This is a genomic window from Legionella stuttgartensis (assembly GCF_977063405.2).
The window spans coordinates 115,343-157,649 of sequence record NZ_CDRUHA020000001.1; the positions used below are offsets into that span (position 1 = coordinate 115,343).

Sequence of the window (42,307 nt, forward strand, 5' to 3'; positions counted from 1 at the left end):
AGATCTAATGCGTTTTGTATCATCGATTTGGAATAATCAATGGGACAAGTTCGTGAGTCGATTATTGTGCCTGCATCCAGATTTGCTGATACTCTCAATAAGGTAATTCCATGTATTCTTTCTTGATTAAACATCGCACCAAAAACCGGCATAATTCCTCTGTATTGGGGTAATAAACCTGGATGAACATTCCACAAATACTGTTCATTAGCCTCAGTAAAATGATTTATAAGGTGTTCATCAAGCTTAACGATGCATCTAATGGAAATTACGACATTAATATTCCAAGCTTTTGCTTGTTTTAAAATAAATTCTGATCCCTTTCTACTATCAATAAAACTGCAATAATCGTAGTTAATATGATACTGCTTTGCCAAACCTTCCAATCCTAAATATTTGCCTTTATTGGAATGACTTTTGAGATAAGGAAGTAAGACCTCACTAAATAGGGTGCGTTCATAAAAGATTAACTCTTTTATTTCATCTTGTATTTTTTCTGGCTTAAATGCTAACTCATTTTTAAAAACTAAAAACGATGCTTTAAAATGATGTCTTGCAAATTGAAGACAAATCTCATTCGCCATATTATACGAATATAAATCGTTGCCTATAAGAAAAAGTACATTCATTCGAGCACTCGTAAACAAGTCTATAATATTGGAGTTATAGACATAATTGCTGCAAGTAAACTAATTATAGAAGAGTTTTGCAGTCCATTTTAAGGAGTGGTTTATGGATTCCGCTTCATTAAAAATATATAGGCTTAAATATAAACTGCCACAGCCCCTCTCTATTGCTACCTATACCTGGACTCATGTAGAAACCATTTTGGTTCAACTTCGTTATAATAATTTTGTAGGAATGGGAGAAGCAGCCCCGTTTGCGCTCATGACGGGTGAAACTTATGACTATGTGGTTTCTCAGTTACACGAGTTTAAACATTGCTCGATTAATCCTACGGACGCACCGCACGTTTTTTATCAGCGCCTCCAGGAAAACATCCAAAGCTCGCATGCGGCAGCTGCTTTGGATAGTGCTTTTCATGATCTGTTAGGAAAGATAAAAAATAAACCAGTGTATGAACTTTTTGGTGCTGTAAAGAATCTCACTCCCAATAGCTTGACGATACCGATTTTGGGTTTGGAAGAAACTCAAGAGTTTGCAATAAACATTCGTCAAAATCATCCTCAAGTCCAATTAATTAAGATTAAATTAAATAATGATAAAAATATTCATGACATCGCAAGAGTAATTAAAGGTGTATTTGCTAAAAATGTAGCTTATGTAATTGATCCCAATCAATGTTTTAAAGATTCTCGCCAAGCAATAGACCTATTGAAAGAAATACAAGCGATTTTGGGGTCTGTTGTTGCTATAGAGCAACCCGTGGAAAAACATGACTATCAAGGATTATTCGACATAAAAAAACAGTTGGATGGAGTCGATATTTACGCTGATGAAAGCATAGTGGGCATGGATGACTTGGAACAATTGATTCGCATGAATGCGGTAAATGGAATCAATATTAAAATCCAAAAAGCAGGAGGAATTTGGAAGGCTCGACTTATGGCGCAAAGAGCTCACGAAGCTGGATTAAAAGTAATGGTTGGTTGCATGATGGAAGGTCCTTTGGGCGTTTCAACAGGAATTCATTTTGCAGCATCAATGCCTAATGTCGTATTTACTGATTTAGATAGCGATTTATTTTTATTTCAGAATTTTAAAGAACCCATTTTTACTCAATCTCCCTATGCTGAGGGCATGAGAATACCTTTTAAGAAACCGGGTCTGGGGATTGATGTTAATGAGCATGTTCTAGAGCATCTAGCAAGACAAAAAGAGCTGATTTATGAAGAGCTTTAAGGTTGAGTTGTTATCAATTGTGCTGTTTTTAAAGTGAGAAAATCTTGATAAAGACTGTCAAAGTTTGCGTTGGATAAGATAAGTGTTGCTGCGATATTAATTGGTTTTATCGGAATATCATCTTCTTTTGTGGCTCGCGGTTGAATTACATCACCAGGCGTTACATTCCACTCAATACTGAGCTTACTATTGAAGTTAGGTACTTCTAAACTTATAACCGTGCCATTTTTTTTAGGTATATAACAGAAAAAAGAAAAATTTATCGGTGGTTTTAGTTGGATATGAATGCGCTTTTGCAGTCTTAGATTGAAATGGGCTAATTCTATATTTACTCCTGTAATCTCCTCAATCATTGAAACCACTAATGCTCCTGAAGGTCTGGCGGCTATTTCTAAAAAAATGATTTCATCATTTTTCGTTAAAAATAATTCACAATGAGTAGCTCCATCAGGAGGTTGTAAAGAAGCTATGATTTGTTCATGAACTGAATTCAATTTATCCCAGCGTGGATCGGTTTCAGGAAGGACTATACTCCCCATGGGATAACCCTCTTTAAATAATGCCATAGGCCAAAGGTATTCTGAAATTGCAATAAATCGGATTTTTTTATTTTGAATAATTGCATCACAGTGAAATAAAGTGCCCTCGATAAACTCCTCAATTTGAAAAGAGATTTCAGAGTGCGCTATTTGTTCCGCATAAGTTATCCATTCCGTTCGATTATGTATTTTCTTGAAACTGGCACTCCCATATAATGCGATTGGTTTCACCGCAAAAGGATAATTGAATTTTTTTTCAACTTCCTTACGGTAAAGTACCTTGTTTTGAAAGTAGCTTTCTTTGTTAAACTCTTGATAGTGGGGGGTACGAATGCCCTGGGCATGCAATATATTTTTCATTACAACTTTATCCACAAATTTAACTAAGTTTCGTTCGCCCTCCCCTTTTAAACCTAAATGATCAATAAGTTTACCTACAATAAGAGTGCAGGATTCATCATTAGTTACTAATCTTAAGTTATCTCGATTTGTTTCTTTTAAATAGTGAGTGACTATGGGTAAAGTCGTATCAAAGGTTATGGGATTAATAATGTGAATTGTTTCAAAAAAGCATTTTTGGTTTTCTTTTAATTGTTCATAAATAGTTGGGTTAATTAATAAAATAGTGCGTTCATCGGTAGATTTTAATGGGCTCAAATCACTTTTAAAATTAGTAATTGCATTAAAAAAAATGACTATTGAGCTCATTTTTTTCTCCATATTAAAATGTGCCAATAAAGAAGTACTTGTTTCCGCATAGTTAATACTAATTATATGTTATTTATAATTATCAGCTAAAAAATGACGAATCGACTTTTACAGAGTGAACATGCAAACTGAATTTTCAAAAGAAGTGCTTAAGTTAATTAAATCAATACCCCGGGGTAAGGTTGTAACCTATGGGGACATTGCCAGACTCGCAGGTCATCCACGCGGAGCACGTGGTGTCGGATGGCTTCTTCACTCTTCTACCAGGAAACATCATCTTCCCTGGCAGCGCGTTCTAAAATCCAGTGGAGAACTTTCTTTTCCGGTTGGAAGCCCTCACTATTTGCTTCAAAAAGAATTATTAGAAAAGGAACACATTGTAATTACAAATGGTCGTGTTGATTTAAAAAAATATTCTTGGGATGGTGTGTGATAACGAATGATAAAATATCCCGACTCGTACTAACTTTAATAGATCCTGAGAAATGTATGTCATTCCAACGTTGGTGGGAATCCATCCACAAACAAAGTTAAGTTTAATTTGTCGGATAGATTCCCGCCTGCGCGTGAATGACAACATATATAGACTTGATGGTACAAAATAAGTGACCCTACCTCGGGTCAAAATGACCCAACTTACTTAAGGTTTTTGCCAAATTGGGGCACCAGTATGTCTGTTAAGGCAGGTAATATAAGTTTTTGAGCCACTACGATCTTTTGAAAAAACGAAAACATAATCACCTGCAATTTGCCATGATAATATTTTAGCGTGGAAAGGAACATTCCATAAACGGACTCCAGCATATGTATAGGCAGTAACGTGATCTTGACTATCAAAGGTTGAAAGAACCATTACAGAATCAGGCGTGAGCTTCATTCGCTCTTGTTGAAAATCATAATCATCTACCGGAACAACTGAGGCATGATCCGCTATTGAAGCAGCAGAAACTGGAGTGATTGAAGAGAGAGAAAATAAACAGCCTAGTAACATCATTCGTAATAATTTCATATTAAAACCTCTTGAATAAAGATAAAGGAATACGCTTTATGATTAACTTTTCCATGGAGCGTATAGGACAAATTCGATTCAATTCGAGTATCGTAAGAATCCCAGCGAAAAATACAATTATTCTAGGTTTTTGTAAACTATTTGAGATTTCTGCTTGCAAAATAAACGTGTGCAATGATTAAGGCTTAAGACCCATATTGGGCCCATCCTTATAATGAGTATGAGGATAAAACAAGCAGGGATAGCAACTGTTTTGAATTAAAACTTTAAACAGTTGCTGCGTTTTATCAAATGGAGTAGTTACTTCCAGGAGTAGGTATTTCCTCTGAATCCTCTTGTGGAGAAGCCAGGAATAACATCTGGGTTGTATTTGCCTGACTATGAATTTTAGGTCCAGGTGGTAAGTATCTAACAGGCATAGAAAAATACCGTGTAATTTCGGCAAAAAGCTTCTCGTTTAGTGATTGACCTGATTCTTCAGAAAGAACAATGTTTAGACCTCTCTCTAACTTTTTCACGGCACTGATTTCTATATAATTATCTTTTACAATGTTTGCAATTTCTTCGATTCTAAAGTTATTTTTTAATAATATATCTAGAGCTTTCTGAATATTGGAATGAGAAGAACACTTATCTATGAAAAGACGTAATTTATTAAATGCTTTAAAAGAATCGAATATAGGTTCTAATTGTGTTTTCAATTCCTCTTGTTGCAAACTCCCTTGACTGAATTGATGGATAAGAATGCTAAATTTGGCATTATTTGTTTGAATAATGGCATTATATTCTTTCTTATTCGGGTCCATTAATTGACAAAAGACATCATGTATTAAAAAAACTAACTCTAATTGTTGCGTCAGATGAATAACTGTTTTTAGATCAGTCAATCGCAGTTGTTGAATAGCAGAATCAGTTCCTGCCGGTCCCAAAGTTGACTGCGATAAAGTAGGAAGCACGTTATACATAAAAGCTAAAGTGTCACTATCCTTCACACACCTATCGAGGAACGCAATCATAACGTGATAACTGGAAAAATACTTCTCATAGTTTTCAGGGAATTTTCCTTGCAAGGCATTATTAAAGAGATCATTACTCCACTCGGTAAATTGCTGTGGAAGAACATTGAACCAAGAAAAATGCGGCGTCAATTTTTGGGTCAATGCATTTACCTGACTAAGGCAGTAATACTGAGTGTTAAACAATCGCGCAAATTGGGGTAATTGTTGGTACCAAACTTTAGGCTCCAATTGTAATTGTTTTTCTAGTTCGTGCCGCATTACTTTAGCGAGTTCAGGATCAGACTCTTTGCTTTTTAACGCAAGTAATACGGTTATATTTTGTTTGAGGAGTCCTATTTGTGTACATGCTATAGCTTGGCTCTGGGTCAATTGTAGTGGGATTGTATTAATCAGCATTTGAAAGCGCATCTGCCAAAGATCCGGTAGAGGAGATAGAGCAGGAAAATGCTTTCTTAAAGAGCTAGTGAGTTGTTCATGACGTAAAATGAGACGAATACATGCATCTGTATTATATTCCTCAAACAATTTAAAATGTAACAAATCGAAAATAAAAGAGCTTTTGATATCAAAGTTTCTGATGTTAGTAAGCATTGCTTTGAATCGTTCATATTCTTCAGGGCTTGCCGTAGAACGTAATTCGTTAAACTGATTAAGCCATATTTTCAGCGTTGCTTTTCTTGGTTGTCTATTTTCTTCTTCTTTTTCTTGTTCCTTTCTCTTAACTATCTCATCAAGGGGTTGCTCTAGACATTTTTTTAAGTCTTCAGCAGTAGTCGTCTGTTCCGTTCTTTTCTTTTTAGTTGGCCCTTCAAAGGGGCTTTCAGCGGTATTTTCTCGTACGGTGTTTAATACGCTTTGGAAAATTATTAAGGCTTGCTCAGGCTTCATTCTTTGCGTTTTATCAGGATGAAGTGTACTTCTAAGAGCATCGGTTAGTTGCTCCTCTAGGATTGGATCAAGCTCCATATCGCAGAAGATACCTGTAAAATCTGGATTTTCTGCATCTTCGAGTGCTGTTTTACCACCTCGACGAGGTGCTCCTGCTAGCTCAGCAATACTGACAAATAACGCATATAAATCGCTTTGAATATCATAGTTTCTCGGCCTTCCATTCAGCCTCGCAAGGAGCATATCGGTATCCCATACCATGCGATTACCATAATTTTGTAAGGTAGAATATTGCTCACCGTTTTTTATTGTTTTGGCTAAACCCATGTCAATCACCGTAACCGTCCATTCACTATGCCCATCATCTTCATTTTTATTTAATTGAGCCATAATGTTTTCTGGTTTTAGATCACAATGAATGATCGTCCGACCTTCGCGTTTTCCGACAGTAACTATTCGATGAATTTGCTTAGGAACCTCTTCGATTAAAGTACAAGCAAGACTTAGAAACTCCTCGCCAGAAAGTTGATCAACATAAAAATCAAGAGTACGTCCAGGAGCACGATTCATGTGCAGATAAGAACAGTGTTCCGTTTTTATTAAACTATAATGTATTCCTAAAGTCGGATGTTGACTTCCTAGATATTGTTCTTTATTCGCTACACGAACAAACCAATTGGGTTTGTTGGGTTTATCACTTACAGCATGTTGATCGGCATGCGTCTGTTTTACTACATAAGAGCCTGATTCATCAAAAATACCGCTGTCTCCTTGAGGAATGATCGACTTTATAACTGGGAAAACGCGGCCAAAGCTGCCTTTATCATCCGAGCTAGGTTCAAAAATATCTAAACGTCTTGGTGGTGCACCAGAGCTAATTAATGGGTCAGCAATGAATTGAAGAACTGGGAGAGTGAGTACAAAACGTGATTCTTCGCCATTTTCTGTGTGTAAAGAATAGACTTTATAATTTTCTAATAATCCAGGATCCCCTCCATGTACGGAATTCATGAGTGCTACAACAGTAGGGATATTTTCAGGTAAGGTTGGATTAATAAAACAAATAGGATTAGGCATAGCTTTTACACTCAAGAAATACATAAAAAACTAATTAATGCGCAAAATTATACCATAATGACTCCTATGTAGTCCATTTGTCTAAGGGAAGTAAGGGCGGTAATTACATAAGTGAATCATTTAATGGATTTACAAAACAATCATATAGGTCTATACACTTAGAAAGAATCAAATAAGAAATGAAATATGAATATTTTATCTTGTTTGAAAGGCTTTATTGCAACAGTTGATTGTAAAAGCTTTTCAAAAGCATCACGAAAATTATATATCTCACCCTCTAAATTGAGCAAACAAATAACTTGGTTGGAGGAGGAATTAAAAGTTACCTTATTGATCCGCTCTACAACACGACTAGTTGTAACTGAATCAGGGCATCAGCTGTATGAGCAGGCATTAAAGCTTTTCGAGCAATTAGAGTTAGTCAAAGGAATTGCAACCCCGGATCAAGTCGAGTTAAACGGCTCCATTAAACTCTATCTTACTGTTACCCCTGCCATTCCCTATTTAACCTCCTTATGTATTGAGTTTATGCAACAACATCCGAAGATTGAGATAGATATTATTGTAGGCTCTGATATAAAAGAGCTCTATTCCTCCACATTTGACCTGGCTATTTCATTCGAAGATGTGAAGCATTCAAAACTGGTTTGCAAAAAATTATTTTCAATCCAAAGGAGTATCTTTGCCTCACCGGGTTATATTGCGCAACATGGGGCCCCGAAGACAATCGACAACCTACCAAAGCATAATTGCTTGATTAATACGCTTTATGGTCTTCAAAATATATGGGTTTTTAATAAAAAAATCATTCCTGTCTCAGGAAATTTTAAAAGCAATAATGCATGTGTTTTAAAACAAGCTGCCGTTGCAAATACAGGGCTTCTATGGGCACCTTATTTTTCAGTTTATGAAGAAATAAAAAAAGGAACATTAATTCAAGTATTACCTCACGAATTATCACCTGATATTAATCTTTACGCAATCTGTCCTAAGTCCTTGGTGAATGAACAAAAAATTAACTCACTCTTGAGCTTTTTTTGTGAAAAAGCTTTGTCAGAAAAAATTGCAACCTCTTTTATTGATAAAGATAATTAAAATAATTCAGATATAAATCCTGAACATCAATAGGAACGAATGTGCTGGGCTTTGTTGGACAGATACAGTAAGAGTTAGCAAAACAAAGTATTTTCCAGTATAAGTATATTAAAATCATGCAAAGGCATTTCTTCAATTGGTTTAATTACACCAGACTCGTTTAAACCAGCTGAAGAGGTTGATGTAGTGGTGTCTACTAAATCGGAATGGGATAAAAAGTGTAAGGCGATCCGCGGGATCAAACCGCTTAGACACCCTTTTAGAAAACGGAGTTTCGATGAAGCAAAATATCTCCCATCTGCCCAGGGAACTCAGCCATATGGTCTCCTGGTCCCTTACTCGTTTAGGAAAATCGATTGCAGAAGTTTATGGGGAAGAAGCATATGAACGAATTGAGCAAATTCGGCTATCGATGCAAGATACGATTGGGAGTGAAACGAGTGTCCTTAGAAAGGCACTTCATAGTCTCCAAATTGAGCTATCCAAACTAGAGAGAAAGCAGCTTTATCAAATTGCGCATGGGTTTTCTCTCATGATGGAACTCATTAATGCCTGTGAAAGTGCCTACCGGATTTTTCGTATCAACCAAAGAAAAGAAAAAGTTTATACTGAGAAGCCTCAAGGTATTCATTATGTATTAACCGCACATCCCACAGAAGCGCGTACCAATGAATTTTTAACGCTGTTTAAAGCAATTCGAGACTATCTGGTCGAAGTGCTGAAATCCCCCTATCTGATGAATGAAACTCATCTGGACCAAATGCTTAAAATCTCACTGCAAATTAATATTTCCTATCATGAAAAACCAAGCGTAGAGGATGAAGCACGCTACATCTATCAATATGCCCTCAATCCCCTCAACATTAAGCTGTATCATTCCTTTTTCACCCAAGGTATTCCCATGCAATTACGTACTTGGGTAGGTGGCGATAAAGACGGACACTCAGGTGTTAATGAGAAAATCATGGTTAAAAGTCTTGAACTTTCTCGATCTTTTTTTATTAACTACATTCGGGAGTGCTTAAGTGAGGTACTAGAAATTGTCAAACTCTCAACCGCATTAACTGAAAACAAAGTCTTGACGAATCAAATCAAACAGCTTACCCAAAAAGCACAGGAATTGAGGAAAATACAACCACGAGATCATGAAAAAGTATCTGTATTCAAACAAGAATTAACTGTACTACAGACAAATACTCTAAAGTTTCTAAAATTCAATCCCGAACAATTTTCCATCATCTCCAGTATTTTTCAGCTCTATCCGGGGCTGGTGATACCCATAGAGCTCAGGGAAGATTCAGCGGTTGTGAAAGAGAGTTTAACCAGTATAAAAAAAACAACAATCACCAAGATGCTGGAACAAGTTTATTCTATAACCCAGGGGACAGAGCCCAAAAATTATATCCGCGGTTTTATCCTCAGTATGGTTGAATCTGCTGAGGATATAAAAAATGGAATTGAGTTGGTAAAACACGTTTTTAAAAGCTACGCCCTACCCGTTGTCCCCTTGTTTGAAAATCAGCTCGCGCTCACCAGCGCTGATACAATTTTAAATAACTCGATCACTGAAGATATTAGACAGAAGCATCTTCAACAGTGGGATGGAAATTATGAAGTCATGCTGGGGTATTCCGACTCGTCTAAAGAAAATGGCGTATTGCCCTCTCGACTCATGATTGCAAAAAGCTTAAAAAGCATTCAGTCTACACTAGAAAATAAAAACCTTAGGCCCGTTTTTTTTCATGGTTCAGGTGGCAGTATTGAGCGAGGAGGCGGAGATATTAAAGAACAAACAGCCTCCTGGTCTAAGGAAATGATGACTAATTATAAAGTGACGATACAGGGAGAGATGGTCGCTAGACTTTTTGGCTCGAGCTCCATACTCAAAAGTCAGGTTGACAAATTTATAGATATCTATTCGCAAAAAGATAACCACATAGATAAGGACTATCCCGAGGAATTGGTGGCATTTTCTACCCAAGTCAGTCAGAAATATAAAGCACTGATTCAAAGTGAATGGTTTTGGCCCACAATCGAACAGGCCTCGCCCTATCATTTTTTGACGGAGCTGAAGATTGGCTCTCGGCCAACTAAACGCAAATCAGGACCCGATCAAAGAAAGCTTCGAGCCATCCCCTGGATCTTATGCTGGACTCAAACACGGCTTCTTTTCCCAACGTGGTGGGGTCTTGGCTCCACATGGTTAGAGCTTAATGAGCTTGAAAAAAATAAGCTGAAAATACTTTATAAAGAAAACTCTCTGTTTGCTGCTTTTATAAAACAATTGGGTGTAACCCTTTCCAAGGTGTACCTCCCCATCTGGGAACAGTACTTGTACCAATTAACTGGCTCCAATGAATATCTCAAGCCTTTTCAATCAGAACTGGAATCAGCCATCCTATTCTTCCAACAAATAACAGGGGAGAATGATTTTTGTTTTCACCAACCCTGGCTTGGGGAAAGCATTCAATTAAGATCAACCTTGGTTCATCCTTTGAATCTCATTCAGATTGAGGCGATGAAAAGAAATGATTTGCCTCTTTTAAGAAAAACAGTCACAGGCATTTCTTGTGGCATGTTGACCACAGGGTGATCTGGATACCGCACATGAAGCACGGCAGGTAGGGTTTAAATTTCGTGTATCGCTCAGGGATAAGACGAGTGGAGCAGGGTTGAGCGAAATTTAGAGTGAACGCCCTATTTACTTGCTGTAGTTTAAAAAATGCAACAGAGTTAGCAAGATAGGGTGAAAATAATGTCACTCCGCAAAATTGATATCATTCCCGCGCAGGTGGGAATGACAGCAATGCTGATTCTGGACAAATAATTTCCCATGTACCGATATAGGCCCCGAATAAGGTGCTCAAAAATGATGCGCTTTATTCTTTTTCTTTCCCCAAAATCACAATTTCTTCAACTATAATTCAAATTAAAGTTATTTAATAAGTGTGGTTACCATGTTAAATAATCATGCAGTTGTATCCCTTCATAAAATTGTACCCAGTTATATGCAACAGGTTCCAGAACTCATTCATGGGTGCTTTTTATGTAAACCTGGTTCAGAGACTGAAATTCTTGCTCGTACTGCCAATTTCTCACTGATTTGTGATATTTCACCGATTGTAGACGGACATTTAATGATTACTTCCAACACACATATTGGGTGTACTGGAGAAATCGATCCTATGCTTCGTGAGGAATATCTAATCTTAAAAAAGGTTGCAGGAGAAATTGTAAAAACTGCTTATGGAGCAGCCGCTTACTATGAGCATGGACGGGCCGGACATTGTTCAACCATAGTCAATACAGCAATAAAATGTGATCATTTTCATTTGCATGTACTACCCATAAAAGTATCAATTAATCCTGAGTTGGAAAAATCTTTTATCCAGATGGAATTAGAACAATATTCCCAAATTTTCGAATTTTTTGAACGATACGGTAGTTATTTATATTTTGAGGATTTTACAGGTCACATCAATATATACCCTGCCTCTGACAGTCAAGTGGAGTCCCATTTGTTACGGACGTTGATTTGCGAAAAAATTGGCTGTCCAGAGCGTTCAAATTGGGAAACACATACCAATTTGGAATTAGTAAATAAAGCCATTGAAAATTATATGCCTATTATCAATAGGTTAGCCAAATGAATCATGACATTATTTATTTAAACCATGGTTCAACTTCCTTCCCCAAGCCACCAGGAGTGATTGATGCCATTGTAGAATTAATGCAAACAATGGATAGCTGCGCGAAACGGGCCAGCAGCGAGCATAAGATCAAAACGGATAAAGGGATTGCCCGGGCCCGAGAAAACATTGCCGAATTTTTTAATATTCCTAGCGTGGATCATATTATTTTTACCTTGAATGCTACTTTTGCAATCAATCAAGTATTGCTGGGATTTATTAAAAATGAAGACCATGTAATTTATACGGATACGGAGCATAATTCAGTCATTCGTCCTTTGCATTATTTGCAAGATTCCCGGCATATTGAATTAAGCCGTATTCCCTGTGATCTCAATGGCGAATTACAATTGGATGTGTTGCCACAACTTATTAAAAGTAATACTAAATTAATTATCGTTAATCATGTATCCAATGTCACAGGGATCATTAATCCAATTCAAGACATCATAAAGATAGCACAGCAATTTAATGTTAAGGTTGCAGTTGATGCCTCACAATCCGCTGGAATTTTACCCATTGATGTAGAGCAGATAAATTGTGATTTTTTATTTGCGACAGGTCATAAAAGTTTGCTGGGCCCTTTTGGCATTGGCATGGCTTATATTCGAGATACAAAATGTGTTGATTCAGTGATTACTGGCGGGACAGGCACAAATTCTGCCCCCTTTTTTCATCCAATTGTGGCTCCAGAGAAATTTGAGGCAGGAACACCAAATTACATTGGAATAGCAGGGTTAGCCGCAGGAATTGAATATATTAAGCAACAAAAGCTTGAAAGCATGTTTGCTCATAAACAGGCGTTATGCAGCAAATGCCTCGCTGGCTTGAAACAATTTGAGCGAATAAAGATTTATGGCCCTGAAGATCCGGATAAAAAAATTCCTCTTATCTCTTTTTCCGTTAATAACATGTTGCCTTCACACGTCGGCGCGTTGCTTTCCGATAACTATAATATTATTGTTAGAACAGGCTTGCATTGTGCCCCACTGATACACAAAGCATTAAAAACCTTTCCAAATGGTACTGTTAGAGTAAGTCTGGGCTATTCGAATACTAGTGAAGAAATTGATCATTTTTTACAAGCGATTGAGCGAATTATAACTCTATGACAGCACAAGTGCTTAGCAATAAAACAATTTTTATTTTTTGGGCCCCTTTGTTGTTTTTATGGCTCGTGCTAGCCTTTGAATTTCCTCTATTAACCATAATCATAACGTACCTGCCGGATAAAAAGCTTAATTTAGCCGCATTTGGTCTTGGCTACTCCCTATTCTTGCTCGCAGAATCGCCACTATTAATGTTCAATACGGTTGCTATAAAGTTGATAAAGAATAAAGATTCTTACAAAAAAGTTAGAAACTTCTTTATCTACGTCGTAAGTTTTTTATTAATTTGCATGATGTTGTTTGTATTAACGCCCCTGTATCAATATTTATTCATCACAAGATTATCATTCGACAAATCAATTGCGGTTATTAGCCAACATGTAATTACAATTCTCCTCCCTGCTTTTGCTATTGCAGGATTCAAAGCCTTCAATCAAGGAGTATTAATTTCTAGAGATAAGCAGCCCATTATATTTTATGCGATTATTTTTCGATTTATAGCGAGTGTGATTACGGCAGTATGCCTAGCAAATTTTAGCGCTCTAAATAGTGCTTATGTGGCAGCAATTGGATTCTCTATTGGTTTGTTCGTTGAAGCGACAATTACCCGTGTTTTTGCCAGAAAATCCATACACGAAATTTTTGCGCTGAATTCTTCTTATAAAATTTCCTATTATAGAATTTCACATTTCTATTACCCATTAATTATAACCACCGTAGCGAGTATTATAACTACTCCTATCATTACCGTTTTTCTGAACTATGGCGTTAATCCAACCATATCACTTGCAGTTTTTCCCGTTATCAATGGGTTTATTATGATTTTCAAATCAACGGCGATGTCGTTACAAAACGTAGTAATTTATTTTTTAAATCTTAGTGAGTCTAACGCGTTACAATTAAAAAAGTTTTTTGCTTATATCACCATCATTATGTTTGCAATCCTTGCCGGAATTATATTTACTCCTCTATTAAATGTTTATTTAACACAAATTAACGTACTGCAATCTGATCTAGCTCAAGCTGCGGTTCTCCCTTTAAAGATATTAATCATCTATCCCCTACTTACATTATTAGTGATTTGGCAACGTTCTGTAATCATTCATCAACTTAAAACCCATGTATTAACATGGTCTGTTTTTGCGGAATTAATTGGGTTAGTTCTTCCACTCGTTTTATTCTATAGTTTTTATCCCATTAATGGGCTACTCAGCGCTTCTATAGCATTGGTTATAGGAAGAGTATGCAGCAATATTCTTCTTTATATTGCGCAAACCAGGATAGATTCGTTATCACCTCACGCCACCCAATAATCAAGACTATCTTACTAAAAGTACCCCCTGAATATTTAAGTCCTTCTTTTTGGATATTTAATTGACAACATCAATTTTAAAGGTACTATAACAGATTTTGGATGGCTAGCTCTTAATATATCTAGTCTTTACAAGGAGTAATCAACATGTATTCCAATATAGAACAACTCAATAATAATGATGAATCTGCATCAAGTACTTTTACCCTCTTATTCTTACTTGCTGGCCTGGCGATGGTAACCTACGCGATTGCGAAAATTTCTGAGTCGAACAATCACTTAAACTATGAAAATCGTTTTGCGCGAATATTAGCTGGTTTTTTATTGCTTATGACGCGAATGATGCATACAAAAAATGGAGACTTAGAGCTTACTAATACAGAAAAGCAACTCATTGCAGTAGGCCCACATCGAACGGGTTGGGAAGCCGTTGTTGTTGCCTCAAAAATAAAAGGCACACCACCACGTTTTTTTGCCACAGATGCTTATAATTCCATACCTGGTGTGAAGCCTTTTCTCAATATGTTCCATGCAATAACGGTAGAATCAAAAGCAACTAAAAACGAAACTGGACGTCCTGCCAATGCCGGGGCCATAGAGGAAGCGAGTAAAGCCCTTGATGAAAATGGCTGCGTCGCATTGTTTCCCCAAGGGAATTTTTCACGAATAGGTCAAGAACCACCTAGAGTCTACACAGGAGCTGCCAAGCTTGCATTAATCAATAAAGTTCCTATTCATGTTATTAGACTGGATGGTTTTTGGAGTTTGCAAAATCCGATCATTCCTTTATTTGTTCGTAATAGTGCATATTATCGTGCATTTATGTCTGCGTTTCACATGAACAATGTACACGCCACATTGTGTTCCGTGATCGATTTTCATCTAAAATCTGAGAATGAGGGTCTAAGTGAGGAAGCAAAAATCGAAGAGATTTGCGCCCAACTCTATGCGTACTACCGTCATACACAGGAACTAACACCTAAACAAATTGATAAGATTAAAGAAGAAATATCGAGTAAAGCTCATCTGCTCATTTGGAACAATAAAGTCAAACGAGATGATTTAAACAAGCAGCTCCTAAATTTAAAGAAAGAAGGAACTAAGCTTGAAGAGCCAACTTTAGCGTCAATGAAATTAACATAATAGTAGCCGGGTGAAGGCGTACGCCATAACCCGGGAAATCAGTACCAAGAAAAACCTGGGTTGTGCTTGCTTCTCCCAGGAGAGCCCCATTAATGAATTATTTTAGCAATAAGATTCATCCATTCTGTGTTGAAATTCCTGTACTATTTAATACACTTAAATAAGCAGAGTTAAATCAAAAATATTAACTATAATTACAAAATGTCAGCAAAGAACTATTAGATATTAATAAGGATGTTATCTCATGAAAAAAAATATAGTTTGCGGAGCATTATTTAATTTAATCTGTACCCAAGTATATGCTGTACAAACTCCAGATACTATTTCCGAAAAAATATCTACACGTGCAAAGTTGGCTCAGTCCCAAAAATCAAATGCTACAACAAAACCTCAGTCAGTCGAAATCAACTGTGATTATAGGATTTCTGGTGACACTCAAAAACTTGATAAGACCTTGATTATAAACTGGGCAAAATATGCTGTACTCCATTCTTTTAATTTTGATTTTCCGTCCTTTGATACTCAGATGAAGAATTTAAGAGCATGTTACACTGAAAATGGATGGCTTGGTTTTACTAATGCATTAAAAGACTCAGGAAATATTAATTCAATTAAAACTCAAAATTTAACGGTGAGCAGTACGTTGGATGGAGAAGTTCAAGTTATTGATGATCAGGAAAATCAATGGAAAATGACAGTACCTATTAAAGTTTTTTACAAGAATGATCAAGAAGAGATAACCCATTTTCTCAATGTGTACATCATTATTAGCTGGAGAAATGCGTTCAAACTCGGAATCGTGCAAATGATCACCACACCACGTTCCGCCTCAATATCGATAAAAGCAACATCCCTAAGAGAGGCGCTGAAAAGTCTTTCTTTGGGAGTGAGTGATCAAATAAATAATGTGGAAAACCTGCAACAATTGGGGACTTCATTTCTAACTTCTTTATTTGTCTTTAATCCAAAAACTGTGTTTTCTGAGATGGATAGAGTCTTAAACCAGCCAGGATTGTGTTTAAAATCAGAACATAGCAATACAAAATTTCTCCAACACCTTATTGATGCACCAAAAAATCAAGGCTTAAATCAGGGAAAAGCAAAAAAAACTCAGGTAGCAAAATTAACTTCCAAGAACGCTCTAAAGCATGTTAAAGGAAACCCCACTGAAAAACCTGCACAGGCAAATGGAATTGAATGGCTTAATCATCAGTTCATCGCGATTAAATCAGATATTTTTGATACTAAATTGCCTAAATTACTAGCCTATTTTAAAGAAAACGAACTCGCTGAATTTTATCCTGCATTGACCAATTTAGATAATTTAAAAATAATTAAAACCCAAAATCCCGTCAATCAACAAAGATTAAAAGAACCGCAACTTAGCAAAAATAAAAACAATCAAACGAACACTTCCTTGCCAATCCATATAGCGCCTCAAAATAATAAAAATCAAATTAATCAACTACTTAATGTTAATTTAACTTTAGGCAGGAAAATAAGTGGCGAGCTCGTCATTTTACAAATGAAAACCCTTCCTAGCGTGCTTCCTTTATCCTCCAATCGGGCTGCGCCTTTGGCATCCAATGCCATTTTACTTTCTAATCGAGCCGATCCGATTCAAAAAATACCACAAAATAATAAAGTACAACTCGTTCAAAATGGCACGCCACTTAAACCATCTCAAATTCCCAAAATGACCTTTAATAAATCCTCAGAGATAATTAATTGTGATTACAAAATTCCTGACGAGATGACAAAGATTGATGAAGATCTGGTTATAAAGTGGGCAGAATATGCTGCAACCCAATCTTTTGATTTTAATTCCATATCGATAACGTCTCAATTAAAGAAATTAGAGTCTTGTTATACTGCAAAAGGGTGGGAGAATTTTAAGAATGCCTTAGATAAATCAGGAAACCTTGAGGCAATTAAAACACAAAACTTTACTATGACCAGTAAGGTTGATGGACAAATCAAACTAATTAAAACAAAAAATAATCAATGGAATATAGAACTCCCCTTACAAGTTGTTTATCAAAACAATCAAGTTAACGTAACTCAATTTCTGAATGTTAATTTAACTATGGGACGTAAACTTACCGGCGAATTTGGAATTATGCGAATTATTGCTGCACTTAAGGAGCCGGCCAATACAGATACCGGAACAAACAACCAATCTCCAATAACTCAATCGAATCAACACACATTACAAAATACGCAACAAACTGCAGTGGAACAAACTGTAGGCTTAATCGATTGTGATTATAAAACTCCTGTTGATGTAAGAAATATTAATCAAGCTACGATTTTAGCTTGGGCTGAATATGCGGCCACTAAATCCTTTAATTTTGATTCTGAATCCATCGATACACAATTGAAAAAACTACAATCTTGCTATACGGAACAGGGATGGAATGAATTTATAAATGCCCTGGAAAAGTCAGGCAACATTAAAGCATTTAAGACCAAAAAACTAAGCGCAATAAGTCAAATAGATGGGGCGCCCCAACTCATTGAATCGAGAGATAATCAATGGACACTCTCTCTTCCTTTAAAGATTAACTATCAATTTGAAAATGGTAATGTAACCCAATTGCTTAAAATTGATTTAACTATAGGCCGAAAAAACACTGGGGATCTGGGAATCATACAACTTAATTCTACTTTACGCTCTTAACTGAAGACCTAATAACCTGGTTGCAAGCAAGAAAGTAATAGTGGCAGATGCGTCAATCCCGAACGCAATGAGGGATCTACAAAAGATGGGTATGAGTAAAATCAGGAGATCCTTCGTCTTAAACTCCCAGGATAACGTGGCCGTAAATGCCTCGTAGATACATCCGTTAAAAAGCAACCTACCTACCTTTTAATGAAACACTTAGCTCGCTTTTAAAGACAGTATCTACTTGGTTAAGAAGAAAATTCTTTCCCCAAAATTACTCGGGGTAACAACATATATCACTTTCACCAGCAACCCCTGCATACGGTACGACGGCATTGAAGCCAACAATATGTGTTTGTTCTCTGATTAACGGGATTAGCAAATCTGAGGCTCTGCTATGTTTTGGCTTTGCATCACGGAACATCACACAATCCGACATATTCGCTCGATTCCAGGCGAGCGTAACTCTTTACTTCGCGGAAACTTATAGTTTTGAATTAAACTCACCATCGATATTTCGAATACAACCCCATCAAAGAGTTTTGAATTTAAGGTATCTCCACCCAATAATGTCATCCGTTTTCCATTAAAACGGGCATTAAAATATTTTCTCCAAAATCCTTCAGAGCCGGGTTGTATCAGCATATGAATGCCTTTATTCATTTTAAGAGCATAATCAATGGCTCTGGATGCAAGGATACTCCCTAAGCCGGAACCTCTTTTACTGGAGTGAACATATAGCTGAGCTATTTCTATTAATTCTTTTCTTTTCAATGTCAAAGAAGAGGTAAGTTGAACATAACCATGTTGTTCACCTGTTACTCTATCCCGAGCTGATATACAAATATCTTCGTCCTGTAAGGTAGTTACTTCAAATTTATATCTCGCCATATACAATAAGTTAAAATTTCAGTCTAATTACTTAAGCGCAGACTACCTTATACGCATATCTTTTAAAATAGTTTCGAACTCAACAATTCCTTTTTTTTTCAACCAGGCTATTTGTTTTCCTTTTTACTAAATATAAATCCGTCTTTTATCCCCTTCTGGAAGTCCTATCCTATAAAAAATCAATTGCTCATAAATCAATCCACCAGAACCAAATATTTACTTAATGTTCAATTTATTGTAACATTATCGGTCAAATTTTGGTCTTGTTGTTTTTTGTTGTTGCTTTCCGAGCTTTTATCAATCTAAAAATCAGCGGATTGAAATGACCGTTCTTAAAAATTTGATTGGAGTATTTATGCCGCATCCTCTTACAAGTGAAATTTTGAAAATACTTTCAGAGCACAGAAGAATCCCTGAAGATGAAAAAAAAAGTCATGATATCGCTGAGTTTTCAGATAAAGCAGTCAAGAAAATAGATGCTATGGTCACTAATGGAGAAAAAATACGAATTGTAGCGCCTTCTTTTCCAGAAAAAGCCCCAGTTCGTGGAAAGACGCTTAGTGATTCTCCGGATATGGCAGAACTCCTTTCTTTAGAACACTTAAATAATCTCTGTAAAAAAATAGAATCCGTTTATGGTCCTGGAGCTGAAATTGTTATTTATACGGATGGATTTGCTTTTGCAGATGTATTTCCCGATATTCATTCCAAAGAAAAACGTGAAAACTATCTCGCAAAATTACAGAGCATGATAGAGAAAAACGATTTAAAGAATATCAAAATTATTAATTTAGCGGGTCAAGTTGACTTAAACAAGTATGCAGAAACTGAAGAACATTTCAGGCAACGACTAAGAACACCTCAAAATGATGAAGATAGAAATAGCATCAATTTATATAGAGGACAAATCCAATTTTTTACCACTGAACTAAAAATGGGTTACCCAGAAAAGTCGGGGTCAAAAATTAAGAAAGAAGCTGAACATATTGCTCGAGGTGTAGCTCGAATGAGCGCTGCGCTTAGCGATTATCTATCAATAATTGAACCCAATGCATTGCGAATATCATGTCATCCTAAAACAGTAGCTTCTGATAAAATTGGTTTATGGTTGCATGAAGATCACTCTGAAGGAGGAACTCCTTGGCATAATGCGGCGGTATTTGAGCTTTCTGAATCGACTAATAAATGTGTGGTATCGTTTATGAAAGCCCAGGATGCTAAAGAAAAGGGATATTTATTACAAACTGACAAGGAGGGAAACCCTAGTCATTTTGTATCAAAGAGTATCTATCGCCATGCGTGTACGTTGCAATCGTTCTTTAGAATGGCTCACGAAAAGAAATTAGCTGCAGCATTAGAAGACCAACAGAGCAATTCTCCCATTCGATGAGTTATCACATGCATAAGTTTGGATCATTTTAAGATAACCCATTCCGTAAGCGTAACTGCTTGCAACAAAAGCAGTTGATTCTTTAGACCCAACATAAAACCTATTGTTGGGTCACTACTAGCATAAATACAAAAGGAATTTGAGTTAGGATGGATACTCTAATTTTTTAACATCCCAGGAGGAGTCAACATTTTTTGGATTTCGCCAATATGCATTTCTTCTTCCTGAATCATTTTTCTGGCAAACTCTTCGACTAACACCGATTTTTTTTCTGCATGCTGTAATAATTGATAATACAAATGCAAACCTTGTTTCTCATGCTCTAGGGCTTCTTCTAAAATATTCCCAATGTTGTGTTGATGAGTTTCTAATAATTTGCCAATTTTAAGTGAGGGATGCTCGGAAAAATGAGTGATAAGCTCACCGATTAAATGAGCATGGTTTAAGCTTTCTTGCGCCTGCTCACGCATCCATTTACAAATAGGGATGCGATTAAAGCCAAAGACCATAAAAGAGTAATGGGTATAACGTACAACGCCCGCCATTTCCAACTCTAATAATGTATTTAGAATTTTTAAGATAGCATCATTAATTGTTTCGGATTCGGGTCTTCCATTGTTCATTTTTTATGACCTCTTATTTTACTTATCTAAGAGTATAGGATAATTCCAACAAAAATCTCAAAGCATAATCAATTTCTTATCCACAATGGTTACCAAAATTAGCTAACGAAATTTCAATCAGTCTGAACTCACTCCAGCTTAATTGGCTCTACCTCATGTCACTTTTTTGATGAATCTCCGTATTATGCATATAATTTATACAAATGTTGCTTTAATTACTCATCATGAAATCATTAAAAGAACTCTTTAAAAAGAAACATAAAGGAAACCAAAATAAAGTAGCAGCGACTACGCCTTCAGATGAAAAGCCAGTTAGTACGAGTAAACCTCTGTTTGCTCCAACACAATCTATTCATGACTTCTTTTCGCATCCAGAAATGAAGGATTTGGCCCAGGTTGGCAAAACAAAAGCATTGGGTTATTTGCCATTAGATCAGATCCGTGGTTCCGGATTTGAACCATTCCAAGTGAATCAGTTATTAAAAAAAAATGGACTAAAACTTTTTGTTATCCCGGTTCCTACTGAAGAAGAGTTATATGCCTATGACACAAATAAAAATAAATACATCCATATGATAGATAAGAAAGAATACAAGGTAATACCCAAGGGTGGCTTTTTAAGTATACGTTCTGGAGCTCTTGTAGCCTATGATGAAGAAGCAGTAAAAACCTTTTTAAAAGAAAATGATACCCTTATCAAAGAGGAAAATGGCAAGGAGTCGAACCCTGAAGATCGTTGGCCTACCGAAGCAGCAGAGTTTGTTAATATGTTATTTCGGAAAAAAGCCGATTCAGCGCAAATGAATTTTTTTGTGCATAAAATTTTTGAAGAAATGCCCAACCAACCAAACCCGGGACTGACTATAAAATAAACACGTTGAATTTACTGACTACAATCTACTTGCTAAAAATCTAACTTATGGGCATAATTTATACTATAGTAAAGAAGTTACGAGGTAGAATGTCATGCCAAAACCTGTCCCCCCCCAGCCTCCAGAGATTCTATTAGACGTTGACGGTACCTGTCTTGATAGCGAAGGAAAATTTAATACGAATCTTTTTAAAGCGCTAAAAACGATGGGCATCAAAAAGGCAAACATCTTATCAGCATTCGAGATGAAAAATTTAGATGTAATTGGACAAGAACACAGTTTTCGCTGCCTGGTGATTGATGAATTAAAAAAAAATGGAATTGAAATAGGCTATGTCCTCGTAAATGCTTCACCCTATTTAGATCTTGATGAAAGAGGCCATGTCAAACTAGGGAACTATTATCATAATACGATCGAAAAGTTCGAGAGAAAAATATTAAATTTTCGAAGGAAAAATCAAGAAATAGACCTTAGCGCATCAGAAAAAAAGAAACTAGGGCCGGATAAGGAGCGGGAACAAAAAATTCTTGCGGTAGAAGGACGTCAAAAAGCAAGGGCAGCGGGTGAGCACACTGCGTCGAAAGAATCCAAAACCAACCCCAAAAAATCTCCTACAAAGGACGAGATACGTGATCAAAAAGATGAAAAACTGGTCGATGAAATCAAAAGCAAATTATTGCCTGTAGCTGAGTCATTTCCTTTACCCGAGCGAAATAATTTCAGAGGTGGCAAGGAAAGAATGCTTCTCCATGCGGCGCATCATAATTCACTATCAAAAAACTTCATCATTTTTGATGATAAAGAAGAAGTGAACAACATGGTCAAAAAGATGGATACAAGCGATTACTATTACCCCGAATTAAATGGACGCATGCATACGGTACCAGTCTTTATGAAAGATAGAAAGCAAACCGAAGACTATTATATCAGGAACTTGATTCAGGGGTATTCCATTAGCCAATTGATACAATTTGTTGAAACGCATGCGGAGGAGTTAGCAAATAACAAACAGCCTTTATTAGACTTATTAAAATCGATACCTCAAGAAGAAGAGATTAAGGAAAAACAAAAAGGCATCTATGCACAATTGATATTAGCCTGTTGGCGTCCAAAGGATACGGAGAATATTGTCGAATTATATCAAAAATTAAGCGCGGAAGAGTCCATTTCTGAAGGCATGAAAGAATTGTTTACTGTAGTGAACTCTGTAAGCCTGCAGAATCCCGTTTTTCGGGGAAAGATTCTTGAAGTAATTATAGAGAATACTTTTAATGGAAAAGAATCACTTTTCAGAAAAGAGCTTATTGAGGAAATAAAACAAAAAACCCTTGATCGTTATAAAGTACTTGCAAAAAAAGATTCGGATAAATGGAAGAGTTTAATCGAGCAAATTTCAACAAATGACTGTAATAATCAAAATGATATAGTGCTACTTCGCTCCAGCATTCAACTTGGTTTAGCTATGGAAGGGTCCCAGAATATTGATGATTTAGCTAAGCTCATGGTATTGACTTCGCGCACTAAAAAAGAACAAGAAAAAGAACCCGATTTAAACCCAGGCGAACAAGAAAAACTCGTACTCATCGAAGCCAATATTCGTGATGCAATAGCTAATACTGCATCTAACCCACAAAAATTTTTGGAATTATTAAGATATTATCGTGAGCTCGATAGAGCCTCCCCGGAAAAAGAGATCCTCAAGACCTATCTAACTCCGGAAATAGTGCAGAAAAACTTAGAAACTCTGACCTCCCTTAATCCACCCCAGCCTCAACCCTGGAAATTTATCGGCTATCCTACGTTAAAAGAGATGCTCTCTAAACTAGACAATGAAGGTACGTTAATAGGAGATTTGAATTATCTTGAAAGTACTTATCCTAAGGGCAATCCTGAAATTGCTTCATTAATGATTTCATTAATTACTGGCTTTACCGACATCCGATTTTATCCTGGCAATGCATTACCAGAGATTCCGAAAATCGATACGAAACAGCATCAACTTAACTTACTGCTTAAGTTATATAAGCAAGAGCCAGACACTATAAATAAAATCAAAGAGCAATTTATTGAAGGTCAAGATTTAGAATCTTGTCTGCTTTTAATCGAAGGGATCAATCGCTCCAGAGATATGTCAGCAGAACCTAAACGAGCGCTTAGCTCGGCATTGCTCGCACGCATTGACGCACTTTTAGGGGCCGATATGCAGATACCCACTAATTTTAACAATTATTTGATTGCTCATGAGGCTAAAATAATTTTGCAAAATCTCAAGCAAGATGATCAAAAAAAGGCCGTTTTGAAACATGCAGCTTTAAATTCATTAATTGGAATAATCGAAAAACCCACTCAAACGGAGGCAGCAGCCCTCATTTCTCGTCTTAATGCTTCGATGAAAACCATATATGATTTGGGTAACGTTGATTCAGCCTGTTTTGCAAAAGAATCCACGATGAACTCGGCTCTAACTATTTTACAACAATTTAAAGGAGATATTGCTCACATCCTCCCAATCGATGATTTTGATCCCCATGCACATATCGACGAAAAAAATCAAAAGATAGAGAACGCATTACAAGCTCGCTCCCTAACCCCCTCAGCTCATCTATTTATTCGAAAAAACAATGGAGATCTTTTTTACCATTCAGCGGATGAGACGCATCAAATAAATGCTGAAGATAAACAAGCGCTCAATTTTACCGAGACACAAAGAACTCTTAGTCTAAGTCAGTTTCAGAAAATTCGATCAACAATACAATCTGAACAGCAATTGGTTCTTTTAGATCCGATCTTAAAAAGTGAAGCCGAAAAACTATTTCAGAGTTACCTTTCTAACTCCCTTGATTGCTATAACTTTCTGAAAAAAACCTTTCGCTCAGATAATCTGCAACAAGAATCAATAAAAGATATTGCACAGAACAAGGTGCTCGAAGAATTAAGAAAAACTGATCGACAACTATCTCAATATTTACCCAAAGAAGAAGAGCACTCTGATAAGAGTATAGAAAAAAATGCTCTTCTAGTAATAGCCTATGCAGATTATGTATTGAAAAAAGAGAAAAAAAACCTCAATGAGATACTAACCTTGGCAAAGGAGATTAAGAATCTTATAGGAACACAAGATTCTTTGAGGAGAGACAATAAGGTCGAAGAGGCACAACAATTAGATGGCTTAATAAAAACCGCTCAAAGCATTCAACGTGAGGCGTTCCAATTTTATTTGGATAATCTAGTGTACAATGAGGAAACGAAAGAAGAGATTACTAAACTTCAATATTTTCAACAAAATAAGGAAAATCCTCATAATAATTTAGGTGAGGTTTTAGAAACTGCTGAAGCAGTTCTTACTGATGTAGCTCGCTTACCTAAAACAAAAACTGATGTGTTAAAAGCACTGGCAAGAACAGCCCAGGCTTTAGTAGAGCCAGCACATAAGGAAAATAAGAAAGAGCTTCAGGAAATAGCGCACAAATTTAAGTTAACTCCTAGTCTCAATTTGCTAGGAAAAGCCCTCTTAGTACTATTAAGCGCTGCCGCTGCTGGAGTAGGTCTGTTTGTCGCTGGAGGCATAGTAGCAAACCAAACTTATAAAGACACAAAATTTTTCAAGGCACTTTATAAAGACTCGTTTAAGCCTGAAGAGAATCAAGAAGAGGATAAGAAATTGACTCCATAACAAACCACAAAATTGCTTATCCAAAAGAAGCCTGGACTGGTTGCAGCCAGGATCTTTCAACTCAAAAAAGTTGATCATATTTCCTTAATATTAGTGCGCTAAACTTCATCATAGAACCAAATAAATTGACATTATAAATTAATACCCTATAAGAGATCAGGAGAGGTAATCAACGATTACCCTCTAAAAATATGGATCAATCTTTATAGTGTTTTAACATATTGATTTAGTGAACAAATTTTCAGGACTTGAATGTTCGGAAGTTTTTTAACGAAGTAGCAACTTACTTGAGGAACAGCTATATGCCATTAAGTGATGAGATGCGGATAGACAGTTTTGAAGCTTTAAAAAAACGTTATAAAAAATTAACTCCTCTCCAAATAAAACTTCTCGACGCCGTTAATACCGAAGCGGCGAATTATGGAGATAATCGAGTGGGTGTGCGCTTAAAAGCCCAAAGTGAGGAAGTGCTTAAACTTCTAGATTCACAACTCAGAAAGCCTTTTGATGAGTCATTACTTACAGATGTTGCTAAGTCTATTTATTTTATCCTCCAAGAGCAAATGGATCGCGAAACGGAGGAAAATAGGCGTAAACATCGCGCCCAAGGCCATTTTGATCAAAAATTTATTCATCAGCGTAATATACGCGATGAATTGCAAGATCATGACATGACCTTATTAATGCCCAAATCTCATGGGGACATTGATGTTCAAGTCATACTAAACCGTTTCGACTCAGGGTCTATTAATGCATCCCAAGAAGGTCTTGCTTTAGCCCTTAAAGATGAAAAAATTAAACATATTGTAATCCCAATAGGCCCTGGGCATTGGCGTGGTATTTATTTAACGAAACCCGCTGACGCCAGCGGTAAATATAAGCTTGAACTATTTGATCCTTATGGTCCAAGTGGTGCAAAGGCAATCAAAGAAATTACCCTGGAGATGTTAAAAAAATGTGGGATCAATGAGGCTCAAATCACGATTGAACTCACAGGCCCCCTTATTCCCCAACAAGATGGATATGCCTGTGGGGATTTTACTTATGCCTATAGTCATAAAAAAATGAAAGAATGGGGTGCATTAAAAACAGGGTACAATCAACAGATTATTACAGTGCTGGATACTCAAGGTAATAATGACGGTGCGCTGCGGCAGGCAAGTCGCGAAGAATCCAAGAAACAAAAAGGGTCTGGACATATATTAAAACAGACCCCATTTACAGAAAACGAAAAACAGGAGTTTTTGAGACGATTAGATCAAATATTATTAGATCCTAATCAGATAGATAAAGCTGTTTTTGATGGGAAATTTGTAAAAATAAAAAGTACATCGAGATCTGAATCTTATTTATCCTTACGTGAACTTGACGCTTATGGCGTATTTAATGCGGATGGTTCTATAAATAAAGCGATTGCAACTCAATATGGTATCACGTTCGATGAGAATCGAATTCGAACACGACTGAAATCTAAGTTCAATAAGCTGCTCTCATTACGGGAAATGCTCGTTTTAGAATCTGCTCTTAGTGCTGTAGAACAAGAGTATACGAAATCGAATCGGCCGAGTATGGGATTAGCTAAAGAAGGATTGGAATATTTTTGGCCAAACAACAGTTTTAAATTACTTAAAAATCCTTTAAGTATGGAATTATCAGGCCCAGCTCGTAACATGTTTGGAATGGGCTATTTTAAATTTGAAGATACCAATATTTCAATTTCCCCAGGGCCTAAGGCTGCAAAATCACTTACGAACCCCCAAGCTCCAGAGAGTTACGAGCTGGATCAAGATATTGCAGGCTATTTAAATCATTTACTACATAATAATATTACCCATGTATTTGCTATGGGTAGAGTGCTGCCTTATTATCCACAAGATGGTTTGAGTGAGGATCGAACAATAGCAAAAGGGCAAATAATAGATGATTTCTATAATTATTTTATACCTGATGTTAATGGAAATGTAATACTTCCTGATATTCCTGAACTCAAAAACCTCCATGTTACTTCTATTCCCATTAACAAAGTAGGCCGATTTATCACTTATGAAATTAGCATCAATGGTAATAAACCCATCCAAGTACATCATTTTCCTATACGCGATAAGCAACCACTCGAATTAACAGAAGAGGAATTAGCCTATGTCAAAGAAATAGGACAGCTTCCAGAGCAAAACATCCACACACATTGTCGAGGGGGAAAGGGACGTAGTGCGCAAATTGCTTATATTTTAGCATCCTTAAATGAAAAATATAGTAAACTAACTCCAGAAAAGAGACTCGCCGCGATGAGGGCTGAAAAGACTCCAGACCATAATAAATCGTTTGTAGAAACCGACATACAAGAGCGTCATATTGCGAGGATTGAACCATCAATTCAACAAGACAGCTCCTCTGCGTCTGTTCGTAAAGATGAACATTTTGAAATTTATATCATTTATGGCACGTTACTAAAGCAAGAACTTGATAAACACCCCCAACAAATTGGTAAACAAGATAAAACTCCAGTTACCAAAGATAATAAAGCGCTTGTTGAGTTAATGGAAAAATATCAAGAGCTAAGTGCGACTCCCCTGGATCAATTAGACAATTGGGTTAAAGATGTTTGCGAAAGTCCTTTAATTTCTGAATCAACGAAAGCATTATTACAATCGGTAAATGCGAATAATAATTCTACCGATTTCTTATTAAAGGCATTTGAAGCGAGAAGAAATCCTCAGGAGCTGGGTTTATTCTTTGACTTACAAGCTAGAAATAGAGGCTATGAACAAACTATTGAGCTGTTCAATATAAAAAGAGACGAGCTTTTAGAAAAACTAGATGGCAGCACGGAAGAAGGAAAATACTCCATTGCAGAATTAAAGCAGTACGCATCTTTATTTATAGCTCATTTACAAGATGGCTATTTAAACAATTGGAATAATCTAGAGGAACAATCAGAGAAGTTAGCTCTCAAAATCGATATACACGCGAATATTTCCGAAAAAATTAATGGCATCTTTGATGCGTTGATAAAAACGAGTTTGACAAGAGAACAATTCGATCAATTACAAAAAGAATACACTCAATGGAAGCCACATCTTGAATTACTGGAAAAAGTAGAAGGCCAGCACGAAGATAAGCTGGATTCGTATGTAATACAACGCAGTAAGTTTATAGAGCAACTGTTTATTTTAGGCTATGACTATTTTGAAATAGAACCTTCAAAAATAATCTATACAATGAACTTGCTTTATCAACAGTTAGGGGACTTAAGAGCCGCTAATAAACTTACTCAAGAAAAATGGAATGAACTAAACAAACAGTTTACCGCACTTAAAACCATACATGGGCTGAGCGAGTCAGAAGTGACTCCCGGTATCATATCCACTTTAGATAAATTATTCCAAGGAAATAGAGAGCAAATAGCCCCACTATTCCAAGTGGAAGTATTACAAGTAAAACCAAGGGGAGAAAATCTTGGTGAGTTTGTGACGGGTCTTGGGCTTGTAATATTAGAAGCGGCGTACGATAAACTTCCACAAGAGTTTTATGGTGACAGTGCTAAAGGTGTTTACGCTAAGGAAATCACCCAACTAATAGAAGCTATTAATACATTGGCTGATAGCAAGCGTCAATCATTCGAAAAGGAAATTCTTCTACGTCCACCAACTGATAAAGACTACGAAATGGCTCGTCAAGAAGTGTTGCAACTAATTGCAAAACATATTCCTACTCCATTTCTTATATCCACTAATGTGACAGCGCCTGTTGAAAATCTCGAGAAGAAAGAGGAGCCTCCTGTTGTATCGTCAATGGATGAGCATCGCAAATCCATAGAACAGGCCAAGGACGTACGCAATCAGGCTCACAAAAAATTAAAAGAACACTTTGCTAAATATAAAGAAAAATATAAACATCTAAGTGACCAAGCTGAAGAAGTTGTTAATGAATTGACCGCTAGTCCCGATATGGAAGAGGAGCAGCCCCCTGTACCGCCATTAAGCGAATCGATGGAAGATGTCCTAAAAGTTAAGGCCATGCGTGAGGCGACAAAATCAGGGGATGCTCGCAGAATTCAAGATGAAATTGATTATGTTACCTCAAGTATTGAAAAGAAATCCAAAAAAACAAATCCATTTCCTAAAGTTCCCAAACTCATTGTATTTGATATTGATGAGACACTCCTCGATTTGCATACAAATAAACTGAAACGAGAACAAGAATTAATCAATATCCTGAACTATGCCAAAATACATAACATAGAAGTAGCTATCGCCACTAATCGAACAATTGATTTGGATATTCATGATGATGTATCTGTTGAAACAATAAAAAAGCAAATACGCGAGACTACAGGGATCGATATTCCGGATGCACTGACATTTTTAGCTTTTACTTCCTTAACAGACGAAACCAATGCAATCTATCTGGCGCTCAAAGAAAAAATTGATAAATTACAACAGGAAATCAAACTTTTAGAGCCCACAGAGTTAAACGAAGAGAAGTTAAAGAATTTAAAACAAGAAATTGATTCTCTCCAACAAAGATCCGATAGGTTAATTAGAGGCAAATTCAGGCATTTAGATTCGCTAAGAAAATATTACCATGCCCTTAAGAATCAGGATTATTATCAACGGGTTGAGGGAGCTATTTTAGAGGATTTTCAAAATCCTCGATTAACAAAAGAAATAGGAATTAGTGATTTTATAGAAAAAGATAAAACGTGGGCTAAATTATTTGGTCTAGCAAAGAGGTTAATGGATTCAGCTAAAGAACCCAAACCTTCATTACAAACTATATTGAAAGATCTTATTTTTGATACCGATAAATCCAGACTTTTCAAAAAATATGGTTTTGATCCAACTAAACAATCTGAAGCAATAGAAAAAGCAGTGGAAGAAGAAGTACAAGAAATTATTGCGAATAAAGAATATTTTATTCAACATCTTCCTCAAATTGAATCATTTTATCGAAGTCGACTTACTTTCCGAAAATATGAGTTTGAAAAAACTGCCGTTTTGAATGAAGAGGATGTATTGTTCCTTGACGATCTGAGTGCTAATGTTGAGCCAACAATACAATTTAGTAATTACAGAGCCATTAAAGTTAGTGAAAAAGGAGATACGTCAATTCGATACATGGTTGAATTTAATTATGAAATAGGTGCATACAATGGCGTTATTGAGTATTTAATTGCAGAACCATCTGAAGAAAAAGAAAAAAAAATAAAGGACTATAGTCCCAAATTAAATAACGATCTCATTCCAAATTTTACAACTTATGAATTCCGACATTCTCCAATTGTATTGACGGTTAAAATGTCGACAATATTTGCGAAATTACCAGGCCTAAGCAAAGACGAAACCGTCCAAAAACGTTATAAGGAACAATTTTTTGAGTCAGCCCTTGAACATTACATGGACTTACCCAAAGAATTACAAGATGATTTTGTGACAACTTATTATCGGGATGCGCATCAAACGCTAAAAGCAATCGAGCAAGAACTTCAAAAGTTAATCCAATCCCCTCCGCAGGATCCTAATCAACTTCGCGAAGCCTTATCCAAATTAAAAGCCCAAATCGATGAAGTAATTACACGGGATAAGAAATTTTCGCAACGAATTTCTCCTACGTTCATAGATTCTGAAGCGAATCTGCTTAGATTTATGATTGTTACATATTCAGGAAATCCCAACAGTCTGATAGTAAAAGAAGATAATACGGTCCAGTTTAAAGAAGTTCATGATAATGCGCGAGCAGTCTTCTATACTGAGTCGATAAAACGATTGGATAATCACTTTAATCTCCAAGAAGTTCATTCTGCTTTGAAAAAAATTGATGATTTTGATAAGGAATTTATAGCGAAGCAATATGCAGATTTAGTTTCTAAACAATTGCAAGAAGCTATGGATACTAATATTAAAGATGATTTTCCTTCCCCAGTTCTCCTTGCAGCGGTCGCGGAAAAGAAATATCCGTCTTTAAGTTCTCTTTTGGATATTTTTGAGGCCGATGTAAATATAATAGACCTTAAAAACAGTGACTTTATAAAAATTCATTCCCAGTTAGTTGCTGCAGAAAAGCTATGTGACGCTTTGAAGCAAATTACTCCCCGCCAAAATATGGCGGAAGATTTAAACGGAGAGCCTAGGATTGATTATGATGAAAAACTTACGGTCCTATCCGAACAAATAACAAAGCAAAAACAAGAAATTGAATCATCCGAGCAATATAAAGCCAGGAACTTTTTGGATGAAGCAGAACGATATATACGGGCTAAAGATTGGAATGTTGGACTGCAATGGACTTCACATACTATAGAAGTAGACGGTAAGAAAAAGAAAATCCCTGCAACTGTCGCAGAACAATTAAACGTTATAGAGCAAGCTCGAAAAGATAAGGATTATGTGAGTGCTAAAAAAGAATTCATCAAATTAGGAGAAGAAAAAGAGATCTCCTATAACTCTTCAAAAACTGCTCGCAATTATTATTCGCTATTTAAGAATAAAAATGTGGCTCCTGAAAAAAATCTAGAGAACGAGTTTTCGCCCAAAAAAACATAGTTAATAAAGTATCTAGCACCAAATACTCGCCACAATCCTTGATTATGACATGTATTCGGTGCTTTTTTGAAAGAACTCAAACTCACTACTGAAGCAGTGAGTTAACTCTAAAAAAGATACTGCAAACCCAGCGCGAGGGAATAGTTTTTATTCGATAAACCTGCGGCATTACGTTCATAGCCGTACTCGCCGGAGTCGTTGTCGGTTATTTCAGTATCGGCGCGTCCATTCGAATAATGATTATAGGCAGCCTCAACAAAAACTTTCGCGTTGGGTGTTACAAAATACCCGGAATTAATTGTTGCGGCATAATATCTAAAGTTAGCTCCATGTTCTTCAAACGTGATGTTGCGGGCATAATGCTCGTCATGATCTTGTGCTGAAACCCAGTTACTAAATTTTAAAAGCGCATTAAATTCAAAATTATGAATGGTATATTTCCCCGCTAAACCAACATAAGGTGTTCTAAATTTTTGTTGGTAGCCAATTCCGACTTCAGAGCTAGGAAAACAACCGATATCGGTTCCATTATTGTATTGATAACAACCGCCAGTCGCTTTCCAGCGAAAAGAATCCCATTGATAACCTGCAGCCAAGCCGAGTTGATAATCGGGTTTTTGCAGCACCCATGCCCTCAAGCTCAAATCAAATTCATTGGCATAATTAAGATGTGTATTATCATGGTGTGACCAATGAGTCCAAGAGTCTTGATTTGGGTTGAACCAATCATAATCATCCATAGCCGCCTTATTTTTTGCTACAGTAGTCCAGCCTCTCCCATTAAGGCTCAACCACCCGATGAAATCATAATTTAATTCCCCATTAATTATTGCAGCATTTTTTATGCGCCAATCGAGCTGGCTTAGCTTCGTATGTGTTTGCGGATAATAAACATATTCGTGAGCCGTTCCGGAAAGAATTCCTACGGAGGTGCTTAGTGATAAACCATTCAAATTGTAATCCGCAGCATAAGTATCGAGCGAGTACGTAAGGGATAAAGAGGTCAGAGCCAACATAACTATTTTATTTTTCATTTTTTTTCCTAGTTAGGGCCGGCAATCCGTGCAGCAAGGTGATTGTCAAAAAATCAATCGAAATTATTGTGATTCAAAGTGGTCTTGTCAAGAACAGTATTGGAAAACAATTGCCAATTTCCCTTAATAACCGAATCTCATCTTGACGTCGTTATTGAAGGCAATAAACGCATACGAAACGCTTATCAATTTTTTTCATTTGAAAATAATAAGTTACTGTGGGAGCATACCCCGCGAAGCAGATCGGAATCATATTATTAAGAGGGTTATATGCAAGAACGATTTTTTAAGGAAGCACGCTCTGACTTTTCAATTTCACTCCCATCTCTAAGTTCGGAAGAGTTAGACCATTTACAAACTTTATGTAATGAAGATATTGATATTCATACTCTACTTATTCAAAAAATGCCTAAAACAGATTTACATGTTCATGCTGAGGCTGGCTTTGTGATCGATGTTAAATCAGCTCAAATAATAGCGGAGCGTAATAACATCCCTTTTCCTTATGATTTAGTCGATGAACAGACCCAACAATGGAAATTTACTGGTTCAGATGATCTGGATCAATTTGTCAACGACTTTCGACGTATTTCGAATCTTTTGAAAACACCACAAGATATCGAAGACATTACTTATGCATTTTATAAATATTGTTATCAACATAATGTCATCTTCGCTTTGCCAGGAATATCCTGGGTTCAATGTAAAGAACATATGACTTTTATTGATTTTAACCTCGCCTATAATCGGGGCATTGCGCGAGGGGTCAAAGAATTTGGAGAGGTTACCACTTTAAGATTACGCTATTATCAAGAACGACATATAGACCCAAAAGATTTCCAGAACACATGGGAGAACATTCAACAATTTCCCAATCCTATGGTAACTACTATAGGCTTTGCAGGAGCAGAAGAAGGGTTCCCTCTAGAGAATTTTTTTTATTTTTTTGATGAACTCAATCATTATAGGCAGCAAGTTGCTAATCCTTGGTATTTCATTACTGCCCATATCGAACCAGAGGCAGAAGAGCATACCCTCGAAATTGCAAAAAAATATCTTGATCGATTTGCCCATGGAAGAAATGTTGCAAATTATCCCGAACTCAAAAAAACACTTAAACATGACGGCATGACACTTGAACTATGCCCTTTAAGTGATGTTGCATTTTTTCCAAAATCAATCCCCAATTTACAAGCTCATACTCAATTTCAAACTTTATTTAAAGATGAAATGATCTCTTTAAATTCGGACGACCCAGCATTTTGTGGCGTAATCGATGAAGTGTATCAGTCTGTGTATAAAGAGCTAACTTGTGATATGGCCCTTTTATTCCGATGCACTTATAACGGTATATTTGCAGTGGCACCCTCTAAATTGGATGCAATGCGTCTTTTCGCTCCCGAAATGCATCAAGCCCATATGTTGTTCCTCAAGCACAGCGAGTTGAAACTTAAATTTTTTGAAGTCTATTGTCATTTATTACAAGAAATAGTAACCATAAATAATGAATATCGTGACTTAAAAAAACAAATTTTGGAAATTGATCTACATACCCCTATGGGTGAGTTAAATCGTCTTTCATTTCATCTTTCAAGAATAGGTAAAGAGACAAGCATTACAACCTTACTCGATTTAAAACAGGAGATCATTAGAACAGCTAAAGTATTAGAAACAGACACGCTGCAAGCCATAGAAAAATTCGAACACGATTATCTTCTCGCACAAGAGCAAAACAGCCACGTGATATCATAGCGAAATCCCGGGTTTGCTACTCCCCGGGTACATCTTTGCCTTCAGGCATGCTACAAAAAGTGTGCTTTCATGGCCTAAAAGATTCATCAGGCTCTGAAGAAATCTCAAAAAACACACCGAGATTTCTTCGCTCTTTTTCAAGAAAATCCATGAATCCATTATATATTTTTTTATCGCCAAATTGCGGATCGACCACCTCAAACTTCCCATCGCATTTCTTACCCAACAAAGTGTGGAGCACTCCTACATTGATGACAATCAGTGTGGTCATTCCTTCAGGAAAATCAGATTCGCTCATGCCTACAAGAGTTAATTTTTTTCTCGTGGGAACCTCTGTCTTAAACAGTGAGTAGAGTGAGGTTACTACTGTATCTTTGGAGTATTTATTGAGTGAGTTTTTAGATAACTCCCTAATTTCAACGCCAACTGCACCAAGATTATGTTTACGGAAGTACTCCACAATCTTTTCGGGGGAGGCAACTTTTCCAGGTTCTAACCAGATTTCTTTATATATTTCCAATTCTTTGCTTGCAGTGTAATCACTTGGCTTAATAATCCCGCGTTCAAGAAGTATTTTCATTATCGCCCTTGCTGTACATGAGCTTTTAAATTTTTGTGTGTCTATCGCAGGTTCGATACTATCAAGTTTCGCTTTAAGTTTAGGATTATCGAGTACAAATTGTGCAATTTCATCTGAGCTTACTACGAGCTTTAAAAAACTTCGATGATCCAGCATATTAACGAAATCTTCCGAAGCCAGAAGCAATTTTATGATATCTGAAGAAATATTTCCCATTCTTCCTAACGTAACCATTCCCTCAAGAGGCTTGGCATGAGTGCTATGAATTTCCTTAAATCTACGTGTAAAGCTATCTATATTGGCTTTATTTAATACAAGATTAGCATCTTTGCCGAAATTGAAATCAATACTTTTATAGATATTTCGACTGTATTCAATATCATCAAGCGTCCTATCCGGAAATTGCACTGCAGTAATATTCAAAATCATAGCAGATCACCTCCTTATCTATTTTATTATAGAACCAATTGAGCAAATAAATACCAATAATAGTGTTTAAAAAATAAACTTTTTATTGTTTCTTCATTTAATTTCCATACAATATTGAGTTATAATTACTCTTTTTGATTCGTTTTTACCAAGGTGACCATGAAAAGAAAATATCCATCAAGTGAGCAGGAACAGCACTATTATAAAGAAGTTGGCAAGCGCCTTGTTTGCATAGATGATGAAAAAGAACAAAGAAAAATTGATCAGTTCATGAAGCGGCACTCCACCACTCCTCCCCGTACCTCCCGGGAATCTGGTTATTCATCCTATATGTTTATTGGAAGCAACGTTGAAGTGAATACTTCTATGGTAAAAAAACAAAAGATAGATAAAAATCACTATCTTATTTCAAGAACATCTAAGTCCCCTACCTTACCGGTTTCTTGTTTGGCATCAACAGAGCATGTCATTGCCATGCAGGATAAAGTCGCGGACTTCAAATCAGAATCTGAACCCAAATCAAAACAGAATGTGATGTATCTCATTCAATTATCCTGCAGTACTAAAAAAATGAATGCTCGCGATGAAAAAAAAGCGATTCTAAGCCTCATTCATCAATATGATGATACGTTGAATAAGAATAATATCAGGATTTTCTATAATAAAAGAAAAGCTGTTTTTACAATTAAGGCCAGTACACAAGTGGTAGATATTCAATTACTTGTTCGGGCTTTAACAAGCGAAAAGAAATATAAAATTATTGATTGCTCCTTTAAAGAGATCGGTTTAAATCAAGGAATCTGCCTGGTTAAGAGAGATGCATCCAATCCAATTCATGCTTTAGTTAATATTGCAGATTCAAACTCTGAAAAAGGATTCCTTGAGCGAGACGCAGGGACAACATCTGGGCGCCATACCAGTGCTTATCAAGATTGCAATTGGACATTCAATTTCTTTACCAGTTTGGAAGATATGCGCAAGAGAACAGAATATCCCAGAAGCGCTCTTGCTATAAAAATTTTTAATGCAACCTAAACTGTTCTTTGTAATCATCTTTTAAGACATCTGGCCTTTCCAAACGAGGTTGGGCCTTGAAGTCCCATTACCCTTTTAATATGTTTAATCTGTGGACTTCGACCCTCCGCGGACAAACCGCAGGCCGTAGAGAGGGAAGGGGAAAAATTCCTATTCGTTGTGCATTCTCATCATTTAATGATAGGCTCTTTCTCTGCTAAATTTTAAAAATAACAATAATCTTATGTACTTATGGAGAAGTCATTGATTGACCAAAAGTATAAAAAAGAACAACTCGCAACATCAAAAATTTTTCTAATTTTTCTGAAACTGGGATGCATTAGCTTTGGTGGTCCAATAGCGCATCTGGGTTATTTCCGGGATGAATTTGTCGGTCGATTAAAATGGCTAAGTGACCATGCTTATGCCGATTTAGTCTCATTATGTCAATTTTTGCCGGGGCCTGCGAGTAGCCAAGTGGGTATTGCTCTTGGACTATCCAAAGGAGGTATTCGTGGTGCAACCGCTGCCTGGCTTGGATTTACCCTACCCTCAGCTTTATTGATGGTGCTTTTTGGCTATGCTCTTATCAAGTTGGGGCTTCATAATAGTCCTCCTTGGCTGCATGGCTTAAAAGTTGTAGCGGTGGCTGTTGTTGCTCAAGCTCTTTGGGGAATGAGCCTCTCTTTATGCCCTGATAAAATCAGAGCAAGTGTTGCAGTATTGGCCTGCATTGGCTCAAGCGCTATCCCTCATGCCAGTGGACAAATACTCATGATCGTCTTGGGTGGACTTTTCGGCTTACTTTTTCTTTCCCCCAAACAATCACTTCCCCCAAGTGAATTAACCGTTAATCTTAGTAGACGCGCTGGCATCATCATATTGCTCGTTTTTTTTATTGTCCTCACCTTATTACCCTGGTTCTCTTTTTATATCGCAAATTACCCTTTGCAATTATTTAATGCATTTTATGAGACAGGTTCTTTAGTTTTTGGTGGAGGACATGTCGTTTTACCTTTATTACAGGCGAAAGTTGTTCCTACTGGATGGGTTGATAATTCTATTTTTCTTGCTGGTTATGGTGCTGCACAGGCATTACCTGGTCCTCTTTTTTCCTTCGCAGCCTATCTTGGTGCGGTGTCAGCTAATACTCCGAATGGATGGCTTGGTGCCATTATGGCTCTAGTTGCCATTTTCTTGCCTTCATTTTTATTGATAATTGGAGTATTACCTTTATGGGAAAATTTGCGTCAACATCCATCCATGCAACGAGCAATATTAGGAATTAATGCTGCAGTAGTTGGCTTGTTATTAACCGCTTTTTACCAACCTGTTTGGTCAAGTGCAATTTTCTCATTGAATGATTATTTGTTGGCAATGACTGCGTTCCTTTTGTTGCAATTTTGGCGTGTTCAAGCATGGGTTGTTGTCTTGTTTTGTGCAGTAGTAGCAGAGTTCGTATTATAGGGGCGGGGCGTACAAAGAAATCCAAATTTGGTTATACGCTATAATCAAAATGAAATAGGATTGAGCCCGGGAGTTTAAGCTGAAACGTTCCAAGCATCTACATGTCTCCGTTGCGCTGTGTATGTTTACTTTTATGTGGGTTACAACAGCCAGGGCGGTCATTATCCTTGACAGTACCTTTAAACAATTTGGCTTTAAAAAAGCAGAAGCTTTGGCATTGGCTCCACAGTTTGCATCATTAATCTATCTTCAAAATGATTCAGGATCAGGTTCTGGGGCTTGGATTGGCAATTATGCAGGACATGGGTATATTCTAACCGCAGCACATTTGTTTACGCCCGGAATTAAGGCCAATAGCTATTCGTATCAGACCATCGATCATACTCTTTACCAAGGTGAGGCACTGTTTATACATCCTCTATGGAATAAAAACCTAGATGATCGCACAGGTTATGATTTTGCAATTGTGCGCTTAAAAAAAGAAGTACTCCATGCAGGAACACAACCCGCACTTTATGAGGGAACAGCTGAACTAGGTAAAATAATTACTTTTATTGGTTATGGATGGCGGGGTACCGGTACGAAAGGACAAAATACCTCAATCGACACCAAGGATAAACCCGCTGCTGCGGAAGGTTTAATTGAATCCGTGGTAGCGGCGGTTTCCCCCATACCTTCAAAAGGAGATGCAGGAAATTATCTGGGAATATGGTTACCCAAAGAAAATGGGAAACTACCCAACCCTTTTAACAGCAAAGACTCGACAAAACCCGTGTCACCACTATGTGGCATTCTAGGTTCAGGGGATAGTGGGGGTCCTGCATGGATACAAACAGAAAATGGTTGGGCCATTGCTGGAGTTAATTCAAATGGCAGTGGTAATGCAGCCTACGGAGATTTTTCTTGGTTTCCTCGTGTGAGCCGGGTAACACAATGGATTAAAGGTATAGTACCCACAGCACGTTTTATAAAATAGGACCGGCTCACTTCCACACAGAAGGTCAGCTAACGTAAATAAATTTTCTTTTATCGGTGCCAGGTGGTTCCAGTTCGAACCTTACCACATTTACCGTTAGCGCAACCTTTATTAACAGTTGTATGATGGCAATTACCCTTATAGCACGCAGTATAGCTTTTATGGTATCCCCAAGCAGCAAAAGAACTCGATACAAAACTGCTCATAATGAGAATCATTAAAATCTTTTGAATATTCTTTACTAACATGTGCCTCTCCTCTAACCACCCCTAATTATGGTCATTAATAATACACTTCTGCAGTTAGTATAGTTGAGTTTGGTGCATTTTGTTGTTTTGGCCTCCAACCTGTTTTCTATATGCAATTCAATCCTCATTGAGCCACCCAATTTTCGGTGATAAAATGCACATGAAGATTAAAAAATGATTTTTTAAAATCTAAATTTCTATCAACGTGAACGGTTAGGAAAATTCATGAGCGAGTCCTTAAAAAAATTATTAAAAACAATCAGTGAACGAACTGTAGATGAAAAAAACCAAAAGATGCAATTAAAAGTCATTGAAGAACAAGCGCAGAAAATCCTTAAAAAACACAAAACTCTCGATCTATTTGATGAATATTCTTTTTACGGACATACGCCTCTGGAAGCAGCAATAAACTCAGGATCTGTCGCCGTGTTCCAATTATTAATACAACTCGGAGCCAGTCCATTTTACAAACCCAAACCAGAAATTCCTTCTGCCTTGGAGCTGCTCGCAAATGACTATTTTTCTCTAACTTCCACTAAGGAAAAAACACCGCTTTTCAAATGGGTGATGAAAAGCAACGAAAGTCCTGTGTTTACCTGGGAAAAACTCTATGAACATCAAGAGTTGTTTGAAAAATTTAAAAAAGCAAATTTAATCCCTAAAAAAATATATATCAATGAACTTCCCCTCCATGTTGCAATTAAAGCAGGACGCATGGATTTAGTACAGGATGTAATTTTTGCTGCAGGTGGCATTCAAAAAGCGGGTGATATCTGTCGAATGAGTGTTCTTCACCCAGCAATTATGGCCGTTCTTGATCGCCAAGAAAATTCCTTACCCATATTAAAATATTTACTACAAAAAGGAGCCAATCCTCAAATATCGGATGAGCTCGGTTTACCTGCAATCATGCAGGCGATATCTGCTCGGGTTTTGTATCGTGAGAATGCAAGAGAAGATGCCGTATTACAGCTCGTAAAAACACTGCTCGAACACGGAGCTACCCTTAATGTAACGAATCCGAATAATGGCCACGTACCCTTGATGTCCGCAATGAATATAGGTTTTACAAATCTATTTTATTTCTTATTGGACAAGGCAGATGCCACGACATTAAACCATCGAGCTAAACTTTCACCCTGTTATTTAATTTTTCAGTTATTTGAAGAGAACAAATTAAGACCATTAGTTATTCAAGAACTCTTATCCACGCTAAAAGAGAAGGGACTGGAGTTTAATAAAACCATTGATCGTACTTTTTATACCGATCCGTTCAATGATCCATATATCAGTAAGATAAAGGTATCGGCAAAAGACATGACTATATTGCATTTCTATCTCGATAGGATGCAGTCAATGGACGATCCGATTCAATCAATAGATAAACATCTTGAAATAATTCAAGCTCTAATCGCACATGGGGCAGATGTTAATGCGAAAGCAACTTTTATCCTAACTGAAGAAGTAAGCGATGAGTCTTCATACCGTAAGACTAAAGAAGTCCAAACCAAACTAGAACTTACCGCGGCGCAATTCGCGAGGAAAATCGCAGATAAAATCATAAATCGGTATGATTTTGGCACAGGTCTTTTGATCAAGACTTATCGAGATGAGAATGAATTTTTAATGAATATAGACTATTATCCCTCAGAGGAGCAAACAAGCCTACACAAAAAATTTCACAACTTTAGAAATTTAGAGCGAGTCTTATCTGGAGAAAAACCATTACCGTACGCGGGGCTACCTAACTCTAGGAAAATGGCCACTTCAAAATTGAAAAAGCAAAATTCCGTTGCGAATGATGATTCTGTTGTAACACCTTTGATTGTTATGGACTTGGATCCAAAAAGCTTTGAAGCTCAATTAATCAATGCCAGAACTCAACAAAATCAAAGCGATTGGCAAGAGCTTAAACAATCACTTGTGACCCACGTCAAAGGAGCCACCTCATTAGAAGACTTTTTAGCGAAAGTAGAATACTTAAAAAAACCATTACAACTTCATTTCAATATAACAACCAATACCAAAGGAGAAGTGATAAGCTGTGGTTCAACAATGTATCGTTTCTTTCATTATTTTGATCCGTATAAATTCCCCAACTCATGGGAAACATTAAGAAAATTTGGTAAGGACACCTACGGTGTAGACATCAATACTCAATACGAACAAAATACTGCGTATCAATTTCAGTAGGAAGCAAAAAAAAACATGTAGCGACGCATCAGTTGAGCAAAATCAACTGATGCTTGCTGCACATTCACAACCTTTTTATTGCGCATTTTGTGCAATCAACAATCTTGTCCTATATTAATAATGATTAATATACGGAGTTAGCAAATGAACAATAGGAAATATAGAGATGCAGGTTCTGGACGTTATGTTAGCGAGGAATATGCGAAAAAGCATCCCAAAACAACGGTCAGTGAAGCAGTAAAGCATCATACAAAATCTCATAAACGAAAATAAATTTACTGAGATTAGAATATATTCGTTGTAATCTCCCTACGTACCGCGCTTTATGCGCGGTATCTAGAATGGTTGAGATATTTTTTTATTTTAAAAGCCCTGGATACCGTGCATAAAGCACGGTACGTAGGCTGAAAAAATTTGCGGGAAATCGTTCAGATAGAACGCGCAATACCTAGATAGGAAATTGTAAACATCCCTAATAGCTTAGCCTCTCTCTCCTCAGAGTGTATT

The 42,307-nt window shown here is 36.8% G+C and carries 28 protein-coding genes (1 of these 28 only partly in view); 19 read left to right on the forward strand and 9 right to left on the reverse strand.

What is annotated here, in order from left to right:
* Window positions 1-629, reverse strand: the 5' portion of a protein-coding gene (locus tag ACWTEW_RS00510; protein ID WP_454783362.1) for a formyltransferase family protein. Its footprint begins 268 nt before the window's first position; only the first 629 of its 897 coding nucleotides appear in the window; it begins with the start codon at window positions 627-629; its stop codon lies beyond the left edge, outside the window.
* Window positions 630-732: 103 nt separating this feature from the next.
* Here ACWTEW_RS00510 and ACWTEW_RS00515 point away from each other — a divergent pair, with 103 nt between their 5' ends.
* Window positions 733-1,863 carry an enolase C-terminal domain-like protein gene (locus ACWTEW_RS00515; protein ID WP_454783363.1) on the forward strand — a complete coding sequence of 377 codons (1,131 nt, stop codon included), beginning with the start codon at window positions 733-735 and terminating at the stop codon, window positions 1,861-1,863.
* Here the strand turns inward: ACWTEW_RS00515 and ACWTEW_RS00520 are convergent.
* On the reverse strand, window positions 1,860-3,110 hold the full coding sequence (locus ACWTEW_RS00520) for an ATP-grasp domain-containing protein (protein WP_454783364.1): 1,251 nt from the start codon (window positions 3,108-3,110) through the stop codon (window positions 1,860-1,862). The genes ACWTEW_RS00515 and ACWTEW_RS00520 overlap by 4 nt on opposite strands.
* 121 nt (window positions 3,111-3,231) lie before the next feature.
* Between ACWTEW_RS00520 and ACWTEW_RS00525 the strand changes: the two genes are divergently transcribed.
* The gene (locus tag ACWTEW_RS00525; RefSeq protein ID WP_454783365.1) at window positions 3,232-3,543 is read left to right on the forward strand and encodes an MGMT family protein; all 312 of its coding nucleotides are present in this window, start codon (window positions 3,232-3,234) and stop codon (window positions 3,541-3,543) included.
* Window positions 3,544-3,750: 207 nt separating this feature from the next.
* Here ACWTEW_RS00525 and ACWTEW_RS00530 read toward each other — a convergent pair whose 3' ends face one another.
* Entirely contained in the window at window positions 3,751-4,119 is a 369-nt protein-coding gene (locus ACWTEW_RS00530) for a hypothetical protein (protein ID WP_454783366.1), read from the reverse strand.
* A 287-nt stretch (window positions 4,120-4,406) separates the two neighbouring features.
* Window positions 4,407-7,103 (reverse strand): protein kinase domain-containing protein, encoded by a 2,697-nt coding sequence (locus ACWTEW_RS00535; RefSeq protein ID WP_454783367.1) that lies wholly within the window; start codon window positions 7,101-7,103, stop codon window positions 4,407-4,409.
* Between the two features lie 186 nt (window positions 7,104-7,289).
* Between ACWTEW_RS00535 and ACWTEW_RS00540 the strand changes: the two genes are divergently transcribed.
* The 7 genes from ACWTEW_RS00540 to ACWTEW_RS00570 all read left to right on the forward strand — a co-directional run bounded on the left by ACWTEW_RS00540 (window position 7,290) and on the right by ACWTEW_RS00570 (window position 18,131).
* Complete coding sequence (locus ACWTEW_RS00540) at window positions 7,290-8,198, forward strand: LysR family transcriptional regulator (protein ID WP_454783368.1); 909 nt, start codon at window positions 7,290-7,292, stop codon at window positions 8,196-8,198.
* Window positions 8,199-8,475: 277 nt separating this feature from the next.
* Window positions 8,476-10,791, forward strand: coding sequence for a phosphoenolpyruvate carboxylase (locus ACWTEW_RS00545; protein WP_454783369.1), 2,316 nt, complete (start codon window positions 8,476-8,478; stop codon window positions 10,789-10,791).
* 364 nt (window positions 10,792-11,155) lie between these two features.
* Complete coding sequence (locus ACWTEW_RS00550; protein WP_454783370.1) at window positions 11,156-11,848, forward strand: HIT family protein; 693 nt, start codon at window positions 11,156-11,158, stop codon at window positions 11,846-11,848.
* Window positions 11,845-12,999, forward strand: a complete 1,155-nt coding sequence (locus tag ACWTEW_RS00555) for an aminotransferase class V-fold PLP-dependent enzyme (protein WP_454783371.1) — start codon at window positions 11,845-11,847, stop codon at window positions 12,997-12,999. Before ACWTEW_RS00550 ends, ACWTEW_RS00555 begins: the two co-directional genes overlap by 4 nt.
* A gap of 287 nt (window positions 13,000-13,286) precedes the next feature.
* A complete protein-coding gene (locus ACWTEW_RS00560) occupies window positions 13,287-14,309 on the forward strand; it encodes a hypothetical protein (protein WP_483099555.1) in 1,023 nt (340 codons plus the stop codon).
* Between the two features lie 146 nt (window positions 14,310-14,455).
* Window positions 14,456-15,451 carry a lysophospholipid acyltransferase family protein gene (locus ACWTEW_RS00565; RefSeq protein WP_454783373.1) on the forward strand — a complete coding sequence of 332 codons (996 nt, stop codon included), beginning with the start codon at window positions 14,456-14,458 and terminating at the stop codon, window positions 15,449-15,451.
* A 244-nt stretch (window positions 15,452-15,695) separates the two neighbouring features.
* Window positions 15,696-18,131, forward strand: a complete 2,436-nt coding sequence (locus ACWTEW_RS00570; RefSeq protein WP_454783374.1) for a DotI/IcmL family type IV secretion protein — start codon at window positions 15,696-15,698, stop codon at window positions 18,129-18,131.
* A 408-nt stretch (window positions 18,132-18,539) separates the two neighbouring features.
* Here the strand turns inward: ACWTEW_RS00570 and ACWTEW_RS00575 are convergent, their stop codons facing one another.
* Complete coding sequence (locus ACWTEW_RS00575; protein WP_454783375.1) at window positions 18,540-19,007, reverse strand: GNAT family N-acetyltransferase; 468 nt, start codon at window positions 19,005-19,007, stop codon at window positions 18,540-18,542.
* A 355-nt stretch (window positions 19,008-19,362) separates the two neighbouring features.
* On the opposite strand from ACWTEW_RS00575, the gene ACWTEW_RS00580 reads away from it, so the two are divergent.
* Window positions 19,363-20,397, forward strand: coding sequence for an L-tyrosine/L-tryptophan isonitrile synthase family protein (locus ACWTEW_RS00580; protein WP_454783376.1), 1,035 nt, complete (start codon window positions 19,363-19,365; stop codon window positions 20,395-20,397).
* A gap of 158 nt (window positions 20,398-20,555) precedes the next feature.
* Here the strand turns inward: ACWTEW_RS00580 and ACWTEW_RS00585 are convergent, their stop codons facing one another.
* Window positions 20,556-21,020: a ferritin-like domain-containing protein gene (locus ACWTEW_RS00585; protein WP_454783377.1), complete on the reverse strand. Its 465-nt coding sequence runs from the start codon at window positions 21,018-21,020 to the stop codon at window positions 20,556-20,558.
* Between the two features lie 224 nt (window positions 21,021-21,244).
* Here ACWTEW_RS00585 and ACWTEW_RS00590 point away from each other — a divergent pair, with 224 nt between their 5' ends.
* The 3 genes from ACWTEW_RS00590 to ACWTEW_RS00600 all read left to right on the forward strand — a co-directional run bounded on the left by ACWTEW_RS00590 (window position 21,245) and on the right by ACWTEW_RS00600 (window position 32,107).
* Window positions 21,245-21,892: a hypothetical protein gene (locus ACWTEW_RS00590; protein ID WP_454783378.1), complete on the forward strand. Its 648-nt coding sequence runs from the start codon at window positions 21,245-21,247 to the stop codon at window positions 21,890-21,892.
* A 94-nt stretch (window positions 21,893-21,986) separates the two neighbouring features.
* Complete coding sequence (locus ACWTEW_RS00595) at window positions 21,987-25,565, forward strand: hypothetical protein (RefSeq protein ID WP_454783379.1); 3,579 nt, start codon at window positions 21,987-21,989, stop codon at window positions 25,563-25,565.
* Between the two features lie 302 nt (window positions 25,566-25,867).
* Window positions 25,868-32,107, forward strand: a complete 6,240-nt coding sequence (locus ACWTEW_RS00600; RefSeq protein WP_454783380.1) for a hypothetical protein — start codon at window positions 25,868-25,870, stop codon at window positions 32,105-32,107.
* 107 nt (window positions 32,108-32,214) lie between these two features.
* Here ACWTEW_RS00600 and ACWTEW_RS00605 read toward each other — a convergent pair whose 3' ends face one another.
* A complete protein-coding gene (locus tag ACWTEW_RS00605) occupies window positions 32,215-33,141 on the reverse strand; it encodes an omptin family outer membrane protease (protein ID WP_454783381.1) in 927 nt (308 codons plus the stop codon).
* A gap of 270 nt (window positions 33,142-33,411) precedes the next feature.
* Here ACWTEW_RS00605 and ACWTEW_RS00610 point away from each other — a divergent pair, with 270 nt between their 5' ends.
* Window positions 33,412-34,893 carry a hypothetical protein gene (locus ACWTEW_RS00610; protein ID WP_454783382.1) on the forward strand — a complete coding sequence of 494 codons (1,482 nt, stop codon included), beginning with the start codon at window positions 33,412-33,414 and terminating at the stop codon, window positions 34,891-34,893.
* Between the two features lie 67 nt (window positions 34,894-34,960).
* Here ACWTEW_RS00610 and ACWTEW_RS00615 read toward each other — a convergent pair whose 3' ends face one another.
* Window positions 34,961-35,902, reverse strand: coding sequence for a dehydrogenase (locus ACWTEW_RS00615; RefSeq protein WP_454783383.1), 942 nt, complete (start codon window positions 35,900-35,902; stop codon window positions 34,961-34,963).
* A gap of 159 nt (window positions 35,903-36,061) precedes the next feature.
* Between ACWTEW_RS00615 and ACWTEW_RS00620 the strand changes: the two genes are divergently transcribed.
* From ACWTEW_RS00620 to ACWTEW_RS00630, 3 genes are all read left to right on the forward strand, one after another.
* Window positions 36,062-36,937: a hypothetical protein gene (locus ACWTEW_RS00620; protein ID WP_454783384.1), complete on the forward strand. Its 876-nt coding sequence runs from the start codon at window positions 36,062-36,064 to the stop codon at window positions 36,935-36,937.
* Window positions 36,938-37,180: 243 nt separating this feature from the next.
* Window positions 37,181-38,383 (forward strand): chromate efflux transporter, encoded by a 1,203-nt coding sequence (chrA, locus tag ACWTEW_RS00625; protein WP_454783385.1) that lies wholly within the window; start codon window positions 37,181-37,183, stop codon window positions 38,381-38,383.
* A 121-nt stretch (window positions 38,384-38,504) separates the two neighbouring features.
* The gene (locus ACWTEW_RS00630) at window positions 38,505-39,359 is read left to right on the forward strand and encodes a trypsin-like peptidase domain-containing protein (protein WP_454783386.1); all 855 of its coding nucleotides are present in this window, start codon (window positions 38,505-38,507) and stop codon (window positions 39,357-39,359) included.
* Between the two features lie 50 nt (window positions 39,360-39,409).
* Here ACWTEW_RS00630 and ACWTEW_RS00635 read toward each other — a convergent pair whose 3' ends face one another.
* A complete protein-coding gene (locus ACWTEW_RS00635; RefSeq protein ID WP_454783387.1) occupies window positions 39,410-39,607 on the reverse strand; it encodes a hypothetical protein in 198 nt (65 codons plus the stop codon).
* A 225-nt stretch (window positions 39,608-39,832) separates the two neighbouring features.
* On the opposite strand from ACWTEW_RS00635, the gene ACWTEW_RS00640 reads away from it, so the two are divergent.
* Window positions 39,833-41,800: an ankyrin repeat domain-containing protein gene (locus ACWTEW_RS00640; RefSeq protein ID WP_454783388.1), complete on the forward strand. Its 1,968-nt coding sequence runs from the start codon at window positions 39,833-39,835 to the stop codon at window positions 41,798-41,800.
* Between the two features lie 144 nt (window positions 41,801-41,944).
* Window positions 41,945-42,073: a multidrug transporter gene (locus ACWTEW_RS00645; RefSeq protein ID WP_454783389.1), complete on the forward strand. Its 129-nt coding sequence runs from the start codon at window positions 41,945-41,947 to the stop codon at window positions 42,071-42,073.
* Window positions 42,074-42,307 lie beyond the last annotated feature (234 nt).

Bases quoted from the DNA above. Each gene is read 5' to 3' on its own strand.
- ACWTEW_RS00515 (WP_454783363.1), top strand. From the start codon at position 733: ATGGATTCCGCTTCATTAAAAATATATAGGCTTAAATATAAACTGCCA.
- ACWTEW_RS00520 (WP_454783364.1), bottom strand. From the start codon at position 3,110: ATGAGCTCAATAGTCATTTTTTTTAATGCAATTACTAATTTTAAAAGT.
- ACWTEW_RS00525 (WP_454783365.1), top strand. From the start codon at position 3,232: ATGCAAACTGAATTTTCAAAAGAAGTGCTTAAGTTAATTAAATCAATA.
- ACWTEW_RS00530 (WP_454783366.1), bottom strand. From the start codon at position 4,119: ATGAAATTATTACGAATGATGTTACTAGGCTGTTTATTTTCTCTCTCT.
- ACWTEW_RS00535 (WP_454783367.1), bottom strand. From the start codon at position 7,103: ATGCCTAATCCTATTTGTTTTATTAATCCAACCTTACCTGAAAATATC.
- ACWTEW_RS00540 (WP_454783368.1), top strand. From the start codon at position 7,290: ATGAATATTTTATCTTGTTTGAAAGGCTTTATTGCAACAGTTGATTGT.
- ACWTEW_RS00545 (WP_454783369.1), top strand. From the start codon at position 8,476: ATGAAGCAAAATATCTCCCATCTGCCCAGGGAACTCAGCCATATGGTC.
- ACWTEW_RS00550 (WP_454783370.1), top strand. From the start codon at position 11,156: ATGTTAAATAATCATGCAGTTGTATCCCTTCATAAAATTGTACCCAGT.
- ACWTEW_RS00555 (WP_454783371.1), top strand. From the start codon at position 11,845: ATGAATCATGACATTATTTATTTAAACCATGGTTCAACTTCCTTCCCC.
- ACWTEW_RS00560 (WP_483099555.1), top strand. From the start codon at position 13,287: ATGATGTTGTTTGTATTAACGCCCCTGTATCAATATTTATTCATCACA.
- ACWTEW_RS00565 (WP_454783373.1), top strand. From the start codon at position 14,456: ATGTATTCCAATATAGAACAACTCAATAATAATGATGAATCTGCATCA.
- ACWTEW_RS00570 (WP_454783374.1), top strand. From the start codon at position 15,696: ATGAAAAAAAATATAGTTTGCGGAGCATTATTTAATTTAATCTGTACC.
- ACWTEW_RS00575 (WP_454783375.1), bottom strand. From the start codon at position 19,007: ATGGCGAGATATAAATTTGAAGTAACTACCTTACAGGACGAAGATATT.
- ACWTEW_RS00580 (WP_454783376.1), top strand. From the start codon at position 19,363: ATGCCGCATCCTCTTACAAGTGAAATTTTGAAAATACTTTCAGAGCAC.
- ACWTEW_RS00585 (WP_454783377.1), bottom strand. From the start codon at position 21,020: ATGAACAATGGAAGACCCGAATCCGAAACAATTAATGATGCTATCTTA.
- ACWTEW_RS00590 (WP_454783378.1), top strand. From the start codon at position 21,245: ATGAAATCATTAAAAGAACTCTTTAAAAAGAAACATAAAGGAAACCAA.
- ACWTEW_RS00595 (WP_454783379.1), top strand. From the start codon at position 21,987: ATGCCAAAACCTGTCCCCCCCCAGCCTCCAGAGATTCTATTAGACGTT.
- ACWTEW_RS00600 (WP_454783380.1), top strand. From the start codon at position 25,868: ATGCCATTAAGTGATGAGATGCGGATAGACAGTTTTGAAGCTTTAAAA.
- ACWTEW_RS00605 (WP_454783381.1), bottom strand. From the start codon at position 33,141: ATGAAAAATAAAATAGTTATGTTGGCTCTGACCTCTTTATCCCTTACG.
- ACWTEW_RS00610 (WP_454783382.1), top strand. From the start codon at position 33,412: ATGCAAGAACGATTTTTTAAGGAAGCACGCTCTGACTTTTCAATTTCA.
- ACWTEW_RS00615 (WP_454783383.1), bottom strand. From the start codon at position 35,902: ATGATTTTGAATATTACTGCAGTGCAATTTCCGGATAGGACGCTTGAT.
- ACWTEW_RS00620 (WP_454783384.1), top strand. From the start codon at position 36,062: ATGAAAAGAAAATATCCATCAAGTGAGCAGGAACAGCACTATTATAAA.
- ACWTEW_RS00630 (WP_454783386.1), top strand. From the start codon at position 38,505: ATGTTTACTTTTATGTGGGTTACAACAGCCAGGGCGGTCATTATCCTT.
- ACWTEW_RS00635 (WP_454783387.1), bottom strand. From the start codon at position 39,607: ATGTTAGTAAAGAATATTCAAAAGATTTTAATGATTCTCATTATGAGC.
- ACWTEW_RS00640 (WP_454783388.1), top strand. From the start codon at position 39,833: ATGAGCGAGTCCTTAAAAAAATTATTAAAAACAATCAGTGAACGAACT.
- ACWTEW_RS00645 (WP_454783389.1), top strand. From the start codon at position 41,945: ATGAACAATAGGAAATATAGAGATGCAGGTTCTGGACGTTATGTTAGC.